Raw genomic sequence first — 57,671 nt, forward strand, 5'->3', positions numbered from 1 at the left:
CAGCAGCTCGTCCAGGGTCAGCAGCTTGACGCCCATCTGCGCGGCACGGGCCGGCTGGACGTAGGGGTCGTAGGCGACGACCTTCATACCGAACGCCGACATCCGCTGGGCGACCAGGACGCCGATCCGGCCGAGGCCGACCACGCCGAGGGTCTTCTCGCTGAGCTCGACGCCGGTGTACTTGCTGCGCTTCCACTCGCCGTTCTTCAGGGCAGTGTTGGCCTGCGGGATGTTGCGGGCCGTGGCGACCAGCAGACCGCAGGCCAGCTCGGCGGCGGTGACGATGTTGGAGGTCGGGGCGTTGACGACCATCACGCCGGCCTTGGTGGCGGCGGAGACATCAACATTGTCCAGGCCCACGCCCGCGCGGGCGACGACCCTGAGCTTCCTGGCGGCGGCGACGGCCTCGGCGTCGATCTTCGTCGCGCTGCGCACGAGGACGGCGTCGACATCGGCGATCGCGGGCAGCAGCTCGGCGCGGTCCGCGCCGTTGCAGTGCCGGATCTCGAAGTCCGGACCGAGGGCGTCGACGGTGGCGGGCGACAGCTCTTCGGCGATCAGTACGACTGGTTTCGGGCTCACGTGGTCTTCAGTCCTCACTAGTCCTTCGCGGACGGCCGTCCCGACGGCCGAAGGCGGTGAAGGGGGAAAGCCGCGTGGAAGACGCACGACGCTGTGAGCCTGACGCGCTTGTGATTGGCAAGTGTAGTGGCGGTGGGGGGCGCGTCCTGTGCCGGTGCGTAAGGATCACCCGTGCGTGGTTCTACGCGGTGGACAAGGCGTCCCGGCGGTCGTGGCCGGGCGCATGGACGAGGGGGCCGCGAGCGTTTCGCGACCCCCTGTCCGTTCGGCTTACGCCTCGTCGTCCACCCAGCTCATCAGCTTGCGCAGCTGCTTGCCGGTGGTCTCCAGGAGGTGGTCCTCGTCGGCCTTCTTGTACTCGTTGTACTTCGGCAGACCGGCGTTGTACTCCGCCATCCAGTTGTTGGCGAAGGTGCCGTCCTGGATCTCGGCGAGCACCTTCTTCATCTCGGCCTTGGTGTTCTCGTTGATGATCCGCGGGCCGGTGATGTAGTCGCCCCACTCGGCGGTCTCGGAGACCGACCAGCGCATCTTCTCCAGGCCGCCCTCGTACATCAGGTCCACGATCAGCTTCAGCTCGTGGAGGCACTCGAAGTACGCGATCTCGGGCTGGTAGCCCGCCTCGACCAGGGTCTCGAAGCCGGCCTTGACCAGCGCCGAGGCGCCACCGCACAGGACGGCCTGCTCACCGAACAGGTCGGTCTCGGTCTCCTCGGTGAAGGTGGTCTTGATGACGCCGGCGCGGGTGCCGCCGATGCCCTTGGCGTAGGAGAGCGCGAGCGCGAAGGCGTTGCCGGTCGCGTCCTGCTCGACGCCCGCGATGCACGGGACGCCGCGGCCTTCCTCGTACTGGCGGCGGACCAGGTGGCCCGGGCCCTTGGGGGCGACGAGGGCGACGTCCACGCCGGCCGGGGGCTTGATGAAGCCGTAGCGGATGTTCAGGCCGTGGCCGAAGAACAGCGCGTCGCCGTCCTTCAGGTGGTCCTTGATGGACTCCTCGTAGACCTTGGCCTGGATCGGGTCCGGCACCAGGATCATGATGACGTCGGCCTCGGCCGCCGCCTCCGCGGGGGTCACCACGCGCAGGCCCTGCTCCTCGGCCTTGGCCTTGGACTTGGAACCCTCGTGCAGACCGACGCGCACATCGACACCCGAGTCGCGCAGGGACAGCGCGTGGGCGTGGCCCTGGCTCCCGTAGCCGATGACCGCGACCTTGCGGTTCTGGATGATGGACAGGTCGGCATCGTCGTCGTAGAACAGCTCGGCCACTTCGGGTATCTCCTTGGATCTAGCGGGGTGCCCACACAGTACGTCGGGCGGGGTGTGGAAAGTCGGTGGGTCTCGCCATACGGTCCGGTCGGGCCGCAGGTCAGGCCGAACGGTCCAGTGCGCGCAGCGAGCGGTCGGTGATGGACCGGGCGCCGCGGCCTATGGCGATGGTGCCGGACTGCACCAGTTCCTTGATGCCGAACGGCTCCAGCATCTTGAGCATCGCCTCCAGCTTTTCGCTGGATCCGGTGGCCTCGATCGTGACGGCCTCGGGCGAGACGTCCACGGTCTTGGCGCGGAAGAGCTGGACGATCTCGACGATCTGCGAGCGGGTCTCGTTGTCGGCGCGGACCTTCACCAGGACCAGCTCGCGCTGGATCGCGGCGCCCGGCTCCAGCTCGACGATCTTCAGGACGTTGACGAGCTTGTTGAGCTGCTTGGTGACCTGCTCCAGCGGCAGCGACTCGACGCTGACCACGATGGTGATGCGGGAGATGTCGGGGTGCTCGGTGACCCCGACCGCAAGCGAGTCGATGTTGAAGCCGCGGCGGGAGAACAGCGCGGCGATCCGGGCGAGGATGCCGGGGGTGTTCTCCACCAGGACGGAGAGCGTGTGCTTGGACATGGTCTTCTCTCTTCTTCCGTGCGTCCGTGACGTCCTGGGTTCAGTCGTCTTCGCTGTCGCCGAAGTCGGGACGCACGCCCCGGGCGGCCATGACCTCATCGTTGGAGGTGCCTGCGGCGACCATCGGCCACACCTGGGCGTCCTCGTGGACGATGAAGTCGATCACGACCGGGCGGTCGTTGATGGCGTTGGCCTTGGCGATGACCGCGTCCAGCTCGGCCGGGTCCTCGCAGCGCATCGCCACGCACCCCATCGCCTCGGACAGCTTCACGAAGTCCGGGATACGGGTGCCCGCGCTCGGCTGCTTGCCGTCGGCCTCGGGGCCGGAGTGGAGCACGGTGTTGGAGTAGCGCTGGTTGTAGAACAGGGTCTGCCACTGGCGGACCATGCCCAGCGCGCCGTTGTTGATGATCGCGACCTTGATCGGGATGTTGTTCAGCGCGCAGGTGACCAGCTCCTGGTTGGTCATCTGGAAGCAGCCGTCGCCGTCGATCGCCCAGACCGTACGGTCCGGCTGACCGGCCTTGGCGCCCATCGCCGCGGGGACGGCATAGCCCATCGTCCCGGCGCCGCCGGAGTTCAGCCACGTCGAGGGCTGTTCGTAGCCGATGAAGTGGGCGGCCCACATCTGGTGCTGGCCGACGCCCGCGGCGTAGATGGTGTCGGCGGGGGCGAGCTGCCCGATCCGCTCGATGACCTGCTGCGGGGAGAGGCTGCCGTCCTCGGGCAGGTCGTAGCCGAGCGGGTAGGTGTCACGCCAGCGGTTGAGGTCCTTCCACCAGGCGGTGTAGTCGCCCTTGTGGCCGGCGTCGTGCTCGGCCTGGACGGCGACGATCAGGTCGGCGATGACCTCGCGGGCGTCACCGACGATCGGCACGTCCGCGGCACGGTTCTTGCCGATCTCCGCCGGGTCGATGTCCGCGTGCACGACCTTGGCGTACGGCGCGAAGGAGTCCAGCTTGCCGGTGACGCGGTCGTCGAAGCGGGCGCCGAGGGTGATCAGCAGGTCCGACTTCTGCAGCGCGGTGACGGCGGTGACCGCGCCGTGCATACCGGGCATGCCGACGTGCTGCGGGTGGCTGTCGGGGAAGGCACCCAGCGCCATCAGGGTGGTGGTGACGGGGGCGCCGGTCAGCTCGGCGAGCACCTTCAGCTCGGCGGTGGCGCCGGCCTTCATCACCCCGCCGCCGACGTAGAGCACCGGGCGCTTGGACTCGGCGATCAGCCGGGCGGCCTCGCGGATCTGCTTGGCGTGCGGCTTGGTCACCGGGCGGTAGCCGGGGAGCTCGGTGTGCGGCGGCCAGACGAAGGTGGTCTGTGCCTGGAGAGCGTCCTTGGCGATGTCGACCAGGACCGGGCCCGGGCGGCCGGTGGCCGCGATGTGGAACGCCTCGGCGATCGTCCGCGGGATCTCGGCGGGGTCGGTGACCAGGAAGTTGTGCTTGGTGATCGGCATCGTGATGCCGCAGATGTCCGCCTCCTGGAAGGCGTCCGTGCCGATCGCCTTGGACGCGACCTGACCGGTGATCGCCACCATCGGGACGGAGTCCATATGGGCGTCGGCGATCGGGGTGACGAGGTTGGTGGCACCCGGGCCCGAGGTCGCCATGCACACCCCGACCCTGCCGGTGGCCTGGGCGTAGCCGGTGGCTGCGTGGCCGGCGCCCTGCTCGTGGCGCACCAGGACGTGCCGGACCTTCGAGGAGTCCATCATCGGGTCGTACGCAGGGAGGATCGCACCGCCGGGGATGCCGAACACGGTGTCGGCCCCGACCTCCTCGAGCGAACGGATCAGCGACTGCGCACCCGTGACGTGCTCGACGGCGGCGGGCTGCTGCGGTCCGCCGGAGTGACGGGCCCGCGGCTGCGGATGGTGGGCCCCGGAGGCCTGCTCGGTCATCTGCGTCTCTTCTCGAAGCTGAGGGTTTTGACGGATATGTGAGGTTGCTATGCAACAAAAAACCCCCCGTGCCAGGTGGCAAGCGAGGGGAGCGCGTCGGTGTGCGAGCCGGGTTTCGTCAGTGACCCGGCTTCAGCCGACGCGCTTTCCAAGTACGAGAATTCGGGTGCGCATGGCACAGACCCTCCCCCCGCCGTGCACCGAGTGTCAAGTGGGTGGGACGGAGGTCTCACTATTTGAGCGCAATGGCGGATGCATGAGCGAATCCGGACCCGCCAGTCCGCCGTGCCGGACGGGCAGCCCGCTGCCGCTGAGCACCACCGCCCGGCTCTGGCCCGGCAGGTCCGGCACCGGGTAGTGAGCGTGTGTCAGCGACCGCCGCAGCCGGTGTTCGTCGAGCGGCCCCGAGAAGGCCGTGCCCATGCCGTGCGTGCAGCCCATGGAGCGCAGCGCGAGGACCTGCTCGGGCAGGTCGACGCCGTCGGCGACGGACTGCATGCCCAGGTCTCCGGCGATCCGCAGCAGCCCTGCGGTGATCTTGTGCAGCCGGGCGGACTCCACCACTCCGTCGACCAGCCCGCGGTCCAGCCGCAGGACATCGACCGGAAGCCGGCGCAGCGCGCTGATCGCGGCATGTCCGCTGCCGAAGCCGTCGAGGGCGATCCGTACGCCGAGGCGGCGCAGCGCGACCAGCCGGCGCTCCAGGTCGTCGAGCGGGATGCGGGAATCACTCTCGGACAGTTCCAGGACCAGCGCACGCGGGGGCAGGGCGTGCCGGGTGAGCAGCGACTCGACGCCCTTCGGGGACAGCGCATGGTCCAGCAGCCGGCGGGCGGAGAGCCGGACCGCGACCGGGACCGGGTAGCCGGCGCGGTGGCGTGCCGCGGCCTGCTCCACGGCTGCCTCCAGCTGCCACCGGTCCAGCTCCGCGGTGCGCTCACCGTCGTCGGTGAACCGGCCGCGGTCGCCGACCCGCAGGAATTCGGCGGGGGTGAAGAGGATGCCCTGGGCGGAGCGCCAGCGGGCGTGGGCCGCGACCGCCGTGACCCGGCCGCCGGCCAGCTCCACCACCGGCTGGTGCAGCAGCGTGAACGCCCCGTCGTGCAGGGCCGTACGCAGCTTGGTGGCGAGCTCGGCACGGTGTGCCACCTCGCTCTGCATCTGGGGTGCGTACAGCTCCACCCGGCCCTTCCCTGCCTGCTTGGCGCGGTACATCGCCAGGTCGGCGTTGCGCAGCAGGCCCGCGGGGCTCACCCCGGGGTCGGCGAAGGCGACGCCGATGCTGGCCGCCACCCGGACATCCCGGCCGTCGATGCGGTAGGGCTCGGAGAGCTTGATGCGCAGCCGGTCGGCGATCTCGTGGATACGGAATTCGCGGGCGGCGCGGTCGCGGGTGCCGTCGCCGGTGATCAGCGCGGCGAACTCGTCGCCGCCCAGGCGCGCCGCTATGTCCCCGGAGCGCACCGAGTCACCGAGCCGACGGGCGGCCTGCACCAGCAGTTCGTCGCCGGCCTGATGGCCGATGGTGTCATTGACCTGCTTGAAGCCGTCGAGGTCGATGTAGAGCACGGCGGTGTCGTGGTCGCTGGCCCGGCGGCCGGTGACGGCCTGGGTGACGCGTTCGGTGAACAGTGCGCGGTTGGGCAGGTCGGTGAGCGCGTCGTGGGAGGCGTTGTGCTGGAGCTGGGCCTGCAACCGGACGCGTTCGGTGACATCGCGGGAGTTGAAGATCAGGCCGCCGTGATGGCGGTTGACCGTGGATTCGACGTTCAGCCAGCCGTCGCCGCCGGAGCGCTGTTCGCCGGCGCGGAAGCGGCATTCGATACGGGTGGTCGGTTCGTCCTCGGGGGCGGCGGCGAGGAATCTGCGGACCTCGTGCACCACCCGGCCCAGGTCTTCGGGGTGGATCAGCGAGGCCAGCTCGGAGCCGACCAGCTCCTCGGCGTCGCGGCCGTAGACCCCGGCGGCGGCCGGGCTCACATAGCGCAGCACACCGGTCGGCGCGGCGATCATGATGACGTCGCTGGAGCCCTGCACCAGGGAGCGGAAGTGGTTCTCCTTCTGCGCCAGCTCCTGGGTGAGGGTGATGTTGTCGAGCAGCATGATGCCCTGGCGGACGACCAGCGCCAGCACGACCGTGCAGCCGGTGAAGAGCACCACGCGGTCGATGCGGCGCCCGTCGAGGACGTTGGTGAGGATGCCGAGCGTGCAGACGGCGGCGGCGAGATACGGGGTCAGCGCGGCGAGCGAGCTCGCGATGGGGCGGCTGCCATGCGGCTGGACCCGGCGGGCGGCGGGCTTGACGTCCTCCTCGGGGCACTCCTCGCCCGCGCGGCGGGCGACCCAGGGTGCGTACGCGAGCAGCATCGAGCCGGCGAACCATCCGGCGTCCAGGATCTGGCCGGAGCGGTAGTGCTCGCGCAGCAGCGGCGAGCTGAACAGGGCGTCGCACAGCACCGTCAGCGCCAGCGCCGCGACGGCGGTGTTGATGGCCGAGCGGTGCACCGAGGAACGCCGGAAGTGCAGCGCGAGCACCATGCTCACCAGCACGATGTCCAGCAGCGGGTAGGCCAGCGACAGCGCGCTCTGCGCCACGCTGCGGCCCTGGAAGTGGGCGGTGTGGGCGAGCGCGAGGCTCCATGAGAGAGTGACCAGCGATCCTGCGATCAGCCAGGAGTCGAGGCCCAGGCAGACCCAGCCGGCCCTGGTCACCGGCCTCTTGGCGAGCACCAGCAGGCCGACGATGGCCGGTGGCGCGAACAGCAGGAAGCAGAAGTCGGCCAGGCAGGGGCTGGGGACCGTGGTGCCCTGGACGACCTCGTACCAGCCCCATACGCCGTTGCCGAGTCCGGCCATCCCGGACGAGGCGGCGAACAGCATCCATGCCGGGCGGAACCGGCTGCGGCGCTTGCGGGCGTACAGACCGCAGGAGACGGCCGCCAGGAACGCCGCGAAGCTGAGGCCGAAGTCCCCCATGAACGCGGCGACTTCGGGCGACCCCCAGCCGAAGGCGGCACCGACGGCATAGCCGCCGCAGAGCACGGCGAGGACGATCTGCGGCACCACGCCCGGCGGGTTGCCGGCCGGTGCCGGTGGCCGCGAGAGCATCGCCCCGGGGGCGCTCACCGGACTCTCCCCCTCGTCCGTACCGGGCGTCGCGAGCGGTGCGCCTGCGGACCTCGCAGTATTCCCGTGGGCGCTCGTGGATCGCGCTTTTCGCGAATCATCCATCGGCTGTACATCGCCCGTCGCCCCCCTCGAGTTCCGGATCTTTCGCATCGCGCCGCGTCCTTCCCGGCGTCGTCCCCGCTCGGACGATACACCAGTTCCGTCACTCAGGGACATAGCGTCTCTACGGAGCGTGACTGTCAGCGAATGACGAACACGCTGTGCATTCGCGCGGCCTCGTACTGCTACGCGCAAGCGTTCAGTCGGCGGTGGCGACCACGTTCCGCAGCGGCTCGCCGGCCGCGAAAAGCGTCAACTGGTCGCGCAGCAGCCGCTTCGCACGGGGCAGGAAGGCAGAGCTGGGGCCACCGACGTGCGGAGTGATGAGTACGCCCGGAGCGTGCCACAGCGGATGCCCGGGGGGCAGGGGTTCCGGATCGGTGACATCGAGTGCAGCGCGCAGCCGTCCGGATTCCAGTTCGGCAAGCAGCGCCTTGGTGTCGACGACCCCGCCGCGCGCGATGTTCACGAGCAGTGCGCCGTCCTTCATCCGCGCCAGGAAATCGGGTCCGACCAGGCCACGCGTCGCATCGGTGAGCGGAGTTGCCAGCACGACCACGTCCGCATCCGGCAGGAGGGCGGACAGATCGGAGAGTGGATGCACAGGACCGCGCACAGTGTCACGCGCGGTGCGCGCGACGCGCGTCACCCGCGCACATTCAAAGGGTGTGAGCCGGTCTTCGATGGCACTGCCGATCGAACCATAGCCCACAATGAGGACCGACTTGTCGGCGAGCGCCGGCCGGAAGCCGTGCCGCCACTCCCCCGCGTCCTGGCCCCGTACGAAGCCCGGGACATCGCGCAGTGCGGCCAGGATCAGGGTGAGTGCCAGCTCGGCGGTGCTGGCGTCGTGCAGCCCCTGCGCATTGCACAGTTGGGCTCCGGACGGCATCCACTCCAGCCCCGGGAGCATGTTCTCGACACCGGCGGTGAGGGTCTGCACCACCCTCACCCGGCTCATCCGGGACAGCGGGCGCAGGCTGATCTCCGTGTCCTTCATGTAGGGGACGGCGTAGAAGGCACACCGGGCCGGGTCGGCCGGGTAGTCGGGGCCGGCGTCCCAGTGGACGTAGCGGAGACCGCCGGGGAGGCCGTCGATCTCGTCGGGCGGGATCGGGAGCCATACGTCATGCGCTTCGGTGCGCTGGTCTGCGGTTGCCATGGCCGCAGGCTATGCGAAGAGACGTTCTGTTCAGACGTTAGTTTGGTCTGGCCCTTGATCGGGGGCGAGGGGACGGAGGCACAGCCAGGTGGAGCGCAGGACAATCGGTGCGGCGGCTCTCGACGTGGGCGCCATCGGGCTCGGCTGTATGCCGATGAGCTGGGGGTACACCGAGTCGCAACGCAGCTTGGACAGCTCGCTGCGGGCCGTGCACACCGCGCTGGACCGGGGGTGCAGCCTGCTGGACACCGCCGATATGTACGGCCCGTTCACCAACGAGCTGCTGGTGGGGCGGGTGCTCAAGGAGCGGCGGGCGGAGGCGTTCGTCTCGACGAAGTGCGGGCTGCTGGTGGGCGAGCAGCACATCGTCGCCAACGGGCGGCCCGGCTACGTCAAGCGCGCCTGCGATGCCTCGCTGCGGCGGCTGCAGACCGACCGTATCGATCTCTACCAGCTGCACCGCGCCGATCCCGAGGTGCCGGTCGAGGAGACCTGGGGGGCGATGGCGGAGTTGGTGGCGGCGGGAAAGGTGCGGTCGCTGGGGCTGTGCGCGGTGGGCGCGCGGGCGGTACGGCCGGCCCGCGCGGCCCGTGCGGAGCGGCGCCCGGTGGGCGGCAGGGCGCGCCCCCGCTCCCGGATGCACGACGGCACCCTGGCCCAACTGGAACGTATCCAGCAGGTGTTCCCCGTCAGCAGCGTGCAGGCCGAGCTGTCGGTGTGGTCGCCGGAGGCGCTGGAGGCGCTGCTGCCGTGGTGTGAGTCGCGGGGGGTCGGTTTCCTCGCGGCGATGCCGCTGGGGAACGGCTATCTGACCGGCACCCTCACCCCGGGGCAGGGCTTCGAAAGGGAGGACATACGGGCCCGCCACCCACGCTTCACCGCGGAGATGATGGCCGCGAACCAGCCGGTGGTGGCGGGGCTGCGGCGGGTGGGCGCCCGGTACGGCGCCACACCGGGGCAGGTGGCGCTGGCGTGGGTGCTGGCGCAGGGCCGGCATGTCGTGCCGGTGCCGGGCACGAAGAAGGAACGCTGGGCCGCACAGAACGCCAAGGCCGCACAGCTGACGCTGACCCGCGAGGACCTGGCGGAGATCGCCGCACTGCCGCCGGCGCGCGGGTCCTGGTACTGACGGGTCCTGGTACTGACGGGTCCTGGTACCGAGCGGGACGTCCCTGAGGCCGGGAGAGCGGCGCAGCGCCGGGGCCCCGCGTGTCCCGCTCGCGGCACGGCCGCCCCGGCCGGATCATGGCAGGTGGGAGTGGTGTGGGAACGGACAAGGCGCGGCGCGGCGAGGCCGCGATGTGGTGTTCTGGTCCCCTCCACGTCCTGCCGACGAGAGGAACCCTGCCGTGCAACGCCGTTTCCGGACCACCGTGTTGGCCGCCGCTTCGCTTCTCCTGGCAGCGGGCTGTTCGTCCGGCGGCGCGCAGCCCTGGGGCGGGGGAAACGCCACTCCGGCGGAGAACCGTGGCGGAGCCGCCTCGCCGAGCGCTTCGTCGACCGCAGCGCCCGCCAAGGGCTCGGTGCAGGTGACCGGCACCCTGGCCACCGGGCTGAAGTCACCGTGGGGCGTGGCGGTGCTGCCGGGCGGGGATCTGCTGGTCTCCTCACGTGACACCGGGAAGATCTTCCGGGTCGCGGCGCACGGCGGGAAGATCACCGAGCTGGGATCGGTGCCGGGGGTGGAGCCCGGGGGTGAGGGCGGGCTGCTGGGGATCGCGGTGTCGTCGACGTTCGGTGCGGACCACCAGGTGTACGCGTACTTCACCACCGCGTCCGACAACCGCATCGCCCGCATGATCTACGACGAGAAGCGCCCCCGGGGCAATCAGCTGGGCGCGCCCGACACGATCTTCAAGGGCATCCCCAAGGGCCAGATCCACAACGGCGGCCGGATCGCGTTCGGCCCGGACAAGATGCTCTACGCCGGCACCGGTGAGACCGGCGACACCGGGCTGGCGCAGGACAAGAAGTCCCTGGGCGGCAAGATCCTCCGGATGACGCCGGACGGCCGGCCGGCGCACGGCAACCCCGAAGCGGATTCGGTGGTGTACGACTACGGCCACCGCAATGTGCAGGGCCTGGCCTGGGACGACGACAAGCGCCTGTGGGCCTCGGAGTTCGGGCAGAACACCTGGGACGAGCTCAATCTGATCGAGCCGGGCAAGAACTACGGCTGGCCCGAGGTCGAGGGCAAGGCCAAGGGCAGGAACGCGGGCTCCGGATTCACGGACCCCGTCGAGGTGTGGAAGACCGCGGACGCCTCGCCCAGCGGTATCGCCTACGCCAAGGGCTCGATCTGGATGGCCTCCCTGCGCGGCGAACGGCTGTGGCGGATCCCGCTGAACGGGACGAAGCCGGTGGCGGCTCCGCAGGCCTTTTTGCAGGGCACCTACGGGCGCCTGCGGACCGTCGTGGCGGCCGACGACGGGGCGTTGTGGCTGGTCACCAGCAACACGGACGGGCGGGGCACACCGCACAAGGGCGATGACCGGATTCTCCGCCTCAAGGTGAGCTGATCCAGCTGATCCCTTTTTCGGTTGACCTGCCTACACTCGGGGCCAGGGGGACGGGTGCATGTCGACCGATGAGGGGGCAGGGCACCATGTTCAACATCGCGGAAGAACTGTTCGCACCGGGGCGCAAGCACACCGACGAAGAGCGGCAGAAGATGTCGCTCGTCGTCGATGACGTGGGTGACGGCGACCCCGGCAAGGGCCCGATCGATCTCTGCTCGGGGACCGTCGTCGTCAGGACACCCCGGCAGGGGCAGGGGCAGGGGCAGGGCGAAGGCTGCGGCCGGGAACGGCCCCAGGCGTAGTGCCCGTGCGGTCCCGGCCCGGGTGGTGACGGTGACCCGCCCCGGGCCGGCCGGACCGGTCAGGGGGCCAGGACGGTTCCCTGACCGGGTGTCGGCTCCCCGAACAGGCGCAGCCGATGCGCCATCGCGCCCGCCTCGCCGCGGCCGGAGACGCCCAGCTTGGCGAGGATGTTGGAGACATGGACGCTGGCGGTCTTCGGGGAGATGAACAGGGTGTCGGCTATCTGGCGGTTGCTGCGCCCGTCGGCGACCAGGCGCAGCACATCGCGTTCGCGCGGGGTCAGGCCGAGGGATTCGGCGGGGACGGCGCCGGCGGGGGCAGGGTCCGCGGCCACTGCGGGGCCGGCACCGGACGCCGGCTCCGTCGCGGCCGCCGGCTGCAGACCGGGCAGCGGGACGCGGGCCCGCTGGGCGAGGAGTTCGAGTTCCCCGGCGAGCGGGCGGGCGCCCATCGCCGCGGCGGCGGTGTGTGCCTGGGTGAGCAGGAGTACGGCGGCCTCGCGCGGGGTACGGCCGTGCAGTCCGAGGGTGGCCCGTTCGCTGCCGTGGAGGAGGGATTCCGCCCAGCGGTAGCAGGCCCGGGCGAGCTCGTACGGGCGCTCCAGGGGATCGAAGGCGGCGACCACCTCGGCCCAGGAGTCGGGGGTTTCGCGGCCTTCGGCGCGGCGGAGTTCGGCGTCGAGCGCGAGGCCGTGGGCCGCCCAGACCGGGCAGAGCCGGGGCAGCTTCTTCGCGGCCTCCCGGATGCGGGCGAGGACCGCGGCCCGGCCCGGCCCGGCGGCGGGAAGTCCGCGGGCGTCCGCTTCGGCGGTGGTGGCCGACCAGAGCAACGGCCAGGCGTAGCGCTGGGTGCCGGGCGGGAAGCCGGCGTCCAGGGCCTGCTGGAGAATGCTGCGGGCATCGAGGATGCGGCCCTGGTGGGCGGCGATCCGCAGGGCGTGCCGCGCCATGACGAGGACATTCTGCGGCTGCGGGTCGTGGGTGCCGTAGTGCTCCTGGGCGACGGCCAGTTCGCGTGCGGCGCCGGCGAAGTCTCCCTCGTTCAGCGCGAGGTCGATATGGCGGCTGGCGGCCAGCGCAATGGTCCGGGGGTTCTGGGCGAGGCGGCGGGCGTCGGCGGCGGCCCGGCCCGCTTCCTCCCAGCGGCCCAGCGACTGCAGGGATTCGGCGCGGTTGCCCAGTACCCAGCTGGTGCTGTCCTTGAGGCCGTAGCGGGTGGTGAGTTCGATGCCCTGCTCGGTGACCTCGACGGCTTCGCCAGAGCGGCCGACGCCTTCCAGGGCGGACGGGAAGTTGATATGGCCGCGGGCGATGACGGCGAAGTAGCCGCGGTCGACGGCCAGGCCGAGGCTGGTACGGAAGTCGTCGAGGCCCGCGTCGACGTCCCCGGAGTCGACCCGCAGCCCCGCCAGGGTCAGCCGGGAATTGAGTTCTGCCTCTTCGTCGCCCACCAACTGGGCCAGTTCCACGGCGCGTTCGGCCGTCGCGAAGGTGCCGGGACCCGGGTCGTGCAGGATCGCCCAGCTGGCGACGGCGGCGAGCACCTCGGCGTGCACGGAGGACGGCGGCAGGCCGCGCATCAGCTCCTGTGCGGCGCCCAGGTCCTCCCAGCCGTTGCCGCGGCCGGTGCCCTGGCAGAGCCGGGAGCGCTGCACCAGGAACCAGGCCGTACGGAGGGGGTCCCCCCGGCTCGAACCGTGTGGAGAGCTTGGGGGAGGGTCGCCCTCGCTGCGCAGTTGCCGCAGGGCGCGCTTGACGATCGTGAAGGCGCGTTCGTTGTCGCCGGAGAGCCGGGCGGCCACCGCGATCTCGGCGAGCAGGTCGAGGAAGCTCAGCGCATCGCCGTCATGGCAGCCGCAGGCCGGATACGCCTCGGCGTAGTCGACCGGTCGCACCCCTTGGCGGACCTCGGTCGGCGCGTCGTCCCACAGTTCCAGGGCGCGCTCCAGCAGCCGTAGTTGTTCGGCGTAGGCATGGCGGCGGCGGGCCTGGACGGAGGCGGCGAGGACGGCGGGCAGCGCCTTGGCGGCGTCGTGGGACTTGTACCAGTAGCTGGCCAGCCGGGCGGCGCAGACGTCGGCGCGGACCAGCGAGGGGGTGGCTTCCAGGGCCTCGGCGTAACGGCGGTTGAGGCGGGTGCGCTCGCCGGGTAGCAGATCGTCCACGACGGCCTCGCGGACGAGGGCGTGCCGGAAGCGGTAGCCCGTGCCGTCCCGGGTGGGCACCAGGGTGTTGCTGCCGACGGCGGACCGCAGCGCCTCGATGAGGTCGTCCTCGGGCATCCGGCAGACAGCGGAGAGGAGTTCGTGTTCGACCGTGGAGCCGCCCTCGGCGGCCGTGCGCACCACCCGCTGGGCGTCCTCGGGGAGCGCCTCGACGCGCACCAGCAGCAGATCGCGCAGGGGGTCGCTGAGGCCGTGCAGGGCGCCGTCGGCGAGGCTGCGGGCCAGTTCCTCGACGAAGAAGGCGTTGCCCTCGGAGCGCTTGAAGACCCGGTCGACGGTGTCCTCTTCGGGGTCGCTGCCGTGGATCCCGGCGATCTGGGAGCGGACCTCCTCGCGGTTGAAGCGGGCCAGTTCGACGCGGCGGACCGTGCGCATCCGGTCGATCTCGGCGAGGAAGGGGCGCAGGGGGTGGCGGCGGTGGATGTCGTCCGAGCGGTACGTCGCCACCAGGAGGACGCCTGCGTCGTGCAGGGAGCGCAGGAGGTAGGCGAGCAGCTCGCGGGTGGAGCGGTCGGCCCAGTGGAGGTCCTCGACGACGATGACGAGGGTGCGGTGGGCGGCGAGCCGCTCCAGGAGGCGGGCGGTCAGCTCGAAGAGGCGGGCGCGGCCGATCTCCTCGTCGTGCGCCTCGCCGGGTGTCTCCCCCAATTCGGGCAGGATGCGGGAGAGTTCGCCCTCCTGGCCGGCGACGGCGGCGGCCAGCTCGTCGCGCAGATGCCAGTTGAGGGTGTGCAGGATCGAGGAGAACGGCGCGAAGGGCAGGCCTTCGGAGCCGATCTCGATGCAGCCGCCGAGCGCGACGAGCGCACCGGCGGCGCGGGCCGACTCGCAGAACTCCTCGATGAGACGGGTCTTGCCGACCCCGGCCTCACCGCCGATCAGCAGGGCCTGGGGATCGCCGGACGCCGTGATGCGGGCGAGCGCGTCCCCCAACGCGGCGAGTTCGGCCGCACGGCCGACGAACACGGGACTGACGGACCTGGTCTCCACGCCGGTGAGCATCGCACAGCCGTCTGACATTCCGGCAGGGGGCTTCGGTACGCGAAACGCCCGGCCCGGTGCGGAAGGCACCTGGGGCCGGGCGGACGGCTGCGGGCCGGGCGGCAGGGCCGGCACCGGGGGCGTCATGTGAGCGTCGCGGTCAGGCGGCGGCGCGGCGGATCCGCAGCCACCTGCCCCGGGTCCTCACCCGCCCTCCGGGTTCGTCCGTCCCGGAACGGGCGGCGCCACGGCGCCCGTTCCGCGGGGCCTCGGTCGCCTCGCGCACCAGGCGCTGCCGGTCGGCCTCGCGGCGCAGCTCTTCGTGACGGATCCGGATCTCCAGCTCGGAGCGGTACATGGTGGGTCTCCCTGACGGCGGTGAGGTGGTCACTCGACGGCTTGTCGATGTGCTCAAGCCTCGTCGCCAAGGGGGGTCCGCCACATCGGGAGAGTTCCCGATCTTCGGCCCCGGGCGGTGCTCAGAAACCCACGATGCCGCCCGGGGGTTCCTTAGGCACCGCCCGCGGCACCCGTACGGTGCTTAGAAAGCGGCCCGGACGTGCTTACGGAGCCGGGGGTCCGGCGCCGCCCGCGGGGGCCTTGGGAACGGTCGGCATGTTCCCGAACAGGTCGAGGTACATGCCCGCGGAGATCAGGATCCCCAGCACGCCGAGCGCCAGCCCGCCCCAGGCGACGGCCCGCACCCAGGTGGGGCGCTGCCTGGTGGTCACCACCACCACGCCGGCAATCACGGCAAGCAGCGCGAAGAAGCCGTTGACCAGGGCGTTGGTGTGCCAGGAGGCGCCGTAGACGGCGGAGATCTGGTCGGCGGCCTGGGCCTTGCCCGACTGGACCTTGATCTGGCCCATCAGGTTCGCGCGCTCGGCCAGCGTGGTGCCGAGCCAGGTGCCGGTGACGGACGCGAGGCCCAGCCCCGCGGCGACGACGGCACCGGCGCCGGCGGCGATCCCGGTGGTGGACCCGGCGGTGTGCGGGACGCGGTCGGGGTCCTCGACGCCGTCGTCCGCTTCGAGGTCACCGGCCTCGTCCTGCGCGGCGAGGGCGGCGTTGTCGTCGGCCTGCTCATCGGCCTTGGCGGCGGCCTTCCCGGCCGCCTCCGCCTCGGTGGTCTCCGGGATCGCAGCAGTCTCCTTGGCCCCCTGCGCCGGCACGGTCTTCTCGTCGTCGGTTCGGTTCTCGGTCGTCCTGGTCGTTCCCATGGGCGCGACCGTAGGTGCCGCATCTGAGAGTGAGATGAGAACGGCGGCGGCCGGCGGGCGGCAGACGGCGACACGCCGTCCGCGGGGCCCCGCGAGTGCCCGTCCGGCGCCGGTCCTACACCCCCACCAGCGGTTTCTCCCCGCCCTGTGGCCCGGGCAGCCCCGCCGCCGCGCCCGGTTCCGGCGGCGGCTCGATGCTGATCCGGGGCAGCCACCGGTCGAGCCAGGACGGCAGCCACCAGTTGGCGCCGCCCAGCAGGTGCATCAGGGCGGGCACCAGCAGCGTACGGAGCACAAAGGCGTCCAGGGCGACGGCGCAGGCCAGGCCGATGCCGAACATCGCGATGGTCCGGTCCCCGCTGAGGATGAAGGCCGCGAACACCGCGATCATGATGACCGCCGCCGAGTTGATCACCCGGCTGGTCTCGGCGAGGCCGACCCGTACCGCCCGGCAGTTGTTCCCTGTCAGCTGCCACTCCTCGTACATCCGGGAGACCAGGAACACCTGGTAGTCCATGGACAGGCCGAAGAGCACGGAGACCATGATGACCGGCAGGAACGGCTCGATCGGGCCGGCGCTGCCCAGCCCCAGCAGCTCGCTGCCCCAGCCCCATTGGAAGACCGCGACGACGATCCCGAAGGACGAGGCGACGGCCGCGAGATTCATCAGCGCGGCCTTGAGCGGGATGCCGATGCTGCGGAAGGCGAGCAGCAGCAGGGCCGAGCCGAGCGCGATGACCACGCCGATGAAGAGCGGCAGCTTGCCGACGATGACGGAGGCGAAGTCGTCGTAGCTCGCGGTGATGCCGCCGACCTGCACCCGCAGCGTGCCGGCGCCCCCGGCCGCGGGCAGTACCTCGGTACGCAGGTGTTCCACCAGGTCGGAGGTCTGCCGGGACTGCGGTGAGGTGGTGGGGACGACGGTGATCACGCCGGTGCTGTGGCTGCCGTCGAACTCGGGAGCACTGACCCGGTCGATACCGGGCGTGTCCCGCAGCCGCTGCGGCAGCTTGTCGAAGGCGACCCGGTCCTTGGCGCCGTCCAGGGTGCCGACGAGGGTCAGCGGCCCGTTGAATCCGGGCCCGAAGCCGCTCCCGCGGGCGTCGCCGGGCCCGCCGCCCGCCAGCAGGTCGTAGGCCTTGCGGGTGGTCGAGGTGGCCGGGTTGTTGCCCTGGTCGGAGGTGCCCAGATGCAGTCCGAGCGTCGGCAGGGCGAGGACGGTCATGACGGCCGCCGCGGCCATCCCCAGCAGCTTGGGGTGCCGCTCGACGAACCCGGACCAGCGGGCCGCGATACCGGCGGGCCGCTCGGGCCGGGGCCCCTGCTCGGCCAGCCGCCGTCGCTCGCGGCGGCCGAGCGCCCGCATCCCGATCAGTCCGAGCAGCGCGGGCAGCAGGGTGACGGACGCGGCCACCGTCAGGACGACGGTGAGCGAGGCGGCCAGGGCGACCCCGTTGAGGAAGCTCAGCCGCAGGATCAGCATGCCCAGCAGCGCGATACAGACGGTGGCCCCGGCGAAGACGACCGCGCGCCCGGACACCGAGACGGCGCGGACGGCGGCCTCGCCGACCGGCAGGCCCGCGCGCAGGCCCTTGCGGTGCCGGGTGACGATGAACAGCGCGTAGTCGATCCCGACGCCGAGGCCGATCAGCATGCCGAGCATCGGGGCGAAGTCGGCGACGGTCATCGCATGGCTGAGCAGGGTGATGGCGGCCGAGGCGGTGCCGACGGCGGCCAGCGCGGTGACGATCGGCAGGAAGGTCGCGGCGAGCGACCCGAAGGCGAGGAAGAGCACCACGGCCGCGGCGCCGAGCCCGATGATTTCCGCGAGCTGGGCGCGCGGCGCCTCGGTCAGTGCGATCCCCCCGCCGCCCAGCTCGACCTGGAGGCCGTTGCCGGACGCGGTCTGCGCGGTGTCGACGACCTTGCGGACCTGGGCGGGGTCCAGGTCGTCGGTGGCGCGGTCGAAGAGCACGGAGGCGTAGGCGGTGTGCCCGTCCTTGCTGATCTGCTGCGCGTCCTGGCCACCGGCCGGGCGCGCGCCCGGCCCGCCGTAGGGGCCGTGCACCTCGGCGACGCCGGGCAGGTCGGCGATCTTCTCCAGGGTGTGCGTCATCGTCGTGCGGACCGCGGTGGACCGCACCGTGGTGGACTCCGTGTGCCACACGAGGGTGTCGCTGTCCCCGGACTGCCCGGGGAAGGTCCGGTCGAGCAGGGCCGAGGCCCGTCCGGATTCGGTGCCGGGCACCTCGTAGTTGTTCGAGTACGCGGACCCCGTCACCGCCGCGGCGGCCGCGACCCCCGCGAAGACGGCCAGCCAGAGCACGATCACCACGATGCGGCGCCTGAGACACCACCGAGCCAGAGCGGTCACGGACCTCGTCTGCTTCCCGGGGTTGTGCGTCGATATCTCCCGGGAGCGGGTGGTGCCGAGCGCGGATGTACGGGGGCGGGCGAGCCCGCCGCGAGCCCGTGAGGGAGCCCGTGAGGGAGCGGCGGACCCCCTTCTTCCGTGCAGGGTGTCAGCCCGGGGAGATCCTTTGAGGTGTTTGTGGACTTCCCCACAAAGAGCCGGAAATGGGGAACTCGCATCGGGGAGAGAGAACTCGTGCCGTGGGCGCGGGAGCGCCTGCCGGAGCAGCGGTGGCGCAACCCGGGATCTTCGGCGGACGCACGGTGCCCGGCCCGGGGACGTACCACCGCGCTGACCGGAAGCGGACGTGGCCGGTTCCGGCGCGCGACTGCTGTTCCCAGCGGGCACACCGCCCTGGGAAGATCATGTCGACCTCCCCCGCCGGACGGCCGCACTCGCCGGACGGCCGCACTGGCCGAACGGCCGCACTCACCGAACGGCCGCATTGGCCGAACGGCCGCACTCGTCGCACAAGGACCCCCACCACCATGACCGCCCTGACTTCCGGCACCACCCGCCCCGGCAACCGACCCCTCTGGCTCATCGATGTGCCGGTCGTCCTGGTGGCCGTCGTCTGGGGTTCCAGCTACCTGGCCGCCAAGGAGCTGGCCACCACGACCACCGTCATCGCCCTGCTCCTGCTGCGGTTCGTGGTGGCCGCGCCGGTGATGGCAGTGGTCGCGGGCCGCGGGATCACCCGGCTGAGCGCCCGGGAGATCGGCGCGGGCGCGGTCCTCGGCATGCTCCTGTCCGGCGTCCTGGTGCTGGAGACGTTCGGGGTGGTGCACACCTCGGCGACCAACGCGGGCCTCATCATCAGCCTGACCATGGTCTTCACCCCGCTCGCGGAGGCCGTGGCGACCCGCACCCGCCCCACCGGGGCGTTCATCGGCGCAGCGGCACTGTCCGTGACCGGTGTGGCCCTGCTGACCCAGGGGTCGGGGTTCACCACCCCGTCGTCCGGCGATCTCCTGATGCTGCTCGCGGCCGTCGCCCGCACCGTGCACGTGATGGCCATGAGCCGTATGAAGTCGGTCCGTTCGACCGACTCGGCGGCGCTGACGGTGGTTCAGTTCAGCGGCGCCATCGCGGTCTTCGCGCTCGCCTCGCCCTTCGCCCCCGTCTCACCGGTGGCTGTCGCGGCCGCCTACTCCCCCCAGCAGTGGGCCGCACTCCTCTACCTGGCGCTGATGTGCACGCTCTTCGCCTTCTTCGTCCAGATGTGGGCGGTACGCCGCACCTCGCCGTCCCGCGTGAGCCTGCTGCTGGGCACCGAGCCGCTCTGGGCGGCCGTGATCGGCGTCGCCGCCGGCGGGGACCGGCCCGGCCTGCTCGGCGCGGCCGGGGCGGTCCTCGTCCTCGTCGGTACGACCTGGGGCCGGCAGGCCGCAGTGGCGGAGGTCGCCACGGAGGATCGGCCCACGACGCCACAGCCGGCGGGGGTGGCCTAGGCGTGCGGGAGAAGCCCTGGTCCAGCCTGACTGACCGCCCCGGGGGCGGGTGGCGGGTGACGGGTGGCGGGTGGCGGGTGGCGGGTGGCGGGTGGCGAACCAGAGGATGAGGTCGTGCACGGTCCGGTTGATGCTGGTCTCGGTGGTGACCTCGCGTTCGGGGCGTGAGGTGTCGCGTCGGACGATCTCCGTGCCCGGCACGCGCAAGTCCCCGTTGCGCCGGACCCCTTGACCGCCCTATTGGTCTGAACCATTCTGTGCCCAGTAGCGGTAGCCACCGTCTTGCTGCAGTTCTCCCCGTGTTCCCCCCTCGGCACTGGAGACAGCCATGCCTCGCACCGCACGCACCCGCCCCACCCGCCACAGACGCCTCCTCGCCGCGGCACTGACGGCCCTCGCCGCCACAGCGGCCACCCTCTCCGGCCCCACCCCTGCCGCGTCGGCCGCGTCGGCAACCGCGGCCACTGCGGCCACTGCGGCCACTGCGGCCGATGTCAACGCCGCCAGGAACGCCGGCTACGAGTCCGGCCTGAGCAACTGGACCTGTTCGGCAGGCAGCGGCAGCACCGTCGACTCCCCCGTCCACGGCGGCACCGGCGCCCTCAAGGCCACCCCCACCGCCTCCGACAACGCCACCTGCGCCCAGACCGTCGCCGTCCGGCCCGGCTCGACCTACCGGCTCGGCGCATACGTCCAGGGCTCCTACGTCTACCTGGGCGCCTCCGGCACCGGCACCACGGACGTCTCCACCTGGACCCCGTCCGCCACCGGCTGGCAGCAGCTCAGCACCTCCTTCACCACGGGCCCCACCACGACATCCGTCACGGTCTACACCCATGGCTGGTACGGCCAACCCGCCTACGTCGCCGACGACTTCAGTGTGCTCGGACCCGACGGTGGGGGCGGCGCCGACCCCGGACCGGAGGCCCCGGCCACCCCCGGCGGCCTCACGGCCAACGCGGTGACCCCGTCCTCCGTGACCCTGGCCTGGAACCAGGCCTCCGGCGCCACCGGCTACACCGTCTACCGCGACGGCACCAAGTACCGGACGGTGAGCGGCACTTCGGCAACGGTCTCGGGCCTGACACCCGCCACCGCCTACCGCTTCCAGGTCACGGCCACCAACGCGGCCGGCGAATCGGCCCGTTCGGCGGAGATCACGGCCACCACCGCCCCCTCCGGAAGCGGCGGCACCCCCACGGTCCGCAAGCACGCGGTCACCGGCTACTGGCAGAACTTCAACAACGGCGCCACCGTCCAGAAGCTCGGTGATGTGCCCGGCCAGTACGACATCATCGCCGTCGCCTTCGCCGACGCCACCACCACGCCCGGCGCCGTCACCTTCAGCCTCGACTCGGCCGGCCTGGGCGGCTACACCGTCGACCAGTTCAAGGCCGACATCAAGGCCAAGCAGGCGGCCGGCACCTCGGTGATCCTCTCCGTCGGCGGCGAGAAGGGCACCGTCTCCGTCAACGACACCGCCTCGGCGGCCAACTTCGCCGCCAGCCTCTACGCCCTCATGCAGCAGTACGGCTTCGACGGCGTCGACATCGACCTCGAAAACGGCCTCGACCCGACCTATATGAGCCAGGCGCTGCGCTCGCTGTCCCAGAAGGCGGGCGGCAAGCTCGTCCTCACCATGGCTCCCCAGACCCTCGACATGCAGTCCACCTCGGGTGGCTACTTCCGGACCGCACTGAACGTCAAGGACATCCTCACCGTCGTCAACACGCAGTACTACAACAGCGGTTCCATGCTCGGCTGCGACGGCAAGGTCTACTCCCAGGGCACCGTCGACTTCCTCACCGCACTGGCCTGCATCCAGCTCGAAGGCGGCCTCGACCCCTCCCAGGTGGGCCTGGGCCTGCCCGCCTCCACCCGTGCCGCGGGCGGCGGCCATGTCGCCCCGTCCGTCATCAACGCCGCCCTGGACTGCCTCGCCCAGGGCACCGCCTGCGGCTCCTTCAAACCGCCCAGGACCTACCCCGGCATCCGGGGCGCCATGACCTGGTCGACCAACTGGGACGCGGCGAGCGGCAACGCCTGGTCGAACGCGGTGGGCCCGCACGTTCACGGCTTGCCATAGCCCGTTCCACAGTTCCGACCGCTGTTCCGACCGCAGTTCGGACCGCACTTCCGACCGCACTTCTCGCCGTAGTTCTCGCCGTAGTTCTCGCCGTAGTTCTTGCCGTAGCAGCGGAACTCGCACCACACGATCTTCCCCGGCACGCGCTCGTCGACGCCCCACCCGTCGGCGAGCGCGGACACCAGCAGCAACCCCCGCCCGGACTCGCCCTCGTCACCGTCGTACGGCAGCGGCACGGGCAGCCGCGGCTCCCCGGCGCCGCTGTCGTGCACCTCAACGCGCAGTAGCCCGCCCTCGTCCAGCGACAGGCACAACCGGTACCCACGGCCGGGCGGAACGCCGTGCAGCACGGCATTGGTGGCCAGTTCGCTCACACACAGCAGGACGTCGTCCGCGAGGTGGTCCAGGTCCCAGTCGGCGAGGGCGGTACGGGCGAACCGCCGTGCCCGCGGGACCGATCGGCGCTCACGCCGGTAAAACGCGGTGCGGGCGCAGAGTTGTTCCTGCATCTCCTTTTGCATGGCGCCACTGTCACACTGCGTGACTATGCTGGACCACAGCGTCAGGTCGTACGGATTCGTTGTACGACATCCGGCGGTGTCACGCCGTCGCGGGGAGGGGAAGGCAGAGCGCATGCACCCGGCGAACAAACCGAAGAGGATCACTTCCTGGCATGTGATCGGCGCCCAGCTGAGTCACTTCCGGAAGGCCGCCCGCATCACCCAGCCCGAGCTGGCCGAGCAGGTGGGACTGCACGAGGACACGATCGGCTCGATCGAGCAGGGCCGCAGACCGCTGAAGATCGACCTGGCCGAGACGCTGGACGAAATCCTCGGCACCAAGGGGGCGTTAGCGGTCGCGGTGGCAAAGGTGCCGGAGCGGGAGAAGCTGCCCGCGTTCGTCCAGGACCTGGTGGAACACGAGGAGGAGGCACTGACCCTGCTCTCCTACCAGAACCAGGTGGTGCCCGGCCTGTTGCAGACCAAGGCGTATGCGACCGAGGTGTTCTCGTGTCTGTACCCACCGGTTCATGAGGAGACAGCTGATGAATGGGTCTCGGCACGGCTCGACCGGCAACAGGTACTCCAGCGGACTCCGCCACCGATGATGAACTTCATCCTGGAGGAAGTGATCCTGCATCGTCCTCTAGGGGGCCCGGACGTCTTACGCCAGCAGATCCAACACCTGCGAAGGTGCGCCGAACTACCCTTCCTCGGGCTGCAAATCATGCCGACCCGGCGCGCCCATGCTGGACTTGCCGGGCCGATGATTCTGCTGGAAACGCCGGAACATGAGCACCTCACCTACATCGAAGCGCAGAGGGTGAGCTTCCTTGTCGACGACGCCGACGAAGTCAGTGTGTATCAACAGAAATATGGGATGCTGCGTTCACAGGCCCTCACCCCCGAGGAGAGCATGGGTCTGCTGGATGAACTGCTAGGAGAGTCATGACCAGCGCAGCAGCTCCGCACACCGCCGACGACGATCTCACCTGGTTCAAGTCCAGCTACAGCGGTAGCGCGGGCGGCGACTGCATCGAAGTCGCCTACGCCTGGCACAAGTCCAGCTACAGCAGCGACGAGGGCGGCGACTGCGTAGAGGTCGCCTCCTGCCCCCACGCCATCCACGTCCGCGACTCCAAGAACCCGGGCGGCCCGGTCCTCACCCTGGGCGCCACCGCCTGGGCCGCGTTCCTCGCCGACGTCACCGACTGAGCCGGAAAGCGGCCGGGGGTGGCCCGGCGCCTGGGGCGCGGGGCCGTGCAGCGGAACGTCCGCTACCCCCGGTGCGGCACACCGGGGGCAGCGGACCTTCTCGGCTCAACGTCAGCGGGACGAGTCCCCGCCGAGCGGAGACCGGTCAGCGGTAGAAGATAGGCATGATGGCCTTGCTGTCGTCGCACCACACCTCGTGGTACCCGTTCGCCTGGGCATTCGGGAGTTCCGACGCCTCGCACTCCCCCTTCGAGGGGTACCGCTCGGCACCGGCCTCGGTCCAGCCACTGCCGGGGGGCGGGGCGGCGGAGGCGGCAGTGGCGGTCAGTGGAATGGCGACCACTGCGGCACCGACCGCGAGACCGGCACCGATTCGAGTACGCCACGACTTCATAGTGATCTCCTTGTTCGTCCTTGACGCTCTGAGCTGGTCGGGCTCAGAACAGTTGTGGGCTCAAGTCCAGGGCAGCACCGAGGTGATCAGCCGATGGGGTTGACGAAGGTGGCCGGGTGGGTGGCGCCCCGCTGGTCGACGAGCGTGCCCCAGGGCCATTCCACGGTCAGCGAGGTCGTCTCGTTGGGCGGGGTGACGTCCGCATAGGCGGGCTGGTAGAAGCCCTTGTCTTCCTTGGTCATGGCGAGGTTGATCGTGAAGTCGGTGCTGTCCCCGGGCTGCAGGGTGATCGAGCTGAACTTCTTCGACGAGCGGGCCAGCGACCAGCGCTCGCCGCCGTTCTCGGACTTGAGGTCCACGCCCGGGAAGCCGCCGATCTTGCAGGTGCTGCTGCCCTTGTTGGTCAGCACGATGCTGGTGGTCGTCGAGCCGCCCGCGTTCGGGTCCGGGGTCGCATCGCCGCCCGTGGCGAATGACGCCTTGAGGCCGGAGGTGTGGCAGCGCTGGACGCCGCCCGCGCCCGCCCCGCCACCGCCCGTGGAGTGCGCGCCGCCCGACTGCTTGCCCTCAGCACCCGCCTTGGCGCCCGCCTTGGCATCGACCTTGGCATCGGGGGCCGCCTGGGCATCGGAACCCTGCGCTCCGGCGGAGGAGTCCGCGCCACTGGGGTCGGCGGCGGCCGCTCCCCCGTCCGTGCGGCCCGCGGGCTTCGCCCCGTTGACGTCCGAGCCGGAGCAGGCGGTCAGCGTGAGGCCGGCGGCTGCGGTCAGGGCCGCGACGGCAATGCGCAGGCTGCGGCGACGAACGGTGCGGGCAGTGGTGCTGGAGCTCATCTCGGGTCCCCCGGGGCAGTCGGTGTCGTTGTTTCCTCGGTACGTCACCCACTCTGGTCTGGGCCACTACCGTGAAGCTGCCACTTCGCTAACGTCCGGCTAACACGGGCGCGAGGAGGGGAAGGACGCCGAGGAGAGCCCGAAGAGCCGTGCCGCAGCCGCTGGTTGGGAGCCCTGCAGCCGCTTGCCGGAACCAGAGGGCATCCGGCAGGTCAAGGTCAAGGTGAACGTCATGGCCACAGGCGTCCCGCCCCCCCCCCCCCGCGACCGGAACGGTCAGGACGCTCAGAAGTCACGCGACCCGTCGGACACGTCCTGGTCGGCCCGCTTGACGCAGGTCTGGTCGCTCTTCGGCAGCTTGCCGGTGGCCAGGTACTGGTTGACCTTGCCGTCCACGCAGGCGTTGCCGTATTCGCCGTAGAGCGCGTGCCGGTTGGCGCCCTTGAGGGTGATCAGCTGGGAGCTCGGCAGCAGGCCGTGCAGAGCGAGACTGCTCTTGTACGTGACGCGCGGGTCGCCGGTGGCGGCCACGATCAGCGCCGGGGCGTCGTGGCGCACCTGGGTGGGCTTCTCGCGCGGCCGGTCCCAGAAGGCGCACGGTCCGATGTTGTTGGTCAGCGGGCCGAACAGCGCATGCGCGGTGCGGCTGCGCTCGATGTCCCGCCAGTAGCGCTCGGGGTCTCGCGGGGCCGGCTTGTCCCCGCAGATGATCGCGGACTGCGCCCCGGCGGACTTCGCATCCTCGCCGTTCAGCATGCTCCGCAGCGCTGCGGCGAACTGCGGAGACAGCCGGGTCGACCGCCCGCCCGCGGCCTTGGCCAGTACGGACAGCTGCTCGGCGAGGGCGGCCCGCTGCGGGTCGGTGTCGTCCGCGATCGCGCCGGTGATCAGGGACGGCACCTGGGTGTCGTCGAGGCGGAAGACCTCGGGTGCGGTGCCGACCGTCAGGCCGCGCGCGGACGCCGCGACAACGCTGTGGACCGTGGCGAGCACTTCGGCACGGGTGCGGCCGAGGCCGTAGGTGGCGTTGCGGCGCGCCGACCAGGCGGCCCAGTCGGAGAGCGCCCGCTCGTTCTCGGGCTCGGCGCCCTGCAACAGCCGGGGGCCGTAGTCGTCCGGGGCGAGTGCCCCGTCGAGCACCGTCCGGTCGAAGCGGCCGGGGAACAACTGGGTGTACACCGTGCCCAAGTAGGTTCCGTAGGAGTAGCCCAGGTAGGAGATTTTCCGCTCGCCGAGCGCACCGCGGATGACGTCCATGTCGCGAGCCGTATTGCGGGTGGTGATGTGCGGCAGCACCGACGCGTTGGCGGCCCGGCACGTGTCGGCCAGGTCCTTCTGGAAGGTGACCTGCCGCTCGAAGCTCGCGCGGCTGAGACCGGCCGAGAGGATGCTGGTGCCGACGGACCAGCCGCAGTCCAGCGGAGAGCTGCGTCCGACGAAGCGCGGGTCGAAGCCGATGATGTCGTAGCGCGGGCCGACCGCTTTCATCGCCTTGCGGACGTCCGGCGGGGACTCAAGGGCGGTGCCGCCCGGGCCGCCGCTGTTGAGGAGCATCGAGCCGATGCGGTGGCGGGTGTCGGTGGCCTTGAGCCGGGATATCGCGACGGTGATCGTTCGGCCCCGGGGGTCGGCGTAGTCCAGCGGCACGGTCACGTCCGCGCACTGCACGCCGGCCTTCTCCAGGTCATGACCCATCGTGTCGTCGGGGCCCTTGATGCAGCTGCCCCAGGTGAGGCGCTGCCGGTAGTAGCGGTCGAGCCCGGCCCGGGTGCCGGGCTCGGTGCCGGATCCGGCGGTTGTCGCGGCCCGGTCGCGGTCCCGGTCCGCGGCGGGGGGCGCGGTGGCCGCGGACACGGCGGGGGAAGCGGTGAGGCAGGCGGCGAGGGCGAGGCCCGCTGCCGAGGCGCGGCGCAGGGCGTGGTGCCGCTTCTTGTCCGGGTGCGGCATCTCCAGCGCGGCCGCGATCGGTTCGCGGGGCTCGACGTGGCGGAACCGCCACTCGCCCGAGGGCCTCTTGCCGGAGGCGGCAGCCGACGCGGTCGCACGTCGCTCCGGCCGGCGCACACCAAAGGGAGGTTTCTTCGCTTTGTTCGGTACATATCTCACACCGTCAGACGCTAGAAGCGCGGCCGCCGGTACTCACTGCGACTGTCCCCCCAATCTCGGTGGGGGCAACTCCAGCGACGCACCCGGAGGCGGGGAACACCCAGAGGCGGGGGACACCCCTCCAGCAGAGCGGGGAACACCCTCCAGCAGATCGGCCCACGCCCGAGCCCGGCCGTCGGACGGACGGGGGGGGACGGCCCTGAGTCCCGTCCCAAGTCCCGTCCCAAGTCCCGTCCTAGGTCCCGCCCTAAGTCCCGTACACAGCAGGGACGTTGTTCCGAGGGGCCGGCCGGGTCTTCGCCGCGGGTGCCACGGCAAAGGCGCGGAGCAGATTCTCGGTGGTGCGGGTGACGAAGGCCCGCGTCCGGTCGTCCATGCCGTGGTCGCGGCCGCCGTCGCGCGTGGCGGCCATCAGGGCCTCGACCCACCGCATCGTTCCGGAGGAGAAGACTCCGGCGCCGCTCGGCACGGTGTAGTAGGCGGAGTCCGCGTGGCTGCGCCGGCCGTTGCAGACCAGCGGCGAGTGGGCGAGGATCTCCAGCCGCTCCGGTGTGGGCGCCTGTGGGGTCACCCGGTCGTACTCCACCCCGACCAGGTGGTCGAAGGCCTCGCCCCGCTTCGCGCCCGTCCCCGCGAAGAGCCAGTGGTCCGCACTGTGCACGACATAGGGCGCATCCGTCGGGTAGCCCTCGTAGAAGACGCCGGTCAGGGCGGACTCCGGGTCGGCGGCGGGCGGTTGGCGGAAGTCGTGGGTCGGCAGGGCCCGGTGCGGACCGGCGAAGTGCGGATCGTCCCGGTAGGAGGTCTTGTAGCAGACCACGGTGCGCAGGGCACCGGACGGTCCCGGTTCCAGCCTGACCCGGCGGAAACAGGCATTGGCCCCGAGGAATGCCAGGTTGGTGCCGGCGTCTCGGGCCCGGGTGACGTGCTCCCGCTGCTGCGGGGTCCAGTACTCGTCGTGGCCGGGCGAGAGCGCCGCCGTGGCGCCCCGCAGCACCGAGGGGTCGCGGTGGACGTCCACCCCGGTGGTGTAGGCCAGCGGAAGGCCGAGCCGTTCCGCGAGGACCACCAGTGCCCGCTCGTAGACCAGGAACTTCCCGGCGCCGTTGGTGTCGTAGGGCCGGTCGAAGCTGACGGCCAGCGAGCGCGTGCCGTACGCACCGTCCGCGCCCCGGTAGAGGCTGTAGCCACCCCACGCGTTGTACGCCTGCCAGGTCGCCACCGCGTGCATCAGCACCGTCCGTCCGGCGGTGCGGGCCGAGCGGACGACCATCGGGACGTATCGCTGGTGCCCGTGCTCCGCGTCCAGCCGGAGCAGATAGGCGCCCGGCGGCCAACCGCCGGTGCGCACACGGAGGGTGGGCTCCCAGTCCGCCCGTACGCTGCGGGTCCCGGGCAGCAGCCCCGGGTGGCGCTGGCGCCGTCCGGGGACCCGCTCCGAATGCCAGACCAGCCGGGCCTGGGCCCCGCGGTACCAGCCCACCCGGTAGGCCGCGACACGGAAGCCGGGTGCGGTGGTCGAGACGTACAGCCCGAACTCCTCGCCGGGCAGGACGCTCACCTTGTCGGTGTAACCCTGGACCGCGTCGGGCGGACCGGTCGAGCGGATCCGCCAGTCGGGGCTTCCCGTCCGGTCCCGCTCCGCGGCGAGGTCCGGCTGGTCGCCGGCGCCTGGGCTTGTGCCGGACGTGGAGTCACAGCCGGCGGTCGCCCCCACGGCGAGACCGGCGACCCCCACGGCGGCGGCCCCGAGGAACCGCCTGCGGTCCAGGCCGCCGGGGCCACCCGGGCCACCTGGCCTCCCCGGTCCAGGAGGGCCGCCCGAGCCGACCGAGCCGCCCGCACCACCGCGTCCCTCGCTGCGGCCCCCGGCCCCTCCCTCAGGCCGATCGCCTCCTTCGGGCCGATCGCCGTGCTCTGGGTCCTCGCCCATCCCGCCGCTCCCGTACGCACCCTTCCGCCGAGCTGTCAGGACGATCATCCGCCGCTCCGCGCCACCGGACGACCCCAGCGGGCCCGAAAGCGGGTACGGCGGCCCCGGCACCACGGACCCGAGGGCGGTCGCGGCGCACCCCACCCGATCGTCTACAGTCATGTAGACGAAAGCTGGGCGCCGCTCACCGGGCACGCGTGGGCGGCTGAACGATGCCCGGGAGCGAGCAGGTGGGGACACGGCGCACCGCGCCGGGAGGGCGGACATGACGATGGCACAGTCGAGCGGCGAGGCGCCGGCACGACCGGTGGACGAATGGCGGTCCCCCGCCCCCGTGCCCGACGCCGGACACGGGCCGGGCTGGAGCAAGGTGCCGCAGGTCACGGCCCTGTTCTGGGGGGTGAAGGTGCTCACCACCGGCATGGGAGAGACGGCCTCGGACTACCTCGGCCGGACGCTCGGGCCGATACCGGCCGGCAGCCTGGGGCTCGTCGGGCTGGCGGCCCTGCTCGTCCTCCAGTTCCGGACCACCCGCTACCGGCCCTGGGTCTACTGGTCCGCCATCGTCATGGTCAGCGTCTTCGGCACCATGGCCGCCGATGTCGTGCACGTCGTGGCCGGCATCCCCTACACGGTCTCGGTCCTCGCCTTCTCGGCCGGCCTGGCCGCACTCCTGACGGCCTGGTACGTATCCGAGGGAACGCTGTCCATCCACAGCATCCGCACCCGCCGCCGCGAGACGTTCTACTGGGCGACCGTGCTCGCCACCTTCGCCCTCGGCACCGCGGTCGGCGACCTCACCGCAGGCACCCTGCACTGGGGCTATCTGCCCTCGGGCATCCTGTTCACCGTCCTCATCGCGGTGCCGGCACTGTCCGGACGCTTCCTCGGACTCAACGCCGTCGCCGCCTTCTGGTGGGCGTACGTACTGACCCGCCCGCTCGGGGCCTCCTTCGCCGACTGGATGGGCGTCACCAGCGCTCGCGGCGGCCTCGGCTGGGGGACGGGACCGGTCACGCTGACACTCATCGTGCCGATCGTGCTGCTCGTGGCCTACCTGGCGATCAGCCACAAGGACACCCCGAGCACGCAGCCGACCACGGGTGCCGCCGCCTGAGGGGGAGACAGCCCCCACTCACCGCGCGCCACCGCGGCCTCAGGATTCGATCAACACCGGCGCCAGTTCCCGCAGTTGCTCGATTCCCAGGCCGCGGTCCGCCGCCAGGGGCTGCAGGGAAACATGGTCCGCTCCGGCCTCGTGATGCTCGGCGACCCGCCGTCGGACGGCGTCCACGTTCCCCCACGCCACGATCGCGTCCACCAGCCGGTCGCTGCCGCCGCCGGCGAAGTCCTCGTCCCCGAAGCCGAGGCGGCGCAGATTGCCGGTGTAGTTCGGCAGTTGCAGATAGAAACGCGTGTGGTGCTCACGGGCCAGCGAGCGGGCCGTCGCGGGGTCGGTCTCCAGCAGCACGGCCTGTTCCGGCGCGAGCAGCGGACCGGCGCCGAGGATCTCGCGGGCGCGGGCGGTGTGTTCGGGGGTGACGAAGTACGGGTGGGCGCCGGCCGTCCGGTCCCGCGCCAGCTCCAGCATCTTCGGGCCGAGCGCCGCCAGCACCCGGGCCGGCGCCGGATCGGCCGTCGGGCCCTCGTACGGGGCCTCGTCCATCGCGTCGAGATAGGCCCGCATCGCCGCGAGCGGCTTGGCGTAGCTGTGGCCGCGCGCATCCACCAGCGGGGCGTGGCTCGCCCCCAGGCCCAGCACGAAGCGTCCGTCGTACGCTTCGGCCAGGGTCTGGGCGGCGGCGTGCGCGGCGGACGCATCCCTGACCCAGATGTTGGCGATACCGGTGGCGACCGTGATCCGCTCGGTGGCGGCCAGCAGCAGACCGGCCAGGCTCACCGACTCGGTGGCCGGCGTCTCGCCGAACCACAGGGCGCCGTACCCCAGTTGCTCGATCTCGGCCGCCGCCCGGCGCGCGACGGCGGCCGGCACCCCGCCGAGCCCGCCGTGCCAGACGCCGACCCGGCCGATCCTCGCGGCGAGAGATTCTTGCTGCACGGTTCCTCCACCTGACCGAAGGGTGATGCCCCGTCCTCGCCCTCGTCCTCGCCCTCGTCCTCGGACGCCGGAGGGGCCTCTCCTCGATCACAGCATGGCGGCAGTCTCCGGCATTCCCCGGCCGGGCGGGCCAATCGGGTGGGCCGTACGACGAAGCGGCCGCCCTCCCGAGAAGTCGCTCTCGGAAGGACGGCCGCTCCGCGCCATCGGACGGGTGGGTACGTCAGCCCTCGACGCCCAGCTTCTCCAGGATCAGCTCACGGACGCGGGCCGCGTCCGCCTGGCCCCGGGTGGCCTTCATGACCGCACCGACCAGGGCACCGGCCGCGGCCACCTTGCCGCCGCGGATCTTGTCGGCGATGGCGGCGTTGGCGGCGATGGCCTCGTCGACGGCGGTACCGAGGGCGCCCTCGTCGGAGACGACCTTCAGTCCGCGCTTCTCGACGACGGTGTCCGGGTCGCCCTCGCCGGCCAGCACGCCCTCGATGGTCTGGCGGGCCAGCTTGTCGTTGAGCGAGCCGTCGGCCACCAGCGCGGTGACCCGGGCGACCTGCTCCGGGGCGATCGGCAGGGCAGCCAGGTCCACGCCGTCCTCGTTGGCGCGGCGGGCCAGCTCGCCCATCCACCACTTACGGGCCGAGGCGGAGTCCGCCCCGGCGTCGACGGTGGCGGTGATCAGGTCAACCGCGCCCGCGTTGAGGATCGACTGCATGTCGTGCTCGGAGATGCCCCACTCCTCGCGCAGCCGGTTGCGGCGCACCCGCGGCAGCTCGGGGAGCGTGGCCCGCAGTTCCTCGACCCACTCGCGCGAGGGGGCCACCGGCACCAGGTCCGGTTCGGGGAAGTAGCGGTAGTCCTCGGCGTTGTCCTTGATGCGGCCGGCCGTCGTGGAGCCGTCCTCCTCGTGGAAGTGCCGGGTCTCCTGGACGATCGTGCCGCCGGAGGAGAGCACCGCGGCGTGCCGCTGGATCTCGAACCGGGCCGCGCGCTCCACGGAGCGCAGGGAGTTGACGTTCTTGGTCTCCGAACGCGTACCGAACGTCTCGGTGCCCTGGGGACGCAGCGACAGGTTCACGTCGCAGCGCAGCTGGCCCTGCTCCATCCGGGCCTCGGAGACGCCGAGCGCCTTGATGAGCTCGCGCAGCTCGGCGACGTACGCCTTGGCGACCTCGGGGGCCCGCTCGCCCGCGCCCTCGATGGGCTTGGTGACGATCTCGATGAGCGGGATGCCGGCGCGGTTGTAGTCCAGGAGGGAGTGCCGGGCGCCGTGGATACGGCCGGTGGCACCGCCGATGTGGGTGGACTTGCCGGTGTCCTCCTCCATGTGGGCGCGCTCGATGTGCACCCGGAAGATCTCCCCGTCCTCCAGCTGTACGTCGAGGTAGCCGTCGAAGGCGATGGGCTCGTCGTACTGGGAGGTCTGGAAGTTCTTCGGCATGTCCGGATAGAAGTAGTTCTTCCGGGCGAAGCGGCACCATTCGGCGATGGAGCAGTTCAGCGCCAGGCCGATCTTGATCGCGGACTCGACGCCGATCGCGTTGACGACCGGCAGCGAGCCGGGCAGGCCCAGGCAGGTGGGGCAGGTCTGCGCATTGGCGTCCGCGCCCAGGGTGGTGGAACACCCGCAGAACATCTTGGTCTTGGTGCCGAGCTCGACATGGACCTCCAGGCCCATGACGGGGTCGTACGTCGCGAGGGCGTCCTCGTACGACACCAGGTCAGTGACAGTCACGGTGAAACTTTCCCTCTCAGCCCAGCAGGACGTCGTCGTCGCCCAGGCGCTTCAGTTCGCGGTAGAGGATCGCCAGGCCGGTGACGATCGCCGCGGCCGAGACGGCGGCGTCGATCAGGCGGAGCGTGTCGTTCTCCTGACGGGCCAGCTTGGCCTGCTTGGCGACGCTGAGGGCGCCGAACGCGGTGCTGCCGATGGACAGGTACAGCCCGCCCTTGGACTTCTTGAAGTTCTTGGCCTTCTTGGTCATGGCGCTCACAGTGCAGGTGCCTCCTCAAGCAGCGGGTGACCCCACTTGGCGGTGAACGCGGTCTCGACCGCGGCACCGACCTTGTAGAGCCGGTCGTCGGCCATGGCAGGAGCGATGATCTGCAGGCCCACCGGCATCCCGTCCTCGGGGGCCAGGCCGCAGGGCAGCGACATCGCCGCGTTGCCTGCCAGGTTGGTGGGGATCGTGCACAGGTCGGCGAGGTACATCGCCATCGGGTCGTCGGCGCGCTCGCCGATCGGGAAGGCGGTGGTCGGTGTGGTCGGCGAAACGATCACGTCGACCTGTTCGAAGGCCTTCTCGAAGTCGCGGGTGATCAGCGTCCGCACCTTCTGGGCGGAGCCGTAGTACGCGTCGTAGTAGCCGGAGCTGAGCGCGTAGGTGCCGAGGATGATGCGGCGCTTGACCTCGTCGCCGAAGCCGGCCTCACGGGTCAGCGCGGTGACGTCCTCGGCGGACTTCGTGCCGTCGTCGCCGACCCGCAGGCCGTAGCGCATGGCGTCGAAGCGGGCCAGGTTGGAGGAGCACTCCGAGGGCGCGATCAGGTAGTACGCGGACAGCGCCAGGTCGAAGGACGGGCAGTCCAGCTCGACGATCTCGGCGCCCAGCTCCTTCAGCAGCTCGACGGACTCGTCGAAACGCTGGATGACACCGGCCTGGTAGCCCTCACCGCGGAACTGCTTGACGACGCCGACGCGCATGCCCTCGACGCTGCCGTTGCGGGCCGCCTCGACCACCGGCGGGACCGGCGCGTCGATGGAGGTGGAGTCCAGCGGGTCGTGGCCGGCGATGACCTCGTGGAGCAGCGCCGCGTCCAGGACCGTACGGGCGCAGGGGCCGCCCTGGTCCAGGGAGCTGGAGAACGCCACCATGCCGTAGCGGGAGACGCCGCCGTAGGTGGGCTTGACGCCGACCGTGCCGGTGACGGACGCGGGCTGGCGGATGGAACCGCCGGTGTCCGTGCCGATGGCGAGCGGGGCCTCGTAGGAGGCGAGGGCGGCGCTGGAGCCGCCGCCGGAGCCACCGGGGATCTTGGTGAGGTCCCAGGGGTTGCCGGTCGGCCCGTAGGCGCTGTTCTCCGTCGACGACCCCATGGCGAACTCGTCCATGTTGGTCTTGCCGAGGATGACGACGTCGGCGGCCTTGAGCTTCTTGGTCAGCGTCGCGTCGTACGGCGGGAGCCAGCCTTCGAGGATCTTCGAGCCGACGGTGGTGGGAATGCCCTCCGTCGTGAAGATGTCCTTGAGCGCGAGCGGGACGCCGGCCAGCGGGCCGAGCTGCTCGCCGCGGGCGCGCTTCTCGTCCACGGCGCGGGCCTGGGCGAGCGCACCCTCACGGTCGACGTGCAGGAAGGCGTGCACCTTCTCGTCGACGGCCTCGATGCGGGCCAGGTGGGCCTCGGTCACCTCGACGGCGGTGACCTCGCCGGCGGCGATCTTCGCCGCGATCCCGGCGGCGGTGAGCTTGATCAGGTCTGCCATGTCGGTCACTCCTCCCCCAGGATCTGCGGCACCTTGAAACGCTGCTGCTCCTGGGCCGGGGCGCCGGAGAGCGCCTGCTCGGGGGTCAGCGACGGACGGACCTCGTCCGGCCGCATCACGTTGGTCAGGGGCAGCGGGTGGGAGGTCGGCGGTACGTCTTGGTCGGCGACCTCGGAGACGCGGGCGACCGCGCCGATGATGTCGTCGAGCTGTCCGGCGAAGTGGTCGAGCTCTTCTGCCTTCAGCTCCAGACGTGCCAGCCGGGCGAGGTGGGCGACCTCCTCGCGCGTGATGCCAGGCATGCAGCGATCCTCTGGTGTTCTGGGCGGAGTGTTCCGGGCGGAGAGTCCAGGCGGAGTCTTCTCGTCGAATGCTCCTGTGAACTTTTCCGGCCCAATCCTATGGCGTACGGAAGAGCTGCCGCGAAACCGTTTCGCCGGGGGCGGCCGTGAGCGCCGGGCGCGGGGCGATTTCACGGTTCTCCGGAGGGCGTCGCGGCCCTCGGTGCGCCGGCCGGGACGCGACACCCCGGCCAGGGATGGCTAGGGGGTGGCTAGCGGCCGTCTTCCACGGGCCGGCGGCCCCAGGCCGAGATCATCGGTGAGGTGGCGAGGTCGAGGCGCCCTGCCGCGATGTTGGCGAGGTGCTGCTCGATCTCCTCGTCGGTGGCGAGGCCCGCAGCGGTGAGCTTGTCGCGCACCTGGTGGACCGTGGCCGCTTCGAGGGTGTCGCACGCGGGCGAGGAGATCGGGAAGTAGGCGTCGGCCTCCACATCGGCGAGACCGGCCTCGCGCAGCAGCCGCGGCAGTTTGCGTCCGTAGGCGAGATCCGCACCGCGCTGCTGCAGCAGCTGACGGAAGCCGCTGCGCAGCCGGTTGGCGAGCTCCTGCTCGGGGCCGTACGCATCGGGGCAGATCAGCGGCTGCAGCGCGGGGTCGGCGTCCTCGATCAGCAGCCAGCCGCCGGGGCGCAGCGCCCGGACCAGGGTGCGCAGCGCAGCATCGCGGTCGGTGACGTGGACGAGGACGAGGCGGGCGTGGATCAGGTCGAAGGGACCGGCCGGGGGTTCGTCGAGGGCGACGTCGTGGCGGAGCACTTCGACTCCCCCGGCGGCGGCCGTGCCGGCCCAGGACACGTCGATGTCGGTGGCGAGCACGCGCCCGCGAGGTCCGGTGCGTTCGGCGAGCCACGCGGCGACGGTCGGTCCTCCGGCACCGACTTCCCAGCACCGCCACCCCTCGTCGATCCCTACCGCCTCGAAGTGCCGGAACGTCGAGGCGTCGAAGAGGGCGGACAGCGCGTCGAAGCGGGTACCCGCCTCGGCCTGGCGGTTGTCCAGAAGGTACCCGTTGCCCTGAACCATGCGCCGATCATGCCATGACCGAACCGCCGTGCGGTGGTGTCGGGCGGGCCCCAGGACCGACCAGGAGTGGTCACCGACGTGCCGGGACAACACGCCCGGAGACACCCGTAGGACACCCGTAGGACACAGGAACGTCCAGGGCCGTCCAGGGACGTCCAGGGCCGTCCAGGGACGTCCAGGAACGTCCAGGGACGTCTAGGGAGCCTCCCGCCCGGACGGTTCCTCTGCCTCCTCCGTCGCCTCGGCCCCATGGGAGGGGACATGTGCATCGGACGCGTCGGACGCGTCGGACGCGTCTTTCGTGCCGGACGCGTCGTTCGTGCCGGACGCGTCGTTCGTGCCGGACGCGACAAGGGCGCCGGACGCGTCACTCTTGCCGGACGCCATGCTCGCGCCGTACGCATCGCGGGCGCCGGACACCTCACCGTCGACCGGCGCATCACTGCCGGCGGACACCTCGCCGTCGCCGGGCACGTCGCTCTCGCCGCCGTCCGGCAGCCCGTGTTCATCGGGCCGGACCTCTGCTGAGGGCGTCTGTGCGGGTTCATCGGAGCGGGGACACGGGACGGCCGGTGGCCGGGTCAGTTCAAGACCTGTCCCGAAGGGCGCTCGGCGGCCTTCTCCGCCGCCAGGGCGGCCGTCTCCGATTCGCGCTGCCAGCCGCGCTCGCCGCGGGCTCTCAGCCATGCCGTGGTCTCGTCCGGTGGCATCGCGGCGGCCACCAGCCAGCCCTGTACGGCATCACAGCCCAGGTCGCGCAGCCGCTCCCAGGTCTCGTCGTCCTCGACGCCCTCGGCGACGACCAGGAGGCCGAGGGAGTGGGCGAGGTCGAGGGTGCAGCGGACGATCTCGGCGTCCTCGTTGTCGACGGCCAGCCGGGCCACGAAGGAGCGGTCGATCTTCAGCTCGCTCACCGGGAGCCGCCGCAGATGGACGAGGGAGGAGTAGCCGGTGCCGAAGTCGTCGAGCGACATCTTCACGCCGTGCGCGGTGAGCCCGGCGAGGGTGTCGGCGGCCCGCTGCGGATCCTCCAGCAGGACATGCTCGGTGATCTCCAGCTGGAGGGCGCCCGGTGGGACGCGATGCCGGGCGAGCCGGGCGGCGACCGCTCCGGCGAAGCCCGGGGAGTGCACATCGCGCGGGGAGACGTTGACGGCGACCGGCACCTCCAGGCCCATTGCGCGCCAGCGCGCCACCTGGGCGAGCGCCGTTTCGAGGACGTACTCCGTCAGCCGCGGCATCAGCCCGGAGGACTCGGCGATGGCGATGAATTCGTCCGGTGGCACCCGGCCGCGGTCCGGATGCACCCAGCGGACCAGCGCCTCCAGTCCGGCGACATGTCCGTCGAAGCCGACCTTGGGCTGGTAGTGCAGCTCGACGTCGCCGGCGTCCAGGGCGCGGCGCAGATCGCCCAACAGGCCCAGGCGGTCGGGGGTGTTGCCGTCCCGCTTGGCCTCGTAGAGCTCGACCCCGCTGCGGTCGCGCTTGGCCTGGTACATGGCCACGTCGGCGCGGCGCAGCAGCCCTTCGGCATCGAGGGCGTGGTCGGGGAAGACGGCGACCCCCGCGCTGGCTTCGAGCACGAGGGTCAGTCCGTCGAGGTCCAGCGGGGAGCCGAGGGCGGCGACGAGCGAGCGGGCCACCCGCTGGGAGCTGGTGAGGGAGTCGGTGGTGGGGAGCAGGACGGCGAACTCGTCGCCGCCGAGCCGGGCCGCCTCGGCGCCGCGCGGGAGGGCGTGCCGCAGGCGGTCGGCGATCTGCAGCAACAGGCGGTCGCCGGCCAGGTGGCCGAGGGTGTCGTTGACGGAGCGGAAGCGGTCCAGGTCGATGAGGACCAGCGCCGAGCGGGAGCCGACGCGCTCGGCGTCGTCCAGCGCGGTCCAGGTGCGCTCCAGCAGCCACTGGCGGTTGGGCAGGCCGGTGAGCGGGTCGCGCAGCTGCTCCTCGGCGCGGGCGCGGGCTATCCAGAGGGTGGAGTCCAGCGCGATGAGCGGAACCGCGAACAGCGGCAGCAGCAGCGGGGCGTGGAGGGCGCAGACGGCGATCAGCGGGGAGATGCCGAGCAGGGCGATGCCGACGAGTGCCTGGCGCAGTACGGCCGTTCGGGGGATGGCGGGCAGCTGGCCGGTGCGCGGGGCGAGGCTGACCCACAGGAGGCCGCGGCTGACGAAGAGGTAGCCGGCGGCGGTGACGACGACTTCGGGGAGGACGGAGAGGTTCCAGGCCGGCGGGGCCCAGGGGTGGCGGACGCTGGAGACCACGCCGAACGCGGCGAGGCCGAGCGCCGCGGCGCCGATGCCGAGGATGTCCACGGCACCGTGCACCATGGCCTGTCGCCAGCGGTGCCGCCGGGCGGCGCCGACCAGGACGACGACGGAGAGGCTGACGAGGGTGGCGGGCACCCAGCCGTAGAGCAGCAGGACGGCCAGGGACAGGGCGGCGCCGGAGCCCGTGCCGCCCCACCAGCGGTCCCGGCCGAGGGCGACCAGATGGCCGACGATGATGCCGGTGAGGATCGCCAGCGACCAGCCTATGGAGGCGCCGGGGAACAGCGCGTCACCTTCGCCGAGGGTCACGATGACGCCCGCGGCGAGCGCGAGGCCCGCCACGAGGACGATGGTCGCGGGCAGCGCGGGCACGACGAGCCGCCGGAGCCGCGACGCCGGAGCGGCGCTGTCGGTCGGTTTCATTCCGATCCCTCTCACAGCCGGCTGTGCCCGCGCCACGGCAGGCGCACTCCTCAACAGTAGGCCGCGGAAGGCCGCTACGGGCAGCGATCGACGACGGTTGCCCGAATGCGACCCGACGTCGCGGATCAATCTGGTATGCGCCGATGGGGTGACACCTCACTCCTCCTCAGGCGGAGTGACAGCTACCGCTCGCGCTGCGTCAGGACCCTGCTCCAGCAGCACCGCGAAGCCATCATCGTCCAGCACGGGGACCTTCAACTGCATGGCCTTGTCGTACTTCGAACCGGGGTTGTCGCCCACCACTACGAATCCGGTCTTCTTCGAAACGGAACCGGTCACCTTCGCTCCGAGGTTCTGGAGGGCCTCTTTCGCGCCATCTCTGGTGTGTGACTGAAGTGTGCCCGTTACGACGACGGTGACGCCTTCGAGGGGACGCGGGCCCTCCTCACCCGTTTGCTCCTCCTCCATTCGGACGCCGGCGGCCCGCCAGCTCTCGATGATCTGCTGGTGCCAGTCCACGGCGAACCACTGCTTCAACGAGGCGGCGATGGTGGCGCCGACGCCGTCGACGGCGGCCAGCTCCGTCTCGTCCGCGTCCCGGATGCGGTCGATCGAACGGAACTCCCGCGCCAGCGCCTCGGCCGCCACCGGGCCCACATGCCGGATCGACAGGCCCGTGATGATCCGGGCCAGCGGGCGCTCCTTGGCCGCCTGGATGTTCTCCAGCATGGCCAGGGCGTTCTTCTTGGGCTCGCCCTTCTGGTTGGCGAAGAAGGTGACGACCTTCTCCTCGCCGGTCTTCGGATCGCGCTTGGGCAGGCCGGAGTCGGGGTCGAGGACGTACGACTTGATGGGCAGCAGCTGCTCGATGGAGAGGCCGAAAAGATCGCCCTCGTCCTTCAGCGGCGGCTCCGCGGGCTCCAGCGGCTGGCTGAGCGCCGTCGCCGCGACATAGCCGAAGTTCTCGATGTCCAGGCATTTGCGGCCGGCGAGGTAGAACAGCCGCTCACGGATCTGGGCGGGGCAGGCACGGGCGTTGGGGCACCGCAGGTCGATATCGCCTTCCTTGGCGGGCTGCAGTGCCGTTCCGCACTCGGGGCACTCGGCCGGCATCACGAACTCCCGCTCGCTGCCGTCCCGCAGGTCGACGACCGGGCCCAGGATCTCCGGAATGACATCGCCGGCCTTGCGGATCACGACGGTGTCGCCGATGAACACGCCCTTGGCCTTGACCACGTCCTGGTTGTGCAGGGTGGCGAACTCCACCTCCGAGCCGGCCACCGTCACCGGCTCGACCACGGCATACGGCGTGACCCGCCCCGTACGGCCGACGCCGACGCGGATGTCGACGAGCTTGGTGTTGACCTCCTCCGGCGGGTACTTCCAGGCGATCGCCCAGCGCGGTGCCCGCGAGGTCGACCCCAGCCGCCCCTGCAGCCGGATCTCGTCCAGCTTGACCACCACGCCGTCGATCTCGTGCTCGACGGCCTCACGGCGGGTGTCGGCGTCGCCGTAGTGGGCGATGAACGCGCGCACCGCCGCCAGGGAGTCGACGACCTCGTTGTGTGTGGCCGTCGGCAGGCCCCACCCCTTGAGCAGGTCGTAGGCCTCCGACTGGCGGTCGATGTCCAGGCCTTCGCGGGCGCCGATGCCATGGACGACCATGTGCAGCGGGCGGCCGGCCGTGACCTTGGGGTCCTTCTGGCGCAGCGAACCGGCCGCGGCGTTACGGGGGTTGGCGAACGGCGGCTTGCCCTCGGCCACCAGCCGTTCGTTGAGCTCCAGGAACTTCTCCATCGGGAAGTAGACCTCCCCGCGCACCTCGACCAGATCCGGGATCCGCTCGCCCTGGAGGCGGTGCGGGATCTCGGCGATCGTCCGGACGTTGGGCGTGATGTCCTCGCCCGTACGGCCGTCGCCGCGGGTGGCGGCGCGGGTCAGCCGGCCGTGTTCGTAGGTGAGGTTGACCGCGAGGCCGTCGACCTTCAGCTCGCACAGGAAGTGGTAGCCGGCGCTCTTGGGATCACCGCCCAGCTCACCGGCGATCCGCTCGGCCCAGGCCGCCAACTCCTCGCTGTCGAAGGCGTTGTCGAGCGAGAGCATCCGTTCGCGGTGTTCGACCTCGGTGAACTCCGTGGCATAGGCCCCGGCGACCTTCTGGGTCGGCGAATCGGGGGTGCGCAGCTCGGAGTGCTCGTCCTCCAGTGCCTCCAGGGAGCGCAGCAGCCTGTCGAACTCCGCGTCGCTGACGACCGGGGCGTCCTTCACGTAATACCGGAAGCGGTGCTCCTCGATCTGCTCAGCGAGCTGCGCGTGCTTCTCCCGCGCCGCCGCAGGCACGTCGGATTGAGCTGCGTGCTGTTCGCCAGCCACCGTCTTGTCCTCCCGTGGTCCTTGAGTGCGGTCACTCAGGGTTGTCTGCGAGTGATCTCGCCGCCCGGACGCAGTGGGCGAGGGCCGAGCGGGCATAAGCGGGCGAAGCGCCCGCGAGCCCGCATGCGGGGGTGATCACCACGGACTCGCTCAGAGTCCCCGGCGTCAGCCCCAGCCTGCGCCACAGCGTCCTGACACCCATGACGCTACCGGCAGGGTCTGACAATCGGCTGTCCACGCCCGGCACCACGCCCGCGAACAGCGCCGTACCGCCCTCGACGGCCTCTCCGATCGTTTCTTCCTCACGCTCGGTGAGCAGGGAGAAATCGAACGAGATGCCCGTGACGCCCGCCCGCCGCAGCAGCCCGAACGGCACCTCGGGCGCGCACGAGTGGACGACCACCGGGCCGCCCTCCGCCACCGCGACAAGATCACGCAGCGCGCCCTCGACCACCGACCGGTCCACGGCGCGGTGGGTGCGGTAGCCGCTCGCGGTCTTCACCCGCCCCTGGAGCACGGCCGTCAGCGAGGGCTCGTCGAGCTGGAGCACGACCCGGGCGCCCGGCACCCGCCGCCGTACGTCCGCGAGGTGGTCGCGCAGCCCCTCCGCCAGGGAGGCCGCAAGGTCCCGGCAGGCCCCGGGATCGCCGACCGCGGCCTCGCCGTTGCGCATTTCCAGGGCGGTGGCCAGGGTCCACGGGCCGACCGCGGAGACCTTCAGCGGCCCCTCGTAGCCCCGGGTGAACTCCTCCAGGGCGTCGAGATCTTCGCCGAGCCAGGAGTGGGCGCGCCGGGTGTCGCGGCCCGGCCGGTCGCTGATCCGCCAGCCGCTGGGCTCCACATGGCCGTAGACCTCGACGAGCATCCCGAGGGTTCGCCCGATCATGTCGGCGCCGGGCCCCCGGGCCGGGAGCTCCGGCAGGTACGGGAAGGCCTCCAGCGATCCCGTGACGGTCTTCGCCGCTTCCCGCGCGTCACCGCCCGGCATCGACCCGATCCCGGTCGCCGCGCCCGCGGCCCACTTCTGCGTGCTGTTCTCGCTCACCCAGGCAGGGTATGCGGCGGGGCGGCGGGCGGGGTGGGCCAGGTGTGCGTACCGGACGCCCGCACCGGTGCGGGCGGCGGGGCACGCCCGGCATCGGGGCGCATCCGGCATTCGCACCACGTCGGGTATCGGGACACGTTGGGTATCGGGACTCGTCGGGTATCGGGACACGTTGGGTGTCCGGCCGGGGCGGCCCGCGGCGCTGTGCCCCGCCCCGCCCGGATGCGTACGGCGGACACGCTCCGGTACGTACCCACGGCACACAAGGCGGCGCAGATCCCTCAGGCCGGGCCGCGTACATCCTCACACCCGGGTGCGTATACCCAGCCGGGCGGCCACCGCCGCGACGGCCAGCGCACCCGCGGCCAGCACGAAAGCGTAGGTGGCACCCCGGTAGCCGCCGCCCGCGACCGCCAGCACCGCGCCCATGCCCGCGATGCCGACCAGGGAGCCGATCTGCCGGTTGGCGTTGAGGGTCGCACTGCCGATATCGGCGTGCTCGCGGCCCGCTGCCGCCATCAGCACACCGGTCATCGCCGGGGAGCTGACCCCGCCGCCGATATGAGTGAGGGCGAGCACCACCGCGAGCACCCCGTACGGCAGATGGGGCGAGAGGATCAGGGACAGCAGGACATAGCCCGCGGCGGAGAGCGCCAGCGAGGCGGTGAGCGCGGTCCGGTTGCCGATCCGCGGCCCGATCCGGGCGTAGAGGAGGTTGCCGAACGGGAGGACCAGGACGGCCGGCAGCATCTGCAGCCCGGCCGCCACCGGGCTCGCACCGCGCGCGGTCTGCAGGAAGAGCCCGAGGACGAACAGCACCCCGTAGAAGGCGAAGTTGAAGAGGAAGCCGACCACGTTGGCCGCGGAGAAACTGCTGTCGGCGAAGAGCGCGACCGGCAGGACCGGGGTACGGGCGGCCCGCTCCCGGAGGAGGAATCCGGCCGCCGAGAGCACGGCGACGGCACCCGCCCCCAGGACCAGGGGTGCGGACCAGCCCTTGCCGGGCCCCTCGATGAGCGCGTAGCTCAGCGACCCCAGGGCGAGCAGGCCCAGGGCATGGCCGCTGCCGCCGAGCGCCGTGCCGCGGGGCGGGACGGCGGCGATGACCCGCCGGGTGAGCAGCAACCCCGCCACGCCGATGGGGAGGTTGACGAGGAAGATGCTGCGCCAGCCGAGGGTGCCGACCAGGAGGCCGCCGAGGGTCGGCGCCAGTCCGACGGAGGTGGAGACGATCGCGGACCAGATACCGAGGATCTTCGCCCGGCGGGCCGGCTCCGGGAAGGCGTGCATCAGCAGCGACAGCGAGCTGGGCATGAAGAGCGCCGCACCCACGCCCTGGGTGAAGCGCGCCGCCACCAGGACGGCGCCGTTCGGGGCGACGGCGCCCAGCAGGGACGCGCCGGTGAACACGGCAAGACCGATGAGGTAGATCCGGCGGGCGCCGAACCGCTTGGCCAGCGAGCCGGCGAGCAGCAGCAGCGCGGCGAAGGCGAGGACATAGCCGTCGACGACCCAGGTGAGGCCGGACATGGTCAGCCCGAGCCGGGCCCGCAGCTCGCCCGCGGCGACGTTCATGATGCCGGTGTCGAGGCTCGCCATCACGAACCCGAGTGCCAGGACGAGGAGTTGAGGGCCGCTGCGGGAGGGCGTCCGGGGTGCCGGGAGGCCGTCGTCCGCCACCGCCGGGCGCGCGGTCCCGTCCGGTGCCGTGTTCTCAGTGATCATGAATTTAGTTAAAGCTGTATCCATCGCGCGGGGCAATGATTACAGCTATAACTTTACTGAACGCATACGAAGGAGGCCCCGGGAGATCCCGGGGCCTCGGTACAGCAGTACGGCGACGGAGTCAGTCGCCGCGTCCCAGCGCCTTCAGCAGGTCATCGCGCAGCGCGGCCCGCTCCTCGTGCGACAGATGGTCGAGCGGGGAGGCAGTTCCCATCCGCCGCAGCAAATCCTGTCGCAACTCCCGCCCCGCATCGGTGAGTACGAGCTGCTTGGCCCGCCCGTCCAGGGGGTGCGGCCGGCGCACGACCATGCCCTGTTTCTCCAGCTTGGAGATGACATAGGTGACATTCGGCGGCTCGCAGCACAGCACTCCGGCCAGCTCCCGCGCGGTCTTCGGCTCGCCGAGCTCCTCCAGCGCTTTGGCCTGCGTCGGCGTCAGATCGAGCTCGGCGATCCGGCTGCGCTGATGGGCGTCGAGCCGGCGGCTCAGTTCCGTGACGAGCCCCCGGATCTCCCGGAACCCGCACCCCGCCGCCGCGGTCGACTTCGCTTCAGTGGTCACTCCTGCAGCGTACGTCGCCGCGGCACAAAGCCTCAGCCGCCCATGCGTGAGGCCGTGCCGCTCGCCCGGTGCTCCGGGCGCACCAGCACGCTCCTACCGGCCGGGCCGCACCGACACGTCATTGATCTCCGCGTCCCGCGGCAGATCGATGGCCGTGAGGATGGCCGTGGCGACCGACTCCGGGTCGATCCAGCGGGACGGGTCGTACTCCTTGCCCTCCTGCTGGTGGGTGCTCTCCTGCATCGGCGTGGCCGTCCGCCCCGGGTAGACCGAGGTCACCCGGACGCCGTTGCCGTGCTCCTCCGCCCGCAGCGAGTCCGCCAGCGCCTTCAGGCCGTGCTTGCTCGCCGCATACGCGCCCCACTGGGGGTTCGCATGGAGCCCGGCGCCGGAGTTGACGAAGACGACATGCCCCTGGGTGACCCGTACCAGCGGCAGCAGCAGCCGGGTGAGCTCTGCGGGCGCGACCAGGTTGGCGGCGAGCTGCCGCTGCCAGGCCTTGGCCGGCAGATCGCCGACCGCGCCCAGCTCGATGACGCCCGCGCTGTGCACCAGGGAGTCGATGCGGTCCGGCAGCGGCTGCTGTCCGAAGGCCCAGGACAGCTTCTCGGGCAGGGCGAGGTCACCGACGAGCGTGCGGGCGCCGGGGAACTGCGCGGCCAGTTCCTTGGCCCGGACCGCGTTGCGCGCCAGCAGCCACAGGTCCTCCCCGCGCCGGGCGAGCCGCCGTGCGACCGCCGCTCCGATGCCCGACCCTGCGCCCGTGATCAAGTGCGTACCCATGGGGCCGATCCTAACGAGCGGGCGGCGGGGACGCGGAGCACGGCGGCTCAGGCCTCCATGCCCGCCTTCTCCTCCAGGTAGGCCAGCGCACCGACGCCGTCCGCCGCGAAGAAGACCAGGTCGGTGAGCGGAATCGGCAGGAACCCCTCCGCCTCCATCCGCTGGAACTGTTCCTTCAACCCGTCGTAGAAACCAGCGGTGTTCAGCAGCACCACGGGCTTGGTGTGCATCCCGTGCTTGCGCAGTTCCAGGATCTCGGTGGCCTCGTCCAGCGTGCCCGTGCCACCGACCATCACGACGACGGCGTCGGCGCGCGCCAGCAGCTGCGCCTTGCGCTCGGCGAGGTCCTTGGTGACGACCATCTCATCGGCGCCCTCGCGCGCCTTGTGCGCCAGGAACTCCACGGAGACCCCGATCAGCTTGCCCCCGGCGTCCTGCACCCCGTCGGCCATGACCTTCATCAGGCCGGTGTCCGAGCCGCCCCAGACCAGCGCATGCCCGCCCTTGCCGATCAGCTGGGCGAACTGGCGGGCGGGGGTGACATAACGGTCGTCGAGTTCGGCGGCGGAGCAGAACACGCAGATATTCATGCGGTCACCCTACGAGCCGGACGGCGGGACGGCGCCGGGCCGGGCGGCAGGCGGCCCGCAGGGGGACGCGCCGGGCGGCGGGCGGCCCGTAGGGGGACGCGCCGGGCGGCAGGCGGCCCGTAGGGGGACGGGCCGGGCGGCAGGCGGCCCATAGGGGACGGGCCGGGCGGCAGGCGGCCCATAGGGGACGTGCCGGGCGGCAGGCGGTGGCCCGTAGGGGGACGCGCCGGGCGGCAGGCGGCCCGTAGGGGGACGGGCCGGGCGGCAGGCGGCCCATAGGGGACGGGCCGGGCGGCAGGCGGCCCATAGGGGACGTGCCGGGCGGCGGGCGGTGGCCCGTACCGGGCGGCCGGCCACACGGTCGCTTCCCGGGGCCGAGCCGGGCCGGGCCGAGCCGCGGGGCGGTGCCTGCCCGTACCGCCCCGCCGCCCCTGCCCTCCCGTCTGGATCGGCCCCCGGCTGGATCAGCCCCTGTCTAGATCAGCCCCTGATCCAGCATCGCGTCGGCGACCCGCTCGAAGCCGGCGATATTGGCGCCGGCGACATAGTCACCGGGCAGTCCGAACCGTTCCGCGGTCTCGTAGCAGCGGTGGTGGATCGAGCGCATGATCGTCGCGAGCTCGCCCTCCGTCCGCTCGAAGGACCATGCCTCGCGCGAGGAGTTCTGCCGCATCTCCAGCGCGCTGGTCGCCACACCGCCCGCGTTGGCGGCCTTTCCGGGGCCGAAGGCCACCCCGGCCTCCTTGAGCAGCGTCACCGCCGCCGGGGTGGTCGGCATGTTGGCGCCCTCGGAGACCGCCTTGACGCCGTTACGGACCAGGATCCGGGCGGCGTCCTCGTCCAGCTCGTTCTGGGTCGCCGACGGCAGCGCCACATCGCACGCGACGTCCCACACCCGCCCACCGGGCACATACTTCGCGGAGACCCCGCGCCGCTCGGCGTACTCGCTGATCCGGCCGCGCTCGACCTCCTTGATCTGCCGCAGCAGCGCCAGGTCGATGCCCTTCTCGTCGACGACATAGCCGCCGGAGTCCGAGCAGGTCAGCACGTTGGCGCCGAGCGCCTGCGCCTTCTCGATGGTGTAGATCGCGACATTGCCGGACCCGGAGACCACCACCTGCTGCCCGTCCAGCTCCTCGCCACGCTGCTTGAGCATCTGCTCGGTGAACAGCACATTGCCGTACCCGGTGGCCTCCGTACGGGCCTTGGAGCCGCCCCAGGCCAGGCCCTTGCCGGTCAGTACGCCGGGCTCCCAGCGGTTGGTGATCCGCCGGTACTGGCCGAAGAGGTAGCCGATCTCCCGGCCGCCGACGCCGATGTCGCCCGCCGGTACGTCCGTGTGCTCGCCGAGATGACGGTGCAGCTCCGTCATGAACGACTGGCAGAAGCGCATGACTTCGGCGTCCGACTTGCCGTGCGGATCGAAGTCGCTGCCGCCCTTGCCGCCGCCGATGTTCAGCCCGGTCAGGGAATTCTTGAAGATCTGCTCGAAACCGAGGAACTTCACGATTCCCAGATTTACGGACGAATGAAAGCGCAGACCGCCCTTGTACGGGCCGAGCGCGCTGTTGAATTCCACCCGGAATCCCCGGTTGACGTGAATCGCTCCGGAATCGTCCTGCCAGGGGACCCGGAACATGATCTGCCGCTCGGGCTCGCAGATCCGCTCCAGGATCTTCGCCTCGGCGAACTCCGGGCGGGCCGTCAGCACGGGGGCCAGCGTCTCCAGCACCTCAAGAGCCGCCTGGTGGAACTCGGGCTCCCCGGGATTTCGCCGGACCAGCTCGGCGTACAGGGATGCCGGCCCGGTCCGGTGAATGCCGGGATTGACCTCAGATTGCACAGTCGACATGACTTCCGTTCCCTTCGTGGCCGCGGAGAGGCCGTCTGCGGTCCGGACCTGACGAGCCCTCACAAGTGCAACAACTCCCTGTGAGCCTTTATCGTCACCACTCCTCGACCCGGCAACCTTTGACGTCCCGTCGCGTTGCCGACTTTATGGGCGGCATCCCGCCGATCGACTGTGGGATGCGCGACACGCCGTTCCCTTACGCAATCCCGCCAACCCGCTGACGCCCCCAGCCCACCTCTCCCCCGTCCCATATCCGCAGGTCAGAGCACCAGCATCAGCCCAGCTGGCGACGCTCCCCGCGCCGCATGCCCCCGCTGCGGCATGCGCTGTGCAACACCTCACAGTTGACCGGCGAACCGTCTCCCCGCGCCTCACCGGCACCGAGGACCCCACCCACCCCTACACGGACACCGACGGACCCTATGATGCCCGGCATGTCCGTCATGCTCCCCACCACCCCCGCAAGCACCCACCGGCCCCACCGACCCCGCCTGACCGGCCGGGACCAGCCCACCCCCGTGATGCGGCTGGTCCCGGCCGGCCCGTCCCCCAGGACGTCCCGGCCCGGCCGGAAGATTCGGTGGCCCGCCTCATGACGGCCCCTTCCTCCCGCCGCCTCCGGAACATCCGGTCCTACGGCCTTTGCCCTGTGGCTCCGTCGCTCCTCGGACGGAGCACCTGGGGGGTTTTCGAGAAATGATCGCGTGGCGGGTCGGGGTGAGCTGACGGACGGGGCGTGGCGAGGAGCTGAACGGCTCCGGGATCGTGGGCGAGCACCGGCTCGTCGGCAAGGTAGGGCGGGGCGGGCTCGTACTGGATGTACCTGCGGACCGCGCGGGCGTGCGCACGGCCGTGGAGACGCCCGATGAGCCACAGGGCCATGTCGATTCCAGCCGAGACGCCCTGGCTGGTGACCAGGTTCCCGTCGACGACGAAACGGGCGTCGTCGACCACGGTGACCTCGCCCCTGGCCCGCAGGGCGTCCTCGAACTGGTAATGCGTGGCGACCCGACGGCCGCGCGCCGGGCCCGCCTCGTGCAGGAGCAGGGCTCCGGTACACACACTGGTCGTCCGGGCGACGTCGGCCGCGGTCTTGCGGATCCATGGGGACCGGGGCGGCGCAGAAACAGCACCATCTCCTGCGCGGTGGCGTGGGCGACCTCGCGGCCCAAGTCGTCCTCCTCGGCAATGGCCCACGCACGCCGCCCGCCCGTGGGTCGGGACCCTGCCCCGGGCCCCTGGGCGCTTCAGCTTCCGCTCACGGCCGGCACGGCGGCGGTCGTGCCCGCCATCGCTCCACCGTCCTGGTGGTCGCCGACGCGCTCCGCCTCGGCCCGGACCATCCGCTCCATCGGCTCGGCGCAGCTGCCCCCCGCAACGACCATCGCCAGCAGGATGGCGACCACCGTCAGCACGGTCCCCAGCCAGACCATCGTGTGGACCGGGACGGTGTAGGCGCCGATCACCCGCGCCACACACTCGACCAGCAGCACGGTCCCCCATATCAACGAGAACCTCCGCTCGGCCCGGCGGAACGGTGCGGACCCGGCCATCAGCCGGTCCCAGGCGACGTTCCGTGCCGCGTGCCCCTTCGTCACGAACGGCTTGAGGCCTGCGGTCATCAGGGGCTTCCCCAGGAACACGGAGACGATCATCGCTATGCCGACGACGCTGCTCACCCCGCTGTCCTTGGCGAGCATCAGCCGCGGATCGCCGGTCATCGTGCTCAGGGCCAGGCCCACGACGTTGACGACGAGGATCACCAGGGCAAGGCCGTTGACCCCGGCGCCCCGCGCCAGGCCCCAGACCGTACGCAGCGCCGGCACCACGCTGCTCCAGCCCAGCGCCGCGACCTCGCTCAGCCCGAACCCGTTGCGCAGGACGTAGTACGACGCCAGCGGAATCCCCACGTCCAGGACCAGCGGCAGCAGGCTCTGCGCCAGCGGATTCGGCGTCACGCCGTCCGCGGTCTGCCCCTGCTTGCCGCTCTGCTGCCGGCTCTGCTTCCGGCTCGGGCGTTGACTCTCGCTCTCGCTCTCGCTCTGGCTGCGGTTCACGGCGGGCTCCCCCAAGTGGTTCTCTGCACGGCGTCTTCCTCGACACCTTCAGCTTCGGGCACGGCCGGGCACCGCAACAGTCTCGACCGTCCTCGCTTCTCCATGACATTTGTCAGTTGTGAGCGGCGCGCAGCGCATCACCCGGCGCCTCGGCCGGCCCCCGGCGGGACGGCAATCCCGGTCCGAGGGCATGAGGGTGCGGAGGGAGCGCCCCGGTGCAGACCGAGGAGAGGCACGGCAAAATGCTCCTCCGGCCTGTTTTCTCCGGAGCCGAGCCTTCCTACCGCGAAACGTCGCTCAAGCAGTTCCCCGCCGACGAAGTCATCCTCGTCGGCGAGGTCGTCTCGGAATCCCACCCCGAGAACGACACCGACAAGAAGTCAAGCACCGACAAGAAGTCAAGAAGTACGCCCAGGCGGGAAATCCGTACTGCCTCATCATCAACCCATAGAGGGCACATGCCTGCTCTACTCGGTGAGCCGGACACGGCAGCGCTCTCCACCTGCTGAGCGGCCTGCTACGCCCCCGCTCCCACCCGCCGTTCCGTGGTGGCGATCGTCGCCGAGCCGACCACTCGCGTGCCGTCGTACAGCACGATCGCCTGGCCGGGGGCCACGCCCCGGACCGGATCCGTGAAGGTCACCCGGAGCTCGGTGCCGTCCACCACCTCCGCCGTGACCTCGGTCTCGCTGCCGTGGGCACGGAGCTGGGCGGTGTACGGGGCGGGGCCTGCCGTCGGGGGGCGGCCGCACCAGCGGGGGCGGATCGCGGTCAGGGCCGTGACGTCGAGGGAGTCGGCGGGACCGACCGTGACGGTGTTGTCGACCGGGGAGATGTCGAGAACGTAGCGCGGCTTGCCGTCGGGGGCCGGGTGGCCGATGCGCAGGCCCTTGCGCTGGCCGATCGTGAAGCCGTACGCGCCCTCATGGGTGCCCAGGACCGCACCGGCCTCGTCGACGATGTCGCCGGGAGCCGTGCCGAGCCGCTGGGCGAGGAAGCCCTGGGTGTCGCCGTCGGCGATGAAGCAGATGTCGTGGCTGTCCGGCTTCTTGGCGACGAACAGGCCGCGGCGGGCGGCCTCTTCGCGGATCTCGGCCTTGGTGGTGAGGGTGTCGCCGAGCGGGAACATGGCGTGCGCCAGCTGGCGGTCGTCGAGGACGCCGAGGACGTACGACTGGTCCTTGGCCATGTCGGAGGCGCGGTGCAGCTCGCGGGTGCCGTCCTCGCGCAGGACGACCGTGGCGTAGTGGCCGGTGCAGACGGCGTCGAAGCCCAGTGCCAGCGCCTTGTCCAGGAGCGCGGCGAACTTGATCTTCTCGTTGCAGCGCAGGCAGGGGTTGGGGGTACGCCCGGCCTCGTACTCGGCGATGAAGTCGTCGACGACGTCCTCGCGGAAGCGTTCGGCGAGGTCCCAGACGTAGAAGGGGATGCCGATGACGTCGGCGGCGCGGCGGGCATCGTGCGAATCCTCGATCGTGCAACAGCCGCGGGCGCCGGTGCGGAACGACTTCGGATTCTCGGAGAGCGCGAGATGCACGCCCGTCACGTCATGGCCGGCCTCGGCGGCGCGGGCCGCGGCAACGGCGGAGTCGACACCGCCGGACATGGCGGCGAGTACGCGGAGGCGGCGGGGTGCGTCATCAGTCATAGCGAGTCCAGGGTAGACGGAACCGGCGACCGGGCCGAAAGCGTTATGCAGCGCATGGGGAAAAGTGACGGGGACAGCGGTGGGGACAGCAGCGGGGAGAGTGCCGGCAAGAGCGTCGGGGAGCTGCGGGGAGGCCGGGAGGCCGCGCCCGGCCTCACCCGGCGGCGGGCCTTGTGGATCGGGGGCGGCGGGGCGGTGGTCGCCGGGGTCGCGGCGCTCGTGGCGGGGGGCGAGGCGGCGCGCTGGTGGTGGCGGCTGCCGGGGAACGAGAAGCCGCGCACGGCGGGCGCGGTGGACTTCCGGGGCGCGCAGTGGGTCGCGGCGTCCCCGGAGAACTACCGGCGGGCGGACCGGCCGGCGGATTACGGGATCGACCGGGTGGTCGTCCACGTCGTCCAGGGCAGCTACGCGACCGCGCTGGATGTCTTCCAGGACCCGGATCACGAGGCCGCCGCCCATTACGTGATCCGGAAGGACGGGCATATCGCGCAGATGATCCGCGAGCTGGATGTGGCGTTCCACGCGGGGAACCGCGGCTACAACGAGCGGAGCGTCGGGATCGAGCACGAGGGGTACGTGGACCGGCCGGAGTCGTTCACGGATGCCATGTACGCGTCGTCGGCGCGGCTGACGGCCGGGATATGCCGGCGCTACGGCTTCCCGGCCGACCGGGAGCACATCGTGGGGCACGTGGAGGTGCCGGGGACGGATCACACCGATCCGGGCAAGCACTGGGACTGGGACCGGTATCTGGGACTCGTACGGGCCGAGCTGCGCCGCTCCGTACGGAAGCCACCGCGGGCCGCCGGCCAGGGAAGCAGTGGTGCGCATGCCCCCACGGGGGCACCGGTGCCAACGCCCGCACCGGAGCGCCGAGGGGCCACCCGCTAGTCGAGGCCCGAGCCGGGGCACCGTGGGGCCACCCGCTAGTCGAGGCCCGAGCCGGGGCACCGTGGGGCCACCCGCCGGCGAGGCCCCGTCGCGCAGGCCCGCCGGCTCAAGCCCGCCGGCCCGCTAGCCCAGCCCCGCGCTCCGCGCCCGTTCCACGACCGGGCCGATGGCCTGCGCCAGCGCCGCCACGTCCTGTGCGGTGGAGGTGTGGCCCAGGGAGAACCGCAGGGTGCCGCGGGCGAGCTCCGGGGACATGCCGGTGGCCAGCAGGACGTGACTGGGCTGGGCGACACCGGCGGTGCAGGCGGAACCCGTGGAGCAGGCGATGCCCTGGGCGTCCAGGAGGAGCAGCAGGGAGTCGCCCTCGCAGCCGGGGAAGGAGAAGTGGGCATTGGCCGGGAGGCGGCCCGCGGGGTCCGGGTCGCCGCCGAGGACGGCGTCGGGGGCGGCGGCGCGTACGGCCTTGACCAGGTCGTCGCGCAGCGCGCCGATGTCGCGGGCGAAGTCCTCGCGGTGGGCGACGGCGTGCCGGCCGGCGGCGGCGAAGGCGGCGATGGCGGGGGTGTCGAGGGTGCCGGAGCGTACGTGCCGCTCCTGGCCGCCGCCGTGCAGCACCGGCACCGGGGCGTACTCACGGCCGAGCAGCAGCGCACCGATGCCGTACGGGCCGCCGATCTTGTGGCCGGAGACCGTCATCGCGGCGAGCCCGGAGGCGGCGAAGTCGACCTCCAGCTGGCCGAATGCCTGCACCGCGTCCGCATGCAGCGGGACCTCGAACTCCGCGGCGGCCTCGGCCAGTTCGCGGACCGGCTGGATGGTGCCGATCTCGTTGTTGGCCCACATGACCGTGGCGAGCGCGACATCGGCGGGGTTGCGGGCGATGGCCTCGCGCAGCGCCTCGGCGCGCACCCGCCCGTAGGTGTCGACCGGCAGCCACTCGACGCGGGCGCCTTCGTGCTCGGCGAGCCACTCCACGGCGTCGAGGACCGCGTGGTGCTCGACGGGGCTGGCGAGGACGCGGGTACGGGCCGGATCGGCGGCCCGGCGCGCCCAGTACAGGCCCTTGACCGCGAGGTTGTCGGCCTCGGTGCCGCCCGCGGTGAAGACGATCTCGCTGGGGCGGGCGCCGAGCGAGACGGCGAGGGACTCGCGCGCCTCCTCGACGGTACGCCGGGCCCGCCGGCCGTCGGCGTGCAGCGAGGACGCATTGCCGGTGACGGTCAGCTGGGCGGTCATCGCCTGCACCGCCTCGGGAAGCATCGGGGTGGTGGCGGCGTGGTCGAGGTAAACCATGGTGCGCACGATTCTACGAGTCGGCGCGGCGGGCTCCGGGGGCGCATGCCCAGCGCGCGGGAGCGGCGGGGTGCCGGGGCGGCGCCGGACGCCCGGTACCGGGCCGGCGCGGGTGGTCGCGGGGCCGGCCGCTCCCGTTTCCCGCGGCCCCGTTTCCCGACGTGCGGCAGGCCCGCCCGCCCTGCTACTCCTGCAGCACCGCACGCGCCAACTGCCGTGACTGGGCGACCAGTCGGTCCTCGAAGTCCCAGACCTCCGCGTCCTCCTCCAGGAAACCGCCCGCCAGGTTGCGGGTGGTGATGGCGACCCGCAGCGGGCCCGGCGCCGGGCGCCGGCGGACATGGGCGGTCAGCTCGACGGTGGGCACCCAGCCGGACAGTCCCATCTCGAAGGCGGTGGGCGGCAGGGCGTCGACGGTCAGCAGGAGGGAGAGCGGGTCGGGTTCGCGGCCGTCGGCGAGGCCGAACCAGGCGCGCATCTCGCCCTTGCCGGACGGGGCACCGACGGCCCAGCCCGCCGTCGCCGGGTCCAGGCGGAGGGCGAGCCGCTCGGCGATGGCGGTGCTGCCGGGGATCGCGGGGCGGCCGTCGGGGGCGCTGTCCGTGCCCAGGCAGTGTTCGTACGGCGGGATGGCCGGTGGCTTGGCGGTGGTGCGGACGTCGTCGGGCAGCGCATCGAGGTCGCCGTACGCGGCGAGCACCCGCAGCCGCTCGACCTCGCTGCCGTCCTCCGCGAACTGGACGAGGCTGGCGGTGCCGGTGGACATCGTGCGGCCGGTGCGGACCACGTCGGTACGGATCACGGCGGGGCCGGGGACCGAGGCCGTCAGATAGTGCGCGGTGACGGAGAGCGGGTCCGGGTGCGGGAGGGCATCGCTCAGGGCGCGGCCCATGAGCGCGAGGAGGTAGCCGCCGTTGACCGCCTTGATGATCGTCCAGCCTGCGGAGAGGTGGGCGTCATAGACGCCGGGGGCGCGGCGGGTGACCGCCGTATCGCGGTCGAACTCGCTGTTGCCTTGGGTCACCTGAGCCATGGGTTGCACGCTACACCGGATGGTTACCGACCGGTAGTGTCAGTTTTAGCGGCCTCGCGCGGAAGCATTCCTTCCGGGCCTGCGATGATGAGCGCCATGCTTCACGTCCTCTACCTGGTCGGTGTGGCCGCCTTCGCCGCGAGCGGGGTGCTGGCCGCCTATCGCGCCAATATGGACCCCTTCGGCGGCCTGGTGCTCGCCTTCGCCGCGTCGATCTCCGGCGGCACGCTGCGCGATGTCATCCTCGACCGGCGGCCGCTGTACTGGACGCACGACTGGGTGCTGCTGACCGTGATCATCTGTGTCGGCGTCGGCACCATGATCTATCTGCGGTTCTGGCAGCTACCGCACAAATCACTGCTGGTGGTCGACGCGATCGGACTGTCCGTGGTCACGGTGATCGGGGCCCGCGCCGCGATCGAGGCGGGCGCCACGCCGGTCGCCGTGATCATCCTGGCGGTCCTGACCGGGGTCGCCGGCGAGGTCATCCGCGATGTGCTGTGCGGGGAGTTCCCGCCACTGCTGCTGCGCGAGGACGTCTATGCGATCGCCGCGCTGGCCGGCGGCTGCTGCTATCTCCTGCTGGACCACCTCGGCACCGGGGCCACCCCCGCCGCGGCGATCTCGGCGGGGGTGGTGTTCGCGCTGCGGATGGGGGCGGTCTACCTCGGACTGCACCTGCCGCGCTCACAGCAGCTCCGCGAGCGGCGCGGGCAGCAGAACTCCGGCTGACCGGGGCGGGTGCTCAGTTCGCCGGCAGCGCCGGCTTGCTGTCCGTGTTCAGCCAGGTGGCGAAGAGGTCGTCCAGCTGCTGCCCGGAGACCTTCTCGGCGAGCGCGATGAACTGGGCGGTGTCGGCGTTGCCGTAGCGGTGCGCGGAGGTCCAGGCCGGCAGCAGCGTGAAGAACGCGGTGTCCCCGATCCGCTCGCGCAGCGCCTGCAGCGTCATCGCCCCCCGGGAGTAGACCGCCTGGGCGAACATGGTGTCCCGCTGCGGATCGGCGACCTTCACCTTCCAGAAGGCATCACCCGCCGGCCGGGCGTCGTACGCCTTGCGGAAGGCGTCATGGGCGCTCAGGGTGCCGCGGTGCTCGGTCCACAGCCACTGCGCATAGCTGGCGAAGCCCTCGTTGAGCCAGATGTCCTTCCACTGCTTGACGGAGACCGAGTCACCGAACCACTGGTGCGCCAGCTCGTGGACGATGGTCGCCTCGCTGCGCACGGCCGAGTAGGCGGGCTTGGACTGCACTTCCAGCGAGAAGCCGGCCTGCGGCATGTCGTCGACGATCGCCCCGGTCTCCTCGAAGGGGTACGGGCCGAAGACCTTCGACCAGTAGTCGGTGGCCTCGGAGGTGACGCCGTAGACATCGACGGTGCCCGTGGGCAGGGTCGGGTCGGTGGCGACGTAGAGGGGCGTGCCGCCGGGGGTGGTGCCGGTACGGACGTCGAACCTACCGATGGTGGCGGTGGCCAGGTACGTCGCCATCGGGCGGCTCTCGCGCCAGTGGGCGTACGAGCGGCCGTGCGCCTCCCCGGAGTTGACCAGGCGCCCGTTGGAGACACCGGTCAGGCCCTTGGGGGCGTCGATGCGGATGTCGTAGGTCGCCTTGTCGTCGGGGTGGTCGCTGGAGGGGAACCACGTCGAGGCGGCGTTCGGCTCACAGGCGACGAAGACGCCGTCCTTGGTCTTCATCCAGCCGTAGTCGGAGCCGAAGACGATCGGACCGCTCAGCGGCTCGGGGACACCGTGGTAGGCGAGGGTGACGGTGAACTTCTTGCCGCGGCGCAGCGGGAAGTCGGGGCGCAGGGTTATCTCGTCGCCGGATCTGGTGAAGTGCGCCCGCCGGCCGTTCACCCGGACCGAGTCGACCGTCAGCTTCTGCAGGTCGAGGTCGAAGGCGGAGAGGTTCTGGGTGGCCCTGGCGGTGAGCGTGGTGCGGCCGTCGAGGCGGCCGCTGCCGGGGTGGTAGCTGACGCCGAGGTCGTAGTGCAGGGCGTCGAAGCCGCCGTTGCCCAGCTTGGGGAAGTACGGGTCGCCGATGCCCGGGGCGCCGGGGGACGCGCCGGGTGCGGCGGCGATGGTGGCGGCCGAGGCCACCGCGGTGGCCAGTGCGAGCCAGCGGGAGGTGCGACGTGCGGAACGGGAGAGTGCCATGAGCCATCCCTTCGGACACACGGATGAAGTTCGCCTCAAGATCGAACAACCGTGCTGACTCTGCACTCTCCCGCCGCGTTCCACCCAGGACTTTGCCAAGTCCCAAGTGTTACTTGTCGGTTGCGGCCTGACCGCCCGCCGGAGCGGCGCCTTCCGGGCCCGCCGCGTCCGCTGCGTCCGGCGTGTCCGCTGTGTTCTCCGGGTGGTGGCAGGCCACCTGGTGCCCCGTCCGCAGCGCGACCAGCGGCGGCTCGGCGGTGGCACACACCTCGGTCGCCTTCCAGCAGCGGGTACGGAACCGGCAGCCGGAGGGCGGGTTGATCGGCGAGGGCACATCGCCCTTGAGCAGGATCCGGTCGCGCTGGGTGCGCCGCTTGGGGTCGGGCACCGGCACCGCGGACAGCAGCGCCTTGGTGTACGGGTGCATCGGCGACTCGTAGAGCCCCTTGCGGTCGCTCAACTCCACGATCTTGCCGAGGTACATCACCGCGATCCGGTCCGACACATGCCGGATGACCGAGAGGTCATGGGCGATGATGACGTACGTCAGGCCCAGCTCGTCCTGCAGGTCGTCCATGAGGTTGACGACCTGCGCCTGGATCGACACATCGAGCGCGGAGACCGGCTCGTCGGCGACCACCAGCTTGGGCTTGAGCGCCAGCGCACGGGCGATGCCGATGCGCTGCCGCTGGCCGCCGGAGAATTCGTGCGGATAGCGGTTGTAGTGCTCCGGGCTCAGGCCCACCAGCTCCAGCAGCCGCTGCACCTCCTTCTTCACCCCGCCCTCGGGCTCGACGCCCTGGAGGCGGAAGGGGGTGGAGACGATCCCGCCGATGGTGTGCCGCGGGTTCAGCGAGCCGTACGGGTCCTGGAAGATCATCTGGACGTCCCGGCGCATCGGCCGCAGCCTGCCCGGGGACAGATGGGTGATGTCCTTGCCCTGGAACTCGATGGAGCCGGCGGTCGGCTCGTCGAGCCGGGTGATCAGCCGGCCCATCGTCGACTTGCCGCAGCCGGATTCGCCGACGATGCCGAGGGTTTCCCCCGGCCGTACGTCGAAGTCGATGCCGTCGACCGCCTGCACCGCCCCGACCTGCCGCTTGAGCAGGCCCTTGGTGATCGGGAAG

The 57,671-nt window shown here is 71.5% G+C and carries 47 protein-coding genes and 1 pseudogene (2 of these 48 only partly in view); 12 read left to right on the forward strand and 36 right to left on the reverse strand.

Annotated features, from left to right (window positions below):
- The 6 genes from serA to ACF088_RS00980 form a co-directional block, all read right to left on the reverse strand.
- Positions 1–582, reverse strand: the start of a protein-coding gene (serA, locus tag ACF088_RS00955; protein ID WP_392373235.1) for a phosphoglycerate dehydrogenase. It extends 1,011 nt beyond the left edge of the window; 582 of the gene's 1,593 nt are visible here — the first part of the coding sequence; it begins with the start codon at positions 580–582; the stop codon falls past the left edge of the window.
- 270 nt (positions 583–852) lie between these two features.
- The gene (gene ilvC, locus ACF088_RS00960) at positions 853–1,851 is read right to left on the reverse strand and encodes a ketol-acid reductoisomerase (protein WP_030087743.1); all 999 of its coding nucleotides are present in this window, start codon (positions 1,849–1,851) and stop codon (positions 853–855) included.
- 100 nt (positions 1,852–1,951) lie between these two features.
- The gene (gene ilvN / locus ACF088_RS00965) at positions 1,952–2,476 is read right to left on the reverse strand and encodes an acetolactate synthase small subunit (protein ID WP_030816355.1); all 525 of its coding nucleotides are present in this window, start codon (positions 2,474–2,476) and stop codon (positions 1,952–1,954) included.
- A gap of 40 nt (positions 2,477–2,516) precedes the next feature.
- Positions 2,517–4,376, reverse strand: a complete 1,860-nt coding sequence (locus tag ACF088_RS00970; RefSeq protein WP_392373238.1) for an acetolactate synthase large subunit — start codon at positions 4,374–4,376, stop codon at positions 2,517–2,519.
- Positions 4,377–4,583: 207 nt separating this feature from the next.
- Complete coding sequence (locus tag ACF088_RS00975; protein ID WP_392373239.1) at positions 4,584–7,502, reverse strand: putative bifunctional diguanylate cyclase/phosphodiesterase; 2,919 nt, start codon at positions 7,500–7,502, stop codon at positions 4,584–4,586.
- 301 nt (positions 7,503–7,803) lie between these two features.
- Positions 7,804–8,766, reverse strand: coding sequence for a 2-hydroxyacid dehydrogenase (locus ACF088_RS00980; RefSeq protein WP_392373240.1), 963 nt, complete (start codon positions 8,764–8,766; stop codon positions 7,804–7,806).
- An 88-nt stretch (positions 8,767–8,854) separates the two neighbouring features.
- Here ACF088_RS00980 and ACF088_RS00985 point away from each other — a divergent pair, with 88 nt between their 5' ends.
- The 3 genes from ACF088_RS00985 (at position 8,855) to ACF088_RS00995 (ending at position 11,587) form a co-directional block, all read left to right on the forward strand.
- Positions 8,855–9,895, forward strand: a complete 1,041-nt coding sequence (locus ACF088_RS00985; protein WP_392373241.1) for an aldo/keto reductase — start codon at positions 8,855–8,857, stop codon at positions 9,893–9,895.
- A gap of 220 nt (positions 9,896–10,115) precedes the next feature.
- Complete coding sequence (locus ACF088_RS00990) at positions 10,116–11,285, forward strand: PQQ-dependent sugar dehydrogenase (RefSeq protein WP_392373243.1); 1,170 nt, start codon at positions 10,116–10,118, stop codon at positions 11,283–11,285.
- Positions 11,286–11,371: 86 nt separating this feature from the next.
- Complete coding sequence (locus ACF088_RS00995; RefSeq protein WP_392373244.1) at positions 11,372–11,587, forward strand: DUF6191 domain-containing protein; 216 nt, start codon at positions 11,372–11,374, stop codon at positions 11,585–11,587.
- A 59-nt stretch (positions 11,588–11,646) separates the two neighbouring features.
- On the opposite strand, the gene ACF088_RS01000 is transcribed toward ACF088_RS00995, so the two are convergent.
- From ACF088_RS01000 to ACF088_RS01015, 4 genes are all read right to left on the reverse strand, one after another.
- Positions 11,647–14,814 carry an AAA family ATPase gene (locus tag ACF088_RS01000; protein ID WP_392373954.1) on the reverse strand — a complete coding sequence of 1,056 codons (3,168 nt, stop codon included), beginning with the start codon at positions 14,812–14,814 and terminating at the stop codon, positions 11,647–11,649.
- A 139-nt stretch (positions 14,815–14,953) separates the two neighbouring features.
- Positions 14,954–15,151: a hypothetical protein gene (locus tag ACF088_RS01005; protein WP_392373245.1), complete on the reverse strand. Its 198-nt coding sequence runs from the start codon at positions 15,149–15,151 to the stop codon at positions 14,954–14,956.
- Positions 15,152–15,356: 205 nt separating this feature from the next.
- Positions 15,357–16,013, reverse strand: a complete 657-nt coding sequence (locus tag ACF088_RS01010; RefSeq protein ID WP_392373246.1) for a hypothetical protein — start codon at positions 16,011–16,013, stop codon at positions 15,357–15,359.
- 115 nt (positions 16,014–16,128) lie between these two features.
- Positions 16,129–18,387 (reverse strand): MMPL family transporter, encoded by a 2,259-nt coding sequence (locus ACF088_RS01015; RefSeq protein ID WP_392373247.1) that lies wholly within the window; start codon positions 18,385–18,387, stop codon positions 16,129–16,131.
- A gap of 527 nt (positions 18,388–18,914) precedes the next feature.
- Between ACF088_RS01015 and ACF088_RS01020 the strand changes: the two genes are divergently transcribed.
- Together ACF088_RS01020 and ACF088_RS01025 are read left to right on the forward strand one after the other, a co-directional pair.
- Entirely contained in the window at positions 18,915–19,877 is a 963-nt protein-coding gene (locus tag ACF088_RS01020) for a DMT family transporter (protein ID WP_392373248.1), read from the forward strand.
- Positions 19,878–20,205: 328 nt separating this feature from the next.
- Positions 20,206–21,963 (forward strand): chitinase, encoded by a 1,758-nt coding sequence (locus ACF088_RS01025; RefSeq protein WP_392373249.1) that lies wholly within the window; start codon positions 20,206–20,208, stop codon positions 21,961–21,963.
- Here the strand turns inward: ACF088_RS01025 and ACF088_RS01030 are convergent.
- Positions 21,948–22,472: an ATP-binding protein gene (locus ACF088_RS01030; protein ID WP_392373955.1), complete on the reverse strand. Its 525-nt coding sequence runs from the start codon at positions 22,470–22,472 to the stop codon at positions 21,948–21,950. The two genes, ACF088_RS01025 and ACF088_RS01030, sit on opposite strands and share 16 nt — an antisense overlap.
- A 124-nt stretch (positions 22,473–22,596) precedes the next feature.
- Here ACF088_RS01030 and ACF088_RS01035 point away from each other — a divergent pair, with 124 nt between their 5' ends.
- Together ACF088_RS01035 and ACF088_RS01040 are read left to right on the forward strand one after the other, a co-directional pair.
- A complete protein-coding gene (locus tag ACF088_RS01035) occupies positions 22,597–23,415 on the forward strand; it encodes a helix-turn-helix domain-containing protein (protein ID WP_392373250.1) in 819 nt (272 codons plus the stop codon).
- Entirely contained in the window at positions 23,412–23,678 is a 267-nt protein-coding gene (locus ACF088_RS01040) for a DUF397 domain-containing protein (protein WP_392373251.1), read from the forward strand. The genes ACF088_RS01035 and ACF088_RS01040 overlap by 4 nt, the downstream gene beginning before the upstream one ends.
- 145 nt (positions 23,679–23,823) lie before the next feature.
- On the opposite strand, the gene ACF088_RS01045 is transcribed toward ACF088_RS01040, so the two are convergent.
- The 4 genes from ACF088_RS01045 to ACF088_RS01060 form a co-directional block, all read right to left on the reverse strand.
- Entirely contained in the window at positions 23,824–24,072 is a 249-nt protein-coding gene (locus tag ACF088_RS01045) for a hypothetical protein (protein WP_392373252.1), read from the reverse strand.
- Positions 24,073–24,158: 86 nt separating this feature from the next.
- On the reverse strand, positions 24,159–24,905 hold the full coding sequence (locus ACF088_RS01050; RefSeq protein WP_392373253.1) for a DUF4232 domain-containing protein: 747 nt from the start codon (positions 24,903–24,905) through the stop codon (positions 24,159–24,161).
- 285 nt (positions 24,906–25,190) lie between these two features.
- Positions 25,191–26,852 (reverse strand): alpha/beta fold hydrolase, encoded by a 1,662-nt coding sequence (locus ACF088_RS01055; protein ID WP_392373956.1) that lies wholly within the window; start codon positions 26,850–26,852, stop codon positions 25,191–25,193.
- Between the two features lie 406 nt (positions 26,853–27,258).
- Positions 27,259–28,944 carry a N,N-dimethylformamidase beta subunit family domain-containing protein gene (locus tag ACF088_RS01060; RefSeq protein ID WP_392373957.1) on the reverse strand — a complete coding sequence of 562 codons (1,686 nt, stop codon included), beginning with the start codon at positions 28,942–28,944 and terminating at the stop codon, positions 27,259–27,261.
- Positions 28,945–29,209: 265 nt separating this feature from the next.
- Here ACF088_RS01060 and ACF088_RS01065 point away from each other — a divergent pair, with 265 nt between their 5' ends.
- Positions 29,210–30,061, forward strand: coding sequence for a hypothetical protein (locus ACF088_RS01065; protein ID WP_392373254.1), 852 nt, complete (start codon positions 29,210–29,212; stop codon positions 30,059–30,061).
- 39 nt (positions 30,062–30,100) lie between these two features.
- Here ACF088_RS01065 and ACF088_RS01070 read toward each other — a convergent pair whose 3' ends face one another.
- The 6 genes from ACF088_RS01070 to ACF088_RS01095 all read right to left on the reverse strand — a co-directional run bounded on the left by ACF088_RS01070 (position 30,101) and on the right by ACF088_RS01095 (position 35,847).
- Entirely contained in the window at positions 30,101–31,003 is a 903-nt protein-coding gene (locus tag ACF088_RS01070) for an LLM class F420-dependent oxidoreductase (protein WP_392373255.1), read from the reverse strand.
- Positions 31,004–31,226: 223 nt separating this feature from the next.
- Positions 31,227–32,735 carry an Asp-tRNA(Asn)/Glu-tRNA(Gln) amidotransferase subunit GatB gene (gene gatB, locus ACF088_RS01075; protein WP_392373256.1) on the reverse strand — a complete coding sequence of 503 codons (1,509 nt, stop codon included), beginning with the start codon at positions 32,733–32,735 and terminating at the stop codon, positions 31,227–31,229.
- Positions 32,736–32,751: 16 nt separating this feature from the next.
- Positions 32,752–32,985, reverse strand: coding sequence for a hypothetical protein (locus tag ACF088_RS01080; protein WP_030087700.1), 234 nt, complete (start codon positions 32,983–32,985; stop codon positions 32,752–32,754).
- Positions 32,986–32,990: 5 nt separating this feature from the next.
- On the reverse strand, positions 32,991–34,484 hold the full coding sequence (gene gatA, locus ACF088_RS01085) for an Asp-tRNA(Asn)/Glu-tRNA(Gln) amidotransferase subunit GatA (RefSeq protein ID WP_392373257.1): 1,494 nt from the start codon (positions 34,482–34,484) through the stop codon (positions 32,991–32,993).
- 5 nt (positions 34,485–34,489) lie between these two features.
- The gene (gene gatC, locus ACF088_RS01090; protein WP_006602950.1) at positions 34,490–34,786 is read right to left on the reverse strand and encodes an Asp-tRNA(Asn)/Glu-tRNA(Gln) amidotransferase subunit GatC; all 297 of its coding nucleotides are present in this window, start codon (positions 34,784–34,786) and stop codon (positions 34,490–34,492) included.
- Positions 34,787–35,037: 251 nt separating this feature from the next.
- Positions 35,038–35,847, reverse strand: coding sequence for a class I SAM-dependent methyltransferase (locus ACF088_RS01095; protein ID WP_392373258.1), 810 nt, complete (start codon positions 35,845–35,847; stop codon positions 35,038–35,040).
- 261 nt (positions 35,848–36,108) lie between these two features.
- Here ACF088_RS01095 and ACF088_RS01100 point away from each other — a divergent pair, with 261 nt between their 5' ends.
- Positions 36,109–36,375 (forward strand): hypothetical protein, encoded by a 267-nt coding sequence (locus tag ACF088_RS01100; protein ID WP_392373260.1) that lies wholly within the window; start codon positions 36,109–36,111, stop codon positions 36,373–36,375.
- Positions 36,376–36,428: 53 nt separating this feature from the next.
- Here the strand turns inward: ACF088_RS01100 and ACF088_RS01105 are convergent, their stop codons facing one another.
- The 10 genes and pseudogenes from ACF088_RS01105 to ACF088_RS01150 all read right to left on the reverse strand — a co-directional run bounded on the left by ACF088_RS01105 (position 36,429) and on the right by ACF088_RS01150 (position 49,425).
- Positions 36,429–38,537, reverse strand: coding sequence for a putative bifunctional diguanylate cyclase/phosphodiesterase (locus tag ACF088_RS01105; RefSeq protein WP_392373261.1), 2,109 nt, complete (start codon positions 38,535–38,537; stop codon positions 36,429–36,431).
- Between the two features lie 156 nt (positions 38,538–38,693).
- Positions 38,694–40,910, reverse strand: a complete 2,217-nt coding sequence (ligA, locus tag ACF088_RS01110) for an NAD-dependent DNA ligase LigA (protein WP_392373262.1) — start codon at positions 40,908–40,910, stop codon at positions 38,694–38,696.
- 31 nt (positions 40,911–40,941) lie between these two features.
- Positions 40,942–41,955, reverse strand: a complete 1,014-nt coding sequence (locus ACF088_RS01115) for a methionine synthase (RefSeq protein WP_392373264.1) — start codon at positions 41,953–41,955, stop codon at positions 40,942–40,944.
- A 303-nt stretch (positions 41,956–42,258) separates the two neighbouring features.
- Positions 42,259–43,680 (reverse strand): MFS transporter, encoded by a 1,422-nt coding sequence (locus ACF088_RS01120; RefSeq protein WP_392373266.1) that lies wholly within the window; start codon positions 43,678–43,680, stop codon positions 42,259–42,261.
- A 121-nt stretch (positions 43,681–43,801) separates the two neighbouring features.
- Complete coding sequence (locus tag ACF088_RS01125) at positions 43,802–44,191, reverse strand: MarR family winged helix-turn-helix transcriptional regulator (protein WP_392373958.1); 390 nt, start codon at positions 44,189–44,191, stop codon at positions 43,802–43,804.
- 144 nt (positions 44,192–44,335) lie between these two features.
- Positions 44,336–45,025, reverse strand: a complete 690-nt coding sequence (locus tag ACF088_RS01130; protein WP_392373268.1) for an SDR family oxidoreductase — start codon at positions 45,023–45,025, stop codon at positions 44,336–44,338.
- 47 nt (positions 45,026–45,072) lie between these two features.
- Positions 45,073–45,615, reverse strand: coding sequence for a TIGR00730 family Rossman fold protein (locus ACF088_RS01135; protein ID WP_392373269.1), 543 nt, complete (start codon positions 45,613–45,615; stop codon positions 45,073–45,075).
- 475 nt (positions 45,616–46,090) lie between these two features.
- Positions 46,091–47,467 carry an NADP-specific glutamate dehydrogenase gene (gdhA, locus tag ACF088_RS01140; protein ID WP_311622816.1) on the reverse strand — a complete coding sequence of 459 codons (1,377 nt, stop codon included), beginning with the start codon at positions 47,465–47,467 and terminating at the stop codon, positions 46,091–46,093.
- Positions 47,468–48,241: 774 nt separating this feature from the next.
- Positions 48,242–48,577 (reverse strand): annotated as a pseudogene (locus tag ACF088_RS01145) (DJ-1/PfpI family protein); the annotation flags it as partial.
- 137 nt (positions 48,578–48,714) lie between these two features.
- Positions 48,715–49,425, reverse strand: a complete 711-nt coding sequence (locus ACF088_RS01150; protein WP_392373959.1) for a VC0807 family protein — start codon at positions 49,423–49,425, stop codon at positions 48,715–48,717.
- Positions 49,426–49,739: 314 nt separating this feature from the next.
- Here ACF088_RS01150 and ACF088_RS01155 point away from each other — a divergent pair, with 314 nt between their 5' ends.
- Positions 49,740–50,033, forward strand: coding sequence for a hypothetical protein (locus tag ACF088_RS01155; RefSeq protein ID WP_392373271.1), 294 nt, complete (start codon positions 49,740–49,742; stop codon positions 50,031–50,033).
- A gap of 8 nt (positions 50,034–50,041) precedes the next feature.
- On the opposite strand, the gene mnmA is transcribed toward ACF088_RS01155, so the two are convergent.
- Complete coding sequence (gene mnmA / locus ACF088_RS01160) at positions 50,042–51,172, reverse strand: tRNA 2-thiouridine(34) synthase MnmA (RefSeq protein WP_392373273.1); 1,131 nt, start codon at positions 51,170–51,172, stop codon at positions 50,042–50,044.
- Positions 51,173–51,226: 54 nt separating this feature from the next.
- Between mnmA and ACF088_RS01165 the strand changes: the two genes are divergently transcribed.
- On the forward strand, positions 51,227–52,063 hold the full coding sequence (locus tag ACF088_RS01165; RefSeq protein WP_392373275.1) for an N-acetylmuramoyl-L-alanine amidase: 837 nt from the start codon (positions 51,227–51,229) through the stop codon (positions 52,061–52,063).
- A gap of 123 nt (positions 52,064–52,186) precedes the next feature.
- Here the strand turns inward: ACF088_RS01165 and ACF088_RS01170 are convergent, their stop codons facing one another.
- Both ACF088_RS01170 and ACF088_RS01175 read right to left on the reverse strand, forming a co-directional pair.
- The gene (locus ACF088_RS01170; RefSeq protein ID WP_392373960.1) at positions 52,187–53,356 is read right to left on the reverse strand and encodes a cysteine desulfurase family protein; all 1,170 of its coding nucleotides are present in this window, start codon (positions 53,354–53,356) and stop codon (positions 52,187–52,189) included.
- A gap of 184 nt (positions 53,357–53,540) precedes the next feature.
- Positions 53,541–54,389, reverse strand: a complete 849-nt coding sequence (locus ACF088_RS01175) for a thioesterase family protein (RefSeq protein ID WP_392373276.1) — start codon at positions 54,387–54,389, stop codon at positions 53,541–53,543.
- Positions 54,390–54,485: 96 nt separating this feature from the next.
- Between ACF088_RS01175 and ACF088_RS01180 the strand changes: the two genes are divergently transcribed.
- The gene (locus ACF088_RS01180; protein ID WP_392373277.1) at positions 54,486–55,121 is read left to right on the forward strand and encodes a trimeric intracellular cation channel family protein; all 636 of its coding nucleotides are present in this window, start codon (positions 54,486–54,488) and stop codon (positions 55,119–55,121) included.
- A gap of 13 nt (positions 55,122–55,134) precedes the next feature.
- Here ACF088_RS01180 and ACF088_RS01185 read toward each other — a convergent pair whose 3' ends face one another.
- Both ACF088_RS01185 and ACF088_RS01190 read right to left on the reverse strand, forming a co-directional pair.
- Positions 55,135–56,544 (reverse strand): M1 family metallopeptidase, encoded by a 1,410-nt coding sequence (locus ACF088_RS01185; protein WP_392373279.1) that lies wholly within the window; start codon positions 56,542–56,544, stop codon positions 55,135–55,137.
- Positions 56,545–56,653: 109 nt separating this feature from the next.
- A protein-coding gene (locus ACF088_RS01190; protein WP_392373280.1) for an ABC transporter ATP-binding protein crosses the window boundary here: on the reverse strand, positions 56,654–57,671 show its 3' portion. Its footprint extends 131 nt past the window's final position; 1,018 of the gene's 1,149 nt are visible here — the last part of the coding sequence; its start codon lies beyond the right edge, outside the window; the stop codon is at positions 56,654–56,656.

Source organism: Streptomyces sp. NPDC015125 (assembly GCF_043080045.1).
In the GTDB taxonomy this organism is placed as follows: Bacteria; Actinomycetota; Actinomycetes; order Streptomycetales; family Streptomycetaceae; genus Streptomyces.

Bases quoted from the DNA above. Each gene is read 5' to 3' on its own strand.
- ACF088_RS01020 (WP_392373248.1), top strand. From the start codon at position 18,915: ATGACCGCCCTGACTTCCGGCACCACCCGCCCCGGCAACCGACCCCTC.
- ACF088_RS01055 (WP_392373956.1), bottom strand. From the start codon at position 26,852: ATGCCGCACCCGGACAAGAAGCGGCACCACGCCCTGCGCCGCGCCTCG.
- ACF088_RS01045 (WP_392373252.1), bottom strand. From the start codon at position 24,072: ATGAAGTCGTGGCGTACTCGAATCGGTGCCGGTCTCGCGGTCGGTGCC.
- gatA (WP_392373257.1), bottom strand. From the start codon at position 34,484: ATGGCAGACCTGATCAAGCTCACCGCCGCCGGGATCGCGGCGAAGATC.
- ACF088_RS01060 (WP_392373957.1), bottom strand. From the start codon at position 28,944: ATGGGCGAGGACCCAGAGCACGGCGATCGGCCCGAAGGAGGCGATCGG.
- ACF088_RS01080 (WP_030087700.1), bottom strand. From the start codon at position 32,985: ATGACCAAGAAGGCCAAGAACTTCAAGAAGTCCAAGGGCGGGCTGTAC.
- ACF088_RS00995 (WP_392373244.1), top strand. From the start codon at position 11,372: ATGTTCAACATCGCGGAAGAACTGTTCGCACCGGGGCGCAAGCACACC.
- ACF088_RS01165 (WP_392373275.1), top strand. From the start codon at position 51,227: ATGGGGAAAAGTGACGGGGACAGCGGTGGGGACAGCAGCGGGGAGAGT.
- ACF088_RS01040 (WP_392373251.1), top strand. From the start codon at position 23,412: ATGACCAGCGCAGCAGCTCCGCACACCGCCGACGACGATCTCACCTGG.
- ACF088_RS01095 (WP_392373258.1), bottom strand. From the start codon at position 35,847: ATGGTTCAGGGCAACGGGTACCTTCTGGACAACCGCCAGGCCGAGGCG.
- gatC (WP_006602950.1), bottom strand. From the start codon at position 34,786: ATGCCTGGCATCACGCGCGAGGAGGTCGCCCACCTCGCCCGGCTGGCA.
- ACF088_RS01135 (WP_392373269.1), bottom strand. From the start codon at position 45,615: ATGAATATCTGCGTGTTCTGCTCCGCCGCCGAACTCGACGACCGTTAT.
- ACF088_RS01130 (WP_392373268.1), bottom strand. From the start codon at position 45,025: ATGGGTACGCACTTGATCACGGGCGCAGGGTCGGGCATCGGAGCGGCG.
- ACF088_RS01180 (WP_392373277.1), top strand. From the start codon at position 54,486: ATGCTTCACGTCCTCTACCTGGTCGGTGTGGCCGCCTTCGCCGCGAGC.
- gdhA (WP_311622816.1), bottom strand. From the start codon at position 47,467: ATGTCGACTGTGCAATCTGAGGTCAATCCCGGCATTCACCGGACCGGG.
- ACF088_RS01000 (WP_392373954.1), bottom strand. From the start codon at position 14,814: ATGCTCACCGGCGTGGAGACCAGGTCCGTCAGTCCCGTGTTCGTCGGC.
- ACF088_RS01185 (WP_392373279.1), bottom strand. From the start codon at position 56,544: ATGGCACTCTCCCGTTCCGCACGTCGCACCTCCCGCTGGCTCGCACTG.
- ACF088_RS00970 (WP_392373238.1), bottom strand. From the start codon at position 4,376: ATGACCGAGCAGGCCTCCGGGGCCCACCATCCGCAGCCGCGGGCCCGT.
- ACF088_RS01105 (WP_392373261.1), bottom strand. From the start codon at position 38,537: ATGAAACCGACCGACAGCGCCGCTCCGGCGTCGCGGCTCCGGCGGCTC.
- ACF088_RS01100 (WP_392373260.1), top strand. From the start codon at position 36,109: ATGTGCATCGGACGCGTCGGACGCGTCGGACGCGTCTTTCGTGCCGGA.
- ACF088_RS01050 (WP_392373253.1), bottom strand. From the start codon at position 24,905: ATGAGCTCCAGCACCACTGCCCGCACCGTTCGTCGCCGCAGCCTGCGC.
- ACF088_RS00980 (WP_392373240.1), bottom strand. From the start codon at position 8,766: ATGGCAACCGCAGACCAGCGCACCGAAGCGCATGACGTATGGCTCCCG.
- ACF088_RS01120 (WP_392373266.1), bottom strand. From the start codon at position 43,680: ATGATCACTGAGAACACGGCACCGGACGGGACCGCGCGCCCGGCGGTG.
- ACF088_RS01025 (WP_392373249.1), top strand. From the start codon at position 20,206: ATGCCTCGCACCGCACGCACCCGCCCCACCCGCCACAGACGCCTCCTC.
- ACF088_RS01175 (WP_392373276.1), bottom strand. From the start codon at position 54,389: ATGGCTCAGGTGACCCAAGGCAACAGCGAGTTCGACCGCGATACGGCG.
- ACF088_RS01030 (WP_392373955.1), bottom strand. From the start codon at position 22,472: ATGCAGGAACAACTCTGCGCCCGCACCGCGTTTTACCGGCGTGAGCGC.
- ilvN (WP_030816355.1), bottom strand. From the start codon at position 2,476: ATGTCCAAGCACACGCTCTCCGTCCTGGTGGAGAACACCCCCGGCATC.
- ACF088_RS01010 (WP_392373246.1), bottom strand. From the start codon at position 16,013: ATGGGAACGACCAGGACGACCGAGAACCGAACCGACGACGAGAAGACC.
- ACF088_RS01005 (WP_392373245.1), bottom strand. From the start codon at position 15,151: ATGTACCGCTCCGAGCTGGAGATCCGGATCCGTCACGAAGAGCTGCGC.
- ACF088_RS01065 (WP_392373254.1), top strand. From the start codon at position 29,210: ATGACGATGGCACAGTCGAGCGGCGAGGCGCCGGCACGACCGGTGGAC.
- ACF088_RS01035 (WP_392373250.1), top strand. From the start codon at position 22,597: ATGCACCCGGCGAACAAACCGAAGAGGATCACTTCCTGGCATGTGATC.
- ACF088_RS01170 (WP_392373960.1), bottom strand. From the start codon at position 53,356: ATGGTTTACCTCGACCACGCCGCCACCACCCCGATGCTTCCCGAGGCG.
- mnmA (WP_392373273.1), bottom strand. From the start codon at position 51,172: ATGACTGATGACGCACCCCGCCGCCTCCGCGTACTCGCCGCCATGTCC.